The sequence below is a fragment of the Sphingomonas sp. GW821-FHT09B04 genome (genome assembly GCF_059418285.1).
Map to the genome: position 1 here is coordinate 346,030 of NZ_JBWKPO010000005.1, position 56,006 is coordinate 402,035.

Below are 56,006 nucleotides of genomic sequence, written 5' to 3' on the forward strand. Positions count from 1 at the left end.
GATCCGCGTGCCGCTCACGTTGTCGATCATCCCGACAATCGTCGTCGCGGCGGCGGGCCAGCGCTTCGCAGTGCCGCGTCAGGCGATCGAGGAAATCGTCAGCGAATCGAGCGAGGCGATCCGCGTCGATCGCATCGGCAGCGCCGAGGTGGTGACGGTGCGCGACCGGCGGCTGCCGCTGGTCGAACTCTCCGACGTGCTTTGCATCGGCGGCAATGTCCGCGCGATGCGCACGATGCTGGCGATCGTCAGCGTGGGCGAGGGCAGCTTCGCGCTGCGCGTCGATGACGTGCTCGACAATGAGGAACTCGTCATCAAGCCGGCGGCGCCTGCGATCATGGCGACCGGCCTCTATGCCGGCCAGACATTGCCCGACAGCGGCCGCCCGATGCTGCTGCTCGATTGTGGCGGAATCGCGCGCGATGCGGGCCTTCAGTTCGTGCACGACGTGCTCGCCGAGGAAGCTGAAGACGCTGCGGAGGACGAGGTTCCGGGTGTTCAGGCGCTGGTCTTTGTCGATCTCGACGGCACACGCCGCGCGGTGCCGCTGGGCGTGGTCGATCGCATCGAACAGGTCGATGGCGATTCGATCCGCCACGCCGCGGGCCGCTTGCGCCTGACGATCGATGGCCGGATCATTCCGCTCGCGGCGCGCTGCGAGGTCGCAAATGCCCCTGTCTGGTCGATCCTGCGCCTCAAAGATGGTGTGAGCGAGATTGGTTATGCTATTGCCGAAGCAGCAGATATCGTCACGCTTCCGGCTGAGATCGTCGCCGCCGGCGCGCCCGGCCCGATTGCCGGCGCGGTGCTGCTCGACGACGAACCGGTCGAACTGCTCGACCCGCACTGGCTGTTCGCCGAACATGGTGAAGACGGTGCGGATCCCGATGCTGCCCCGCTCTGCCTGCTCACCGGTGGCGAGGACGGGTGGATGCGGACCTTTATCCAGCCGATGCTCGAAACCGCGGGATATCGCGTGACGCTCGACGCCAGCTCATCCGCCGATATCGTGCTCACGCTCGACAGCCCTGCGGACACATTGGCGCGCGCTCCGGTCGTCCGTCTGCGCAGCAAGCGCGGGTGCGACGGCGACGGCAGCATCTGGCGCTATGATCGCGACGCGCTGCTCGGCGCACTCGCCAGCGTTGCACGGGGGAAGTGATGGATCGGCTGTTCCTGATTGCGCACGTTGCGGGGCAGGCGGTGGCGATCGGCGCCGACCAGGTCGAATCGGTGGTGGATATCGGCACGATCGTCGCGGTGCCGCGCGCCGGCGGCCATGTCCGCGGCCTTGCTGCGTTGCGCAGCCGTGTCGTCACGGTCATCGACACCGTTGCCGCGCTCGGCATGACCGGCGGACAGGATGCCAGCCGAGCGGTCATCACCCGCGTCGATGGTCATCACTACGCGTTGCTGGTCGATGCGCTCGACGATGTCGCGCCTTTCCCGCTTCAGCCGCTGGCCTCGGGTGTACCGTTGTCGGAAGCATGGCAGCGTGCCGGCATCGGGCTGGTCGAACGCGACGGCGAGCCGATCCTGGCGATCGATCTGACCGCGCTGGTGCCGGCATCGCCCGCGCAAGCCGCGTGAATTGGCATTAACGTGGTGCTTACATCTTTCAGGCACAACTGTCGGCGAACGCGCCAAAAACCCGGGAATGGCCCAACATGAAGACCTGCCTCGTCGTCGATGATTCCAAGGTGATCCGCAAGGTCGCGCGCCATATCCTTGAAACCATGAATTTCGAGGTGCGCGAGGCCGGCGACGGGCGCGAGGCGCTCGATGCATGCCTCGATTCGGTTCCCGATGTTGTCCTGCTCGACTGGAATATGCCGGTGATGAGCGGGATGGATTTTCTGCGCGCGCTCAAGGACAGCGGCCTCCCGTCCAAGCCGAAGGTGGTGTTCTGCACCACCGAAAACGGCATGGCGTATATCCGCGCCGCCATCGAAGCGGGCGCCGACGAATATGTGATGAAGCCGTTCGACCGCGAGACGCTCGAGAGCAAGCTCCAGATCGTCGGCGTCGCCTGAGGGCCGCGGCGATGGCCAGAAGCTCTACCGCGGCCGGCCTCTCGCTGGACCGCGATGGCGGAAGCGTCCGCGTCCTGATTGTCGATGACTCGGTTGTCGCCCGCGCCGTGCTCGGCCGGATGATCGAGGGGATGGAACGGTTCCGCATCGTCGGATCGGTCAGCAATGTCGCCGATGCGCTCGCGTTTCTCGGCACCAACCGCGCTGACGTGATCCTGCTCGATCTGGAGATGCCCGGCGTCCACGGCCTGACCGCGTTGCCCGATCTGGTGGCTGCGGGGCAGGGGGCGAAGGTACTGGTGGTTTCCTCCGCCGCCGACGATGGAGCCGCCGCCGCGGTGCAGGCGCTCGCGCTCGGCGCTGCAGATACGCTGGTGAAGCCGGGCGTCGGCAATTTTGCCGGCCGCTTCGCTGCGGTGCTCGAGGATCGGCTGAAGCGCCTGTTCAACGCGGACGACGCCCGAACCTCGGTCTCCGCTCATGCCGATCGCGCGCCCGGCGAATTCGACATCGTCGCAGTGGGGGCGTCCACCGGTGGTATCCACGCGCTCAGCCAGATGCTGCGTGCGATCCCGACATCCTTCCAGCCGCCGATCCTGGTTACCCAGCATCTCCCGGCTTCGTTCATGAGCTATTTCGCGGCGCAGCTCGCGGTGCTTGCGGGCCGTCCGTGCGAGGTCGCGGTCGATCATATGCGGGTGCGTCCGGGCCGGATGCTGGTGGCGCCGGGCGACGCGCATCTGCGGGTCATGCGCGCGGGCGAAGGCTATTACGCGGTGCGTCTCTCGCATGAACCGGTGGCGAGCGGCTGCATGCCCTCGGTCGATCCGATGCTCGATTCGATCGGCGACCTGTTCGGCGCGCGCGGGCTTGGCGTGGTCCTGTCGGGCATGGGCCGCGACGGAGCGTTGGGCGCGAAGCGGCTGATCGATGCAGGGGGCAGCGTGATCGTACAGGATAAGGCGAGCTCGGTGGTATGGGGAATGCCCGGTGCGATCGCCGAAAGCGCCGCCGCGGTGCTTCCGCCCGATGAGATCGGCCGCATGATCGCCAGCCAGCGGAGGCCCGGCTGATGGGCGCGCTCCCCCAGACCTTCGCCTCGACCGGCGCGATGCACGTGATCGGCGCGCTGCTCGAACAACGGACGGGCCAGCAGATTGCAGCCAACCGCGCCTGGCGTGTTGAAACGGTGCTGAAGCCGGTGCTGCGCGCTAACGATCTCGACACGCTCGATCAGCTCATCGGCCGTCTTGCTGGTGATCGCAGCGGGCCGCTCGCCGATTCGGTGATCGACGCACTGCTCAATAACGAGACCTCCTTCTTCCGCGACGCTGCTGTGCTCGATCTGGTGTTGGAAGCGGCCATCGCGTTGCAGGCAGAGACGCCCGGCCGTCGGCTACGTATCTGGTCCGCGGGCTGCTCGATGGGACAGGAGCCCTATTCGCTGGCGATGCTGTTCGAGGAAGCGGCGATCACCCGCGGCATGATGATGCCCGAGATCATCGCGACCGATGTCTCCGCCGCTGCGCTGATGCGCGCACGCGCCGGGCGCTTCTCGCAGTTCGAGATCCAGCGCGGCCTGCCGGTTCGGCGGATGGTGCACTGGTTCGACAGCGTCGATGGCGAGTGGGTCGTCCGGCCCGAGCTGTCCCGCCGCGTCCAGTTCCGTCAGCACAACCTCGCCAGGGACCCGGCGCCGGTGGGCAAGTTCGACTTGGTTCTTTGCCGGAACGTCCTGCTCTATTTCGCCGCCGATGTCCGGACCCGTGTGTTCCGTACTCTGCGGACCGCGACCCGCGATGGTGGGCTGCTCGTGCTGGGCGCGGGCGAGACGGTGATCGGCCAGACCGACGCCTTCCGCCCCAGCGACCAGTTCCGCGGCCTCTACCTCGCCGCGGACGCGCGCGTCGCGCCATTCCGCGCCGCTTAACGCTCAAGCGAGGGGCGTTTCGGCTTATCGGCGTGTCTCGCGGCTTGCGTTTCGGCGCGCGCCGCCGCATCCCTCGCAGCGATGATGCAGGACGGGACTGAGCTCAGGTGGATCGACGCGCCGTCGCCCAATTTCGACGCGCGCGCGCTGCCGGTCAGCATCATCGTCCTCCACTATACCGGGATGCAGAGCGCCGAAGAGGCGATCACGCGGCTGCGCGATCCCGAGGCGAAGGTGTCGAGCCACTGGCTGGTCGCCGAAGACGGGCAGATCGTTCGTCTCGTCGATGAAGCCAATCGCGCCTGGCACGCCGGCAAGTCGCGCTGGCGCGGGGTGACTGACATCAACTCGGCATCGGTCGGGATCGAGATCGTCAATCCCGGCCATGAATTCGGCTATCGCCCGTTCCCGGACGAACAGATCGAGTCGGTGATCCGCCTCACCGCCGCGATCAAGAACCGCTACAATATCACCCGCGGCAACGTCGTTGGCCATTCGGACATTGCCCCCGCGCGCAAACAGGACCCGGGCGAGCTCTTCCCCTGGGGCAAGCTCGCGCGCCTGCGTCTCGCATTGCCGCGCCCGACCAAGGGCCTCATGGACCCGGGCTGGACCGATGCCGGCTTCCTGCTCGCGCTCGAACGCTTCGGTTACGAGGTTATCGATGGCCTCGCCGCGACCGTCGCCTTCCAGCGCCGCTTCCGGCCCGAGCTGGTCGACGGCACGATCGACGCCGAATGCCGGATGATCCTGCTCGCGTTGCTCCTGCCCAAGCCTCAAGGCGACGAGTGATGCCGGATCGCGTGCCTGCCGGCGCGCCGATCCTGACCGCTGCACAGATGCGCGCGGCCGAGGATCGGGCGATCGCCGCAGGCGCTTCCGTCTCCGCGCTCATGGAACGCGCGGGAACCGGCGTCGCGGAATGGGTCCACCGGCTGGCGGCGGGCAGCGATGTCTTCATACTGTGCGGACCGGGCAATAATGGCGGCGACGGCTACGTGGCGGCACGGGTGCTGGCCGGTCGGGGTGTCCCGGTCCGGGTCGCCGCAACGGGCGAGCCGCGGACTCCGGCGGCGATGGCGGCGCGGGCGCGTTGGAACGGGCCGGTCGAGCCCTTGCCGGAACCTCGTTCCAACACGGGCGCCTATTCGGGTGTCTATGTTGACGCCGCGTTCGGGACTGGGTTGAACCGCCCGATCCCGGAGTTGATGTGGGACGTGATCGAGCAGCTGGTGGATTTTTCGAGGCTGGCGATCGCGGTCGATCTGCCAAGTGGGGTCGACAGCGATACGGGAGACGACCATGGGTTGTTCGCGGAGGCGGGCTATGATGTCACCATCGCGCTGGGAGCGCTGAAACCCGCGCATGTCCTGCAGCCGGCCGCGCGATATTGTGGTGCGGTTCGGCTGGTCGATCTTGGGCTGGACCTGTTCGACGCGCCAGTGCGCACGCTGGCGCGCGCATCGACGATGAAGCCGCGGCCCTGGACCCACAAATATGGTCGCGGGATGGTCGCGGTCGTCTCCGGCTCCATGCACGGCGCTTCGGAGCTGGCGGCGCTGGCCGCGTATCGCGCGGGAGCGGGCTATGTGTTGCTGCTCACCGGCGGGCTGCCGCATCCGCCGCATGCCGTTGTCCGCCAGCGCTGGAGTGCAGACGCACTCGATGACAGGCGCATCGGCGCGGTGGTGATCGGTCCCGGCCTCGGCCGCGATGACCGCGCGCGGGAGAAACTCAAGGTCGCGCTCGCCAGTCCGCATCCGCTGGTGATTGACGGTGACGCGCTCCATCTGCTCGACATCGACCGCTTGCGGGATCGTGAAGCTGCCACCGTGCTCACCCCGCACGCAGGCGAGTTCGCCGCGCTGTTCGGGGAAGGCGCGGGCAGCAAGATCGCCCGTACGCAGGACGCCGCGCGCCGCAGCAACGCTGTTGTCGTGTTCAAGGGCCCCGATACCGTGATCGCGCATCCCGATGGTGCTACCCGTGTCGCGCCGCCTGCCAGCGCGTGGCTTTCGGTTGCGGGAACAGGGGATGTTCTGGCAGGCGCGATCGCCACCATGATTGCCCAGAACCCTTCCGCACCGCTCGAAGCCGCTTCAGCCGGTGTCTGGCTCCACGCCGACGCCGCGCGCCTGCTCAACCGCTGTTTTCTCGCCGACGAACTGGCCGATGTGCTTCCCTCCGCCCTGGAGCGCACGCTGTGAGCGACGACGCCACCATCGTCCGCGTCGCCGCCCGCGGGGACGGGGTGACCGCTGATGGCCGTCACGCCCCGCTTGCAGCACCCGGCGACACGCTGCGCGCCGACGGCACGCTCCAGCCCGGCCCGCGCCACCAGACACCGCCATGCCGCCACTTCCCCGAATGCGGGGGCTGTCAGCTCCAGCATCTCGACGACCGCGCCTATGCCGAGTTCCTGACGGCCCGCATTGCCGGCGCGCTGATTCAGCAGGGGGTCGAGGCCGGGATCCGCGCGCCGGCGCTCTCTCCGCCGCGCACGCGCCGACGCGCCACATTGCACGCCGAACGTCGCGGGCGGCAAGTGCATCTCGGCTTCACAGAACAGTCGAGCCACCGGCTGATCGACCTTCAGCAGTGCGAGATTCTCGATCCGCGCCTGTTCGCGCTGCTCCAGCCCTTGCGGGGCCTGCTGGCCACGCACCTCCCCGCCAACCGGCGCGTCAACGTCCACCTCGCGCTCACCGATCAGGGCCCAGACGTGCTGGTCGAAGGCCTCGTCACCGACAGCCTGAATGCGATTGAGGCGGTGACCAGCTTCGCCCAGCGTCACGGCCTTGCACGCCTGTCGGTCGATGACGGCCTTGGCCCGGAACCGCGCTGGGAGCCGGACCCGGTCACGGTCAGCTTCGGCGGCGTCCCGGTCCCGTTCCCGCCCGCGAGCTTCCTGCAGGCAACCCCCGAAGGCGAGACCGCGCTGGTCGCCGCGGTGCGCGAAGCAATCGGCGGCGCCAGGGCGATCGCCGACCTGTTCGCGGGCCTCGGCACTTTCGCATTCGCGATGGACGCGGCGGTGAAGGTCTATGCCGGGGAGGGCGCGCGCGAGGCGATCCTATCGCTCAAGGCCGCAGCTGGCCAAGCCCAGCGCCCCGTTTTCGCCGAGCATCGCGATCTGTTCCGCCGCCCGCTGGTGCCGAAGGAGCTCGATCTGTTCGACGCGGTGATCCTCGATCCGCCGCGTGCGGGCGCGCGGGAACAGGTCGAGCAGCTGGCCGCGTCAAAGGTGCCGGTGATCGCCTATGTATCCTGCAATCCCAATACCTTCGCACGCGATACGAAGACTCTGATCGAAGGCGGCTATCGCCTCGACTGGGTGCTCCCGGTCGGCCAGTTCCGCTGGTCGACGCACGCCGAGCTGGCCGCGCGCTTCAGCCGCTAAGGCCAGAATTCAGGGATAGTCGGCCCGCACGAAATACAGCCCGTCGGGCGGCGCATTCAGCCCCAGCGCCGCGCGATCCTTCGCCTTGAGCGCGTCGCGCAGATCGTTCGCGCTCCACTGCCCGCGCCCCACCATCGACAGGCACCCGACCATCGACCGCACCTGATGGTGCAGGAACGACCGTGCCGAGGCGTGGATGCTGATCTCGTCCCCGTCGCGCGCCACGTCGAGCCGGTCCAGCGTCTTGAGCGCGCTCGCCGACTGGCAATGCGCCGATCGGAAGGTCGTGAAGTCATGCAGCCCGACCAGGATCTGCGCCGCGTCGTGCATCGCCGCCGCATCCAGCTCGGCGGGTACGCGCCATTTCAGCCCCTTGTCGAAGGTCAGCGGCGCGCGGCGGTTGACGATGCGGTACACATAGTGCCGAGCGGTGCACGAGAAGCGCGCATGCCAGTCGTCGGCTACCGCCTCGCACGCCAGGATCGCCACCGGCACATTGCGCAGATGCGCATTGAGCGCCTCCATCAGGCGGAACGGCGCCAGATCCTTCTCGATTTCGGTATGCGCGCGCATCCCAAGAGCATGCACACCGGCATCGGTGCGCCCGGCGGCATGAACCAGCGCATCCTCGCCGGTGATGCCGTGGAGCGCATCCTCGATCGCCTGCTGCACGCTGGGGCCATGATCCTGATACTGCCAGCCCATGAACGGCCGGCCGTCATATTCCACGGTGAGCGCGAAGCGGGTCAAAGCTGCGTTCCCACGGGGATGGAAAAGCCGTTGAGCAACTCGGCGGTTGTCATGACGCCACGTCCGGCGCGCTGGACGCTAGTCGGGCGGATTGCCCCCTCACCGCAGGCGATCGTCAGTCCGTCGTCCAGTACGGCGCCTGCCACGCCGTTCTCTTCGACCGTTTCGGTCGCCAGCACGCGCACCCGCTCGCCGGCGACCTCGAAGAACGCCCCCGGAGGATTAAACGCCAGCACCTGCCGCGCCACAGCTCCGGCATCTTGCGCGAAGTCCAGCCGTGCCTCGGCCTTGTCGATCTTTGAGGCATAGGTCACCCCATCTCGGGCCTGCGTCACCGCCGGATAGGCGTCCGGATCGGCCAGCACCTGGACCATCAGCTGCGCGCCCATCACCGCGAGTTCGTCGGTCAGCGCGCCCGCGGTTTTGCCCGCGACCGGCGTCCGCCCCTCCAGCCGCACCGGCCCGGTGTCCAGCCCGGCTTCCATCTGCATGATTCCGACCCCGGTCTCCGCGTCCCCGGCAAGGATCGCCCGCTGGATCGGCGCGGCCCCGCGCCAGCGCGGAAGCAACGAGGCATGGACGTTCAGGCATCCCAGCCGCGGCGCCTCCAGCACGCTCACCGGAAGGATCAGGCCATAGGCAGCGACCACCGCGACATCGGCCTCCAGCGCCGCGAACGCCGTCACGGCGTCAGCGTCCTTTTTGAACGACAGCGGCGTGCGCACCTCGATCCCCAGCGCTTCGGCGCGGGCGTGGACGGGTGAGGGGGTCAGCGCCTTGCCGCGGCGCCCGCCCGCGCGCGGCGGCTGGCTGTACGCCGCCACGACGTCGTGTCCCGCTTCGACCAGCGCGTCGAGCGACGGCACCGCAAACTCCGGCGTTCCCATGAAGATGATCCGCATGGGTTGGCCTTTCGGATCAAGTGCACCCTCGCGCAACAAAAACCGTTCGCCCTGAGCTTGTCGAAGGGCTCCATCTTTGTGAAAGGCCAAGAACAGGGCTTCGACAAGCTTAGTCCGAACGGGTAGGGAACATCGCATGGCCTCGCCTGAGATCGAAACCCTCACCCAAGCGCTGTCGCGCCTGCCCGGTCTTGGCCCGCGTTCGGCGCGGCGCGCGGTGCTGCATCTGCTCAAGCGACGCGAGACCGCGCTCGATCCGCTGCTCGCTGCGCTCGGAGCGGTCAGCCAGCGGCTCGCAACCTGCAGCACCTGCGGCAATGTCGACACGTCGGACCCGTGCGCGATCTGCGCCGACCCGCGCCGCGACACGCGCCAGCTCTGCGTAGTCGAGGAAGTGGCGGATTTGTGGGCGCTCGAACGCTCGCGCCTGTTCCCCGGCCGCTTCCATGTGCTCGGCGGCAAGCTCTCCGCGCTCGACGGGGTCCGGCCCGAGGATCTGGCGATCGACAGCCTGATCACCCGCGTTGCGGCGGGCGGGATAGACGAGGTGGTACTGGCGATGAACGCCACGCTCGAGGGCCAGACCACCGCCCATTACATCGCCGAGCGGCTGGAGGGGTATCCGGTGCGCCTGACCCAACTCGCCCACGGCTTGCCGGTCGGCGGCGAACTCGACTATCTCGACGAAGGCACATTGGCACAGGCGCTGCGCGCCCGCCGGCCGGTTGCCTGATCCGTCCTTGAAGCCGGACCCCGGCGGAGCTAAATTACTGCAATGGCCATTCTACCGATCCTCGAAGTTCCCGACCCCCGCCTCAAGCTGGTGTCCACTCCCGTCGACACGGTCGACGACGAACTGCGCGCGCTGATCGCCGACATGTTCGAGACGATGTACGATGCCCCCGGCATCGGCCTCGCTGCGATCCAGGTCGGTGTGTCCAAGCGGGTGCTGGTCATGGATCTGCAGGAGGAAGAGGACGAGGAGGGCAAGCCGATCCGCGAACCCCGCGTGTTCGTGAACCCCGAAATCCTCGACCCGTCCGAGGACTACAACACTTACAATGAGGGCTGCCTGTCGGTCCCCGACCAGTTCGCCGATGTCGACCGCCCCGCCACCTGTCGCGTCAAGTGGCTCGATGAGCATGGCAAGGCGCATGACGAGGTGTTCACCGGCCTGCTCGCGACGTGCATCCAGCATGAGATGGATCATCTCGAAGGCATCGTCTTCCTCGATCACCTGTCGCGCCTCAAGCGTGAGATGATCATGCGGAAGCTCGGAAAGGCGCGTAAAGCGGCGGCCTGACGCCCCCGTGCGGCGCGTGGTTGCACGCGCCGCAATTAACCCTGTCCTACTGTAGCCGTTCGGTCTATGTTCCTGCTTCCGGTGTGGGGAGCGGGCGGTTGTCACGTGCGCAAAAACATGCCGTTCGTGTCAAGTTGTCGAGAGAAACGTGTCAACCGAGTTTGCCCTTGCCCTGATCTTCGCCCTGCTGCTTGGCGGCGCCGTCGGCTGGTTCGTTGCCAATCGCCGTCTCGCCGAGATCCGGGCCGAGCGCGACAAGCGCGAAGCCGATTTCAAAGCAGCGATCATCGACCTTGCCGGCGCAGAGCAACGCCTGAGCGAGCTTCCCGAGCTGCGTGACCAGCTCGACGGCATCCGTGACGAGCGCGACATCGCCCGGCTTGAACTGACCGAACTGCGTACCAAGGCCGGTGCGTTCGAGGAACGGCTGGAGGAGTTCAAGGGCGCACGCGAGCTGATGGCCGGGCAGTTCCGCGAGCTTGCCGGACAGATGCTCAATCAGACTCAGGAAGCATTCCTCAAGCGCGCCGACGATCGCTTCAAACAGTCCGAGACGGTCGCCGGACAGAACCTCAAGGCCTTGCTCCAGCCGGTCAACGACCGGCTCCTGCGTTATGAGGAGGGCGTCGCCAAGGTCGAGGCCGAGCGCCGCGACGCATTCGGCGAGCTCAAGGGCCAGATCGAGCAGATGCGGATCGGGCAGGAGCGGGTGAGCAGCGAGGCGGCCAAGCTCGTCAACTCGCTGCGCAACGCCCCCAAGTCGCGCGGCCGCTGGGGCGAGCAGCAGCTCAAGAACGTGCTCGAAACCTGCGGCCTCTCCGAACACACCGATTTCGAGACCGAGGTCAGCGTCGCGCAGGAGGAAGGCGGCCGGCTCCGCCCCGACGCGATCGTCCGCGTCCCCGGCGGCAAGGCGCTGGTGATCGACGCCAAGGTGTCGCTCAACGCCTATCAGGACGCGTTCGGCGCGGTCGAGGAGAGCGAGCGCCTTGCGGGCCTCGCCCAGCACGCCGCGGCGATGAAGGCGCATGTCAACGCGCTCGGCAATAAGGCGTACTGGACCCAGTTCGAAGAGGCGCCCGACTACGTCATCATGTTCGTCCCCGGCGAGCATTTCCTCTCTGCCGCGCTCGAGCATGACCACAGCCTGTGGGATTTCGCGTTCGAGAAGCGCGTGCTGCTCGCGACCCCGACCAACCTGATCGCGATCGCGCGCACCGTCGCGGCGGTCTGGCGGCAGGAGAAAATGGCCAAGGAAGCCCGCCAGATCGGCGAGCTCGGCAAGGAGCTGTACGACCGGCTGGCCAAGGCGATGGGCGACCTGCGTCTTGTCGGGAGCGGCCTCAACAGCGCGGTCAAGAACTTCAACACCTTCGCCTCCAGCCTCGAAACCCGCGCTTTGGTCTCTGCGCGGAAACTCAAGGAACTGAACGTCGAGACCGGCGCGCGTGAGATCGAAAGCGTCCCCTCGGTCGAGCTGCTCGCCGGCCACGCTGAAACGCCCGATGCGGAGGTGCTTCCGGCGCAGGCTGCGGAGTAGGCTGCAAGCTTCTCTTTACGTTGATTTTTGGTGCGGGTGCAGGGCGAACGATCTATACCGGCGTAACGACTTGGCTGGCCGCGTTCCAAACAGGGGAGTCCGCGCATGAGAAGCACGTTGAAGCTGATGGTCTTGTCCACAGCGATCGTCACCCAGAGCATTACGCCGCTGATGGCACAGACCCGGCCCGCGCCGCAGGATCGCCCGGTCCCGCTGCCCCGACCGGTGCCGGATCGTCCCGTGCCGCTTCCGCAGCCTGTGCCCGACCGTCCGGTCCCTCTGCCGGGACCGATCGTCGACCGTCCGGTTCCGTTGCCGCATCCGGTTCCCGGCCGCCCACGCCCGCCGCGGCCCGGCTATCCGGGCTATCCTGGCAATCCAGGGAATCCGGACTGGGGCAGCAACCGCGGCTATGCCGGCCGCATCACCTGCGAATCGCGCAACAACCGCACCCGCTACTGCAACGTGAACACGCAGAACCGCGTCGTGCTGCTCCGCGCGAACGGTGGCGTCTGCAACCAGGGTCGTGGGTGGGGCTATGACCGCCGCTCGATCTGGGTACGCGATTGCCGCGCGACCTTCGCCTATGGTTATGGCAACAACTGGGGTGGTGGCTGGCAGCCCGAATATCCCGACCGGGACAAGGGACCGAGCACCGGTCTGATCATCGGCGGCGTCGCGGTTGCGGCGGGCCTGATCGCGCTGCTGGCGAGCAAGAACAAGAAGTCGGGCGATACGACCTCTCCCGAGGCGCCGCCAACCAGCTATCCGCCGGGGCCGCCGGCGGCGCTCTCGGCTGATCTCGCCTCGGTCCGTTCGGACGCGCGGCCCGCGCTCCAGACGTGCCTGTTCGAAGCATCGCGCCAGATCGGCGTGACCGGCGGCACGCGCCTGCGCTTTGACCGGCTGGCCAGCATGGAGCCCGGAAACGGCGGCTGGCGGTTCGGCGCGGAGCTGACTGCGACCTATCCCGATGGGACGCGCGCCACGCCGATCTATTGCCGCGCGACCTCGACCAAGGTGATCCAGCTCGACTTCACGGGCTGAAGCTCTAGGAGCGGCGCAATGGATTTCGACGATCAGTTGCGCCGTTATTTCGGGTCTGCCGACCTCGCCTCGATCCCGCCTTCGGCGGTCGAGGCGGGTGTCGAGCGGATGCGGGTCGATTTCGGGCTGGAGAAGGATCGCCCGCGCCGGTTCGCGCTCTGGACGGTGATGTATCTGCTCGGCGCTGCACCCGATCTCGACGTGGCGTTCAAGGAGGAGCCGGACCGCGAGGCCGCGCGTAACTTCATGGACCTGATGACGGGTATGCAGGAGGAGGGCAGCTAGCGCGCCGCTGTGCGATGGAGGCCGAGCCGGAATCGAACAACTCAAATTTTTCTACGCGATTACAATTATATAGCTTGGTACATCCGGCACGGATGCCCCCAATTAGGCCCCGAGAATTCTTTCCTTCAAGAGCAATCGAACCGATTCCCCAAGCATTGCGCAGTCCCCGCAACGAACGGGCGGCGCAGGTTACGCCGAGCCGAGCTTTGCCCGCTCCGCTTCCAACCGATTGACCTCGCGTTCAAGCACCTCGCGGATGAAGGCGGCACGACGCTGCCGTCCGACTAGCGCGTCGATCCGCTCGCCAAGCCCTTCCGGCAGGCGAATGTTCGTCGATTTCACGTTAAGCGGTGGCCTTCCCATAGTTGCGTCGTAGCCGAGCGAAGCGTCCGATCAATCGGAAGCGGCTTAAGCGGTGCCGCTTATTGAATATTTCCTGCCTTTCATGCTATAAGCGGTGCCGCTTATGGCTCCCGGAGCATCATGGGATGCCTCCGGATAATGAGAAAGGTAGGTTGATGATGTCGCCCGATTTGCCTCCACATGATTCGCCGCTTGAGCCCCTAACATCGCGCCGTGCTTTGCTGGCAGCGCTTGCCGGGACGCCCGCTGCGGCTTTAGCCACGCCGGTCGCGGCTCCTTGGGATCAAGCGTTGATACTCCTCCACGATGGCTATGACGATGAACCGGCTGCACTCGTTCGGACCAAGGAAAGGCGCAGCCTGAGCCGCTTCCGCTATCATAATGCCGAAAACTTTTTCGAATCGGTGGACCGGGGATTCTTCGTTCGTCGTGACGAAATGCTCTATCAGTCGGGAATCGTCGTCCAACTCGCGCTAACTTCGCATTTGCTGGACGTTGGCTTTTCCGACCGATGGAATGCCCGCAATGTCCGGCTCGATGTCGCCAAGGGGCTGGCTTACGCCAACGCGACAGGTTTCGCGCATGAATGTCTCGACATGGCGCGGCTGGCGGCCGTCCTTTCGCCATATTGGAAGTGGGGTCATACCCATCAATTCGACCAGCCCAGGCCCGACGATGGTGGATTTACAATTGGCAAGGTCTGGCCACTGCTGCGCACGCTGCTGGATCGGGTGCATGACGTAACCGGCCATCCGCGTCCGAGTGGCTGGCGCCGCGGCGCGCAAGAGACGTCGCCATGACCGAAGAGATGCTGGCCGCTTACGAGGCTGCCGTGGACCAGCTTCCACCCTTGACGCGCTTGGTTTTTCTTCTGCACCGCGTTGACGATCTGTCCTATCGGGAAATTGCAGATCGGCTGACGATCAAAGTGCGCGCCGTAGAATGCTGCATAGCCGAGGCTTTGATGATGATCGGCGCATTCGTCGATGGCGATACTCCACGACGCTGGCGGCGCGAACCGCTGGCAGAGGCCGAAATCGACCTTCGCCAACGTCACCGGGTCTATTGCGAGCGCAGGTTGCGCTTCTTGCGCATCCGCATCACTTGGGAGGACGATGGCGACGACGATCAAGCCGTCGTTCAAATCATGGTGCGAGCCATGCCGCCGTCTCTCCGCGAAACCTTCGTGCTTCACCGCGATCATCTGACCCGCGAGCAGATAGCGAGCCAAATGCAGATACCTCGATGGGCCGCGCGATGGCGGATGCTATGCCTCACCGGATATTTCACGCTAAGCCCAAAGACATTCGAAGAATGGCTGTGTTCGACGGCATCGCGCCACTTTCGAACCAGCTAAGCGCTGGAGTGCGCGGATTAACTACTATGCCCTAGGCGCCGCAACCATCGACAGCTATCCCGATTTCGATTTTGGTCACGGGAGCGGAATAGCGCATGTCCACTGATTTTAAGTTTCGCAAAAAAGCTGTCAGTTCTCTCACGAATCAAATCGGAGTGTATGTCCTCTGCGATCTTAACCAAGTGCCGATCTATGTTGGGCAATCAAAGGACGGCATCCGAAAGCGCGTCGGTCGGCACTTAACCTCTGCCCGATCGGACATTATCGCCAACCGTCAAATTGACGTCTGGGAAATTGCTTGGGTCATCGCCTTCCCGGTCGAAACAAAAGATGAAATCGGCCCGTTGGAAGGACTGCTGTTCCATCATTTCAATCCGATCTCGCCGCTTATGAACGGCTCGATTCCCGCTGCACCCGCTATAGATATGCCCATCCCCGAGCCAGCCCAGATTGTTCAGGTGATGACTGATGAGGAAATCGCCGACAAAATCGACCCCGTGCAGCGGTTGCCTCGGCAGGCCAGCCATTACACCCAAATCGTCGAACATTTCCTCGCCGTCAAAAATTCGCCGCAAGTGGCACGCGCTATGGACGCCCACTTCAATCGGCTTGCTAAGTACCACGCTACATTGCTCGGTCTGACATCGCCGGAAAATGAAGTTGAAGAGGGCGAGGCAGATTGACCTCCGGCATGAGAACAAATAAAGAACGCTATGGACAGCCACAGAAAATGGCGCCATAGTGGCGCCATGACCCAGCCCAAACCAACCAATGTCCTTCCGCTGGACCGCACGAACTTGAGGCTTCCGGCCGGCACTTTCGCCGCAATTGATACAGCTTGTGCCACGCGACCGGGAAACGTATCCCGTAACACATGGATTGCCGAAGCAATCGCGGAGAAGCTAGCGCGCGAAGGCCTTTCCGAAAGTCCTGCTATCTCTACAAAGCAGGTGGCAAATGGCTAAATTCTACGAGTTCTTCGCAGGTGGGGGCATGGCTCGCGCGGGTCTCGGCTCCGGTTGGACATGCCTTTTCGCCAATGATTTCGATCATAAAAAGGGTTTGACCTACCAAGCCAACTGGGGGACCGGCGGCGAGCTTAGAGTAGGTGACGTGCGGCAAGTCTCTCCCGCCGATCTGCCCGGGGTCGCTGATCTAGTCTGGGGATCCTTCCCCTGCCAAGACCTGTCACTTGCTGGCGGCGGCGCCGGTCTGCGTGGGGAGCGGTCGGGGACGTTCTACCCGTTCTGGGATGTGATTAAGGGACTGATCGCAGAAAAGCGCGGCCCCAAACTGATTGCACTCGAAAATGTTTGCGGCACGCTTACCTCGCATGGAGGCAAGGATTTCGAAGCGATTTGCAAAACCTTCGCTGACGCGGGCTATCGGTGCGGAGCACTGGTCATCAACGCCGCGCTATTCCTTCCGCAATCTCGTCCCCGGCTTTTTGTAATCGGCGTCCGGGCCGATACGGAAGTTGACCCTATTCTACTTGCTCCCGGTCCAATCGAGCCTTTTCACACGCGGGGGCTACAGAGCGCGATTGACCGGCTACCCGCCAAGTTGCGAGAAAAGATGCTTTGGTGGAACATGCCTACGCCTGATAGGCGCAACTCGACGTTCGCGAGCATGATCGAGGAAAATCCATCCAGTGTGAGGTGGCATACCCCTGATGAAACCGAACAACTCCTGAGTATGATGTCGCCGATCAATCTTGCCAAGGTCAACGCGGCTAAGCGCGCCGATCATCGTGTTGTTGGCGGTGTCTACAAACGGACGCGGCTCAATGAAAAAGGCGTAAAGGTGCAGCGCGCCGAGGTGCGCTTTGATGACATATCTGGCTGCCTACGGACGCCCGCAGGCGGATCGAGCAGACAAATTATTCTGGTGATCGATGGAGCCAAGGTCCGATCCCGCCTAATCTCTGCACGCGAGACGGCGCGCCTTATGGGGCTGGATGACGACTATAAACTCCCCCGTAATTACAATGAGGCATATCACCTCACCGGCGATGGCGTAGCGGTCCCGGTGGTTCGGCACCTCGCTTACCACATCTTAGAACCCTTGTTGGGCATGGTGGAGGCTGCCGAACGGGCCGCTGCATGAGCGTTATCCCCTGCGAGCAGAATAGTAATCTTCGCGCACAAATCGAGCGGTTCGCCGAAGTTCTGAAGACCGAGGCGCACCGCCTTGGGGATCACGGCCTAGACGAAAAGGATTTCTATAACTCCGGTCTATTTCGCGGCGCTGTCGAACGAGTGAGAGGACAGTTTTCCGCGACCATGCGCGCAAAACGCGAGTTCGTTCAGCACGTCCTCAATCACATGGAGGATGAGGGATTCATTACCGGGTGGGATTTGACGGAGGATGCCAGTCGCAATGATTATGCGGTTCGCCTACCCAGTGGTCGCAGGGCGATCATTGATCTGAAAGGCTGCCTCGACGGCAACAACACCAACATATTTGAGCGACCGGCTGATGCTGACGAATTTGTGATTTGGAGCATATGCACCAATCTTGGCGCCGATCCCCGCCGCAATGCTTGGTCGGGCATCCACACCCGTCTTAGTACCGAAATGATCTCCCGAAATCAGCGCGTGGACGGCCTTATCGTTTGGGATATGGTGTGCGGCACCATTGGCCGACCGTGTCCTAAAATAGCGAATGATCCCAATGAGGAGCGGCTAACCGATATTGGCCCTTTCCGTGTTCCCCCTGCCTGCATCTATTTGTTTCCTAACATTGTGCCATCGGTCGCTGCCCCGTCGGTTTCAGCTCAAGCGATCGAAAACGTAGAGTTGCTGGCTGCCTTCCATCAATGCTTCAAGGGTGATGATTTGGAACTAAATCATGTCGACTTCGAGTTGGAGCAAACTGGCTCCGATCTGATGCGGCGAACCACGATCCGACGTGCCGGCATTGTTCAAAAAGTATCGGACATGACCGCTATTAGGCGGGTATGAGCCTGCCGCCCACAGCGACGGACGATCTGCGATCCCGCACAATGAGGGCGGTTCGATCAAAGGATACCACCCCCGAAATTATCGTGCGCAAGCTCCTCCATGCGGCGGGCTATCGCTTTCGGCTCCATCTCAAAATTCTGCCGGGTTCCCCTGACTTGGTGTTTCCGGGGCGTCGCAAGGTCGTGTTCGTGCATGGCTGTTTCTGGCATGGTCACGACTGCAAACGTGGTGCCCGTCAGCCCAAAGAGAACGCGGAGTATTGGCGGACTAAAATTGCCCGGAATAAGGCGCGTGACCAGCAGACTCTATCGGACTTAAATGCGGCCGGGTGGAGCACCGCAATCGTTTGGGAATGTCATACCAAAGTCAGGATGCGAGCTGATCTACTGACGTCTCTGATAGAGTTTTTGGAAGGCGAGGAACAATGAGTATGACGCTGAGCAAAGTTTAGGCATTCCATCAACCGGAGAGGTGCCACAGGTCGAGCATCAGCCCATTTCTGCCATGGAAGCCTTATTGGCTATAGATGCAGACATGCGGGCTTGAATGATCGCGGATTGCACTTGACCAGCCCGTTCACTGATGGCTGAAACCAGTTTTCCGCGATCATTGGTGAAGATTGTCACTGACTCCTTCGCGCGGGAAATCCCCACATAGAAGGATTTCTGATCGACGAGGTTGGCAGCACGGCTGTCGGCATGGATAATGACATGATCGGCGGTGCCGCCTTGGGCGGCGAAGGCGGTTTCGACATGGGCATGGGCGATATGCCGGTCACGGGCAGCATCGAGATTCAGCGTTTCGGTCCTGCCACCCGGCGTCTGGATGGTGGCGATGCGAGTCTGCGGGTCCACTGCGATCACCTCGCTGCGCCCACCGTTGACGCGGCCCGCTTCACGGTCGTTGCGGGTGAACCGGATGCTGTCGCCGGTTTTAAGGTCCAGCGCCTGCGGCGCGAACGCTTGGCTTTTGCCCGCGCCCCACTGGCGTAATCGCCAATCCACCTCGCGCCCGTTTTCGGACTTGAGCGCGATGGCGGCCTTCGCCGGGTCTATGCTCTCAACGCGGTAAGCCTCGCCTCGCGCCACGCCCTTATCGGCATAGTCGCGGGTGAACCGCACCACATCGCCCTTGTCATAGCTCATCGGGTCACGGGCCTCGGCGCGGGTCAGCCCCTTGTTGGCGAGGCTCTGCACGGCGACGGAGGGGCCGGTCAGCTCGCCGGATCGGGTGAGCGCCGCGCGAATATCGGCGGTCAGCGCAACGCGTCCCTCACGCGACGGTTCGATAACAAGGGTGCAGGCGCGGCTCGCCTTGTCCATCCCGGCATACCGCTCAGCGATGGCAGCGAAGCGCTCGGCTCGATCAGCATTCTCGATGATCTGTCCGCCGCCACGATCCAGCGCCGCCAGCGCCTTCTTCGCATCGCCTTCGATCGACGCTAACACCGCCTCCTTGGTAGCGTCGTTGGACTGCCGCACGATCTCGCCCAGCTTGGCGGTTTCCATGCCCGCACCCTGCAACTGCGCGAACGCCGCGCCCGCCTCGACCGATCCAAGCTGCTTCACATCGCCGACAAGTACGATCCGGGCATCGTGTTTGTCGGCCAGGTCGAACAGGCGGGCAGTGTCGCGGGCCGACAAAAGCGATGCCTCGTCCACGATCCACGCGGCGGGCTGGCCGGGTTGGGACCGCTCGGGCGACAACAGATGCCGCGCGACGGTGTCGCTGCGCGCGTTCAGCGCCTCGCCCAGCACCATCGCGGCCGACGCAGTGGGGGCAAGCGCGACGACGGGGACGCCGCGCTCCTCTGCCTCGCGGGCGAAGGTCGCCAAGACGGTCGTGGTCTTGGCCGTCCCCGCATAACCCTGCAACGCGGTGACGCGGTTGCGGCTGGTCAGAAGCTGTTCGGTGGCGCTGCGCTGATCGGCATTCCAGCCAAAGCCCGCGCGCTCCGTCTGCGCCGATGCGATGGCAACGGCCTTCGCAGCGGATAGCGGCGATGCGATTGGGGAGAGCGCACCGCGTCCCTCAGCTTCGATACGCAGCATCTTGGCTTCGGTTTCGACATTCTGGCGGGTGGTGAACCCGGCGAACTCCGCGCCGCGCCGATCCAGAAAGGCCCGGTCGATCAACGCGCCCTCTTTGGTAGCGGAGTCGATCGCCGTGCCGATCTGGGTATAGCCGACCTTGCCCAGTCCGATCCGTCCGGCTTCTTCCTGCAAGGCAGCAGCAGAAAAGACCGATTGCCGCTCGCCCAGCTTGTCGGCGGCATGGGCGACGGCACGATCCGCTATTGTTGCCTGCGCGGCCATGTCGGCGCGGTGCACGGGGCTGGCGGCCTGAGCTTCCGCCTGCCTGACCATCGCCAGCCGCGCCTCCGACCCGAACCCAGCCCTGCTTGACGTATCGCGCCAGTCCGCAACCAAAGATGCCTGATCTACGGCAAGTTTCGCCTCGCGCGTATCGAGCGCGGCGATCTGCTTTTCGGCGGCGCTGGCCGTATCGCGCGAGGTGCCGCGTTCGCCAAGCGCCGCCGCGATCTCGGCGCTGCGGGTGCTGAACGCCCCGATGACATCACCGGACACGCCCTTGATCTCGAACAGCGAGTCCTTGCCGGGTTCGATCTCGTAGCCGAGTTCGCGGACCTTCAGCGCCAGTTCCTGCCGGTAGATCGAGCCGATCTGCTTTTGAAGCTGGTAGATGGCGCGAGGTTCTAGGCTGCGCCATGCGCCGTCCTCACCTCGCGTCGCGTTCATAACGACATTATGGGTATGGAGTTGCGGGTCTTGCGCGCGGCTGGTGCCATGCTGGAAGCTGGCGATGACGAGATTGCCGGTCGCCTCGCGGTTCACCGTGCCGCCGTCGCGGATACGAGTGGCCGCCATATGTTTCTCAACATGGGCCATCGCTGTTTTCACGGCCTCGCCATGCGCCGCGATCAAGCGCCGGTCGCCCGCAACCTCGGCCATGATCGACACCGACTTGGGCGCGCTCAAGGTCACATCCCAGCCGGGGCGATGCTCCAACTGGCCGTCGCGGAACGTGCCAAGCTGTTGCTCGCCGATCCTGCCGTCCAGCAGGTCGCGGAACTGTTCCCTATCGACCTCGCCGGACAGACCCAACGCCTCCGCGCCTTGCCCCTGCCATTCGGATGGAGAAAGTCCGCCCTCGGCATAATAGTCATCGGCCTCATAATAACTGCTGGCCTGCGCCGAACTGGTCAGCGCGGATATGGACGCGACCATCAGACCGGTCCTTGACCCATAGGTGATGACGAGGGCGGCGGCAGCGAAGATGGAGGAGATGACGGCGCGGCCTGCGATGCCTGTTGCCAGAGCGTGGCCTTCGGATCGCCGGGAAGGAAACCCGGTTCGCGGGCAGGCCCGCGCCGGGTGATGTGATCGGAGGTAAGCCTGATCCGCGCGACCGGCAAGCCATCCGGGAGCAGCAAATACCCCTCATACTTTGGGAGTCGCAATTCACTTTCCAGCACGGCGGGCCGCATCTTCCGCATCCGGCCCAAGGTGGTGCGCGTCGCGTCGCCGCCATCGGCGAGCGCGTCAGTCATGGTCTGGATCTCGATTTCGCACTCGCCGATCGTCTGGCTCGCCCATTGCCGCGTTTCACTGTCGATGGTTTGCAGGAACAGCTTGGTGTTGCAGCAACCCAGCATAGATTCGGCGATCTGTGGTCCATAGCGATGCCGCATCTGGCCGAGCGCCTGAAAGGTCAGCACGACCGCCGCGCCGAACTTTCGCCCCTCAGGCAAGAGCCGTGCGAGATTATCGACGCGCGGAAGGTCGGCCAGTTCGTCGAGGACGAACCAGATGCGCCGGTCGGCGGAAGGGGGAAGGCCCAGAACGGCGCTGGCCGCGCATTCGAGCCAGCAGGCGAGCAGCGGCTTCGACGCCTCGAAATAATCCTCCTTGCGCGGCACGAATATCCACGGGCGGGCACCGCGGCGTTTATCCAACCCGTTGATGAAGTCCCGGAACGCGAAGGGCTCGCCGCCGCGGCCCTCGGCACGAAGGAACTGAATCAGGTTCGACGCCTTGGCGAGCATGAACAGGACGCTGCCGGTCGCCCGGTCGGCGTCATCGGCGAAGGTGCGCGCCGATGACGTGTTTTCCAGCCATGTCTTGAGGTCATCCTTGGTCTTGATCTGAAGCGCATCGAGCAGCGCGGACAAAGTGCCGTTCCCCTCTTTCCAGAGGGTGGTGATCATATTGGCGACAAGGATTCGGCTGGTGTCCAGCCATACGTCGCTGTCCTGATGACCCGTCTCGGTGATGAACTGGTGCGCGATGCGGGCGGCGTCGGCTGGATGGGCGATCTCCGCGAAAGGCGACCAATAGGCACAGCGGGCGTCGAAGGGGTTGAGTATGATGTCGCCGCGCTCGGGCCGGTAGTAATGGGCGACGAACTCCCCGCTGGTGTCATAGACCAAGGCCGCCTCCCCCCGCGCCTCGATCCCGTCGAGCAATTGGCGCAGCGCGGTGGTCTTGCCGCTGCCGGTCGTGCCGATCATCGCCATGTGCCGCGTCTCGAGACGCGAAGGGATCGGCACCGCACCAATGGCGAGCGCGCGAGCATCGGCTTCGGCGGCGGTCTGCGCCGCAAGCTGCTTCTCGGTCGTGACCAAGGTTCCAGCGATGACACGATCGCGCAAGGCGCGCTCACGACGCCGCGCCATGGCGCCGCGAAAGAGGAGCAGGCCGGACAGCCAGCCAACGAAGCCCAGCAGGGCGCCCTTGCCGGACAGAGACAGGGCACGCGCTACCGACCCACGATAGTAGCGATCTGCAACCACGGCGCGGGCCGGGACGCGATACTGCGCGCCCTCGTATGTGACATTGATTGCAGGGTCGGGGCCGAGAGCGATCCAAACCGCTCCCCGCGCATAGGCGTAAACGCCGATCGCCCATCGCTCGTCCTTGTCGAGCATAGCGTATGGCGAGCCGATCGCACCCAGGGCGACCGATGCCATCATGATTCCGGCCTGTCGCTTGAAGCGCTGCCACTGGCTAAGTCGATGATGCCGGCGCAAGGCGTCGGCGTGGATGCGGCGGTCGTGATGCTGGGTCATGGCCGCTTCTCCTGCGAGAGTCGCCGCTGACGGTCGTAGGATTCATTGATGTCGGCAGCGATGGCCTCATCGGTCATCCGCACGCCCTTCGAGGCGCTGCGCGCATAACAATAGGCCGCACAGGCGGTGAACAAGGTGCGGTCCAGCATACGCTCGACATCGACAACGCGGGCGCCAACTGACACCAGTTCGCCGACGATCTCGCGCGGTGGGTTGTCCGGAGCTGGCGGATTCGCCAAGGCCGCGACACCGGCTTTCACGCTGCGCTGGAGCATCGCGTAGACGCTGATACGGTGGCGCTCGGCGAGCGCCCGAAGCGCCTTGTCGAGCGATACAGGCAGGCGAACGGTATATTGGACCGGCTTCATTGGGCCACCTCCGCGAGAGTACGCGGCGCACTCTCGAAGAAGCGCGCAAATGCGAGGTTCCCGCGATCGGCCAATTCCGCGCACTCGCGGCGCACTCTCGAAAAATGGCGGAAAAGCTGGATGCACCCGTGCGTGAGGTGTGTATCTGAATTACTGGCTCGATGCGTAGCATCGCAGCCCTGCGACGATGCCATCCGGCGCTCTTGCTCACGCATGATCCCGCCCTTTCCGGCAAGCATGGCACAAGACCCCAGCGGCTTCGTCGGAACAGCAATCGCCGGGTCGGTCGCTCGCGTTCGACATGGCGTCGGTCGCCGGTTTGGAGGAATGCTTCGCCACCCATCGGGCGATGACTGCGCGGGCTTCCCGGTCGGCCTTGGGACGGTCGATCTCCCGACGCTGGCGCGGCTGATCATAAAGGCCATGCTCGACGATCCAGTCACGTATCGTCCGCTCGACCGCTTCTTGCACCCGCCTGTCGAGCCGGTTGGCTTCGACGGGATCGAGATGAGCGGTCACGCCGGGGGACTCGATCAGCCCGCCCAGCGGAAGGTAGCTGACGCCCGCCTTCTGCAACGGGCCGTCGATCCGGAAACTCGAAACCTCGCCCCGATGGGCATGGAGCGGCGGGCGCTCGTCGATAGCCCATTGCACGATGGAACAGCGATAGGTCTCACCGTCCTCATCGTCGGCGAGCAGCCGTTTGATGAGCGGTACGGTGAAACGGGCGATGCGATAATCGGCGTTGAAGTGAAGCGTGACCTTGCGGCCCGTCCAGCGGAAATCGGCGAACCGATCCAAGGCGCGGTGGAAAATGGACATGCGGCGTCCTTTCTTGGAATTACGATGACGAGCGTTCGGAGGTGTCAGGGGACGCAGGCGCGAAGCGGCCCGCCAACTCAAAAGGCTGGGGCCGTAGAGCGGCTGCGGGTCAGGGGGTCGGTCGGCATTGCGCCAAGCGCCGGATGGACTCCGTGGTCAGCAGCGTTCGCCTGCCGATCTTGATGGCGTCGAGGCCACCGGACTTTATCAGGGCGTATACCGATGATCGCCCGACGCCGAGCGCCTTGGCGGTGTCATTGATGGATATGGCAAGAAGTTCCATGTGCGTCTCCAAGTTGGCCGATTCACGGCGAGAGACGTGTCAAGTTGCACATGATTGCCAGTGGGTCGTCCAGCAATGGGAGCGCCGCAGAAGTCTGGCGATGACGCGGGTTACAGGAATGCACGAGTGCTGCCCGAAAATCCTTTCGCAGAGGTCGAAAAACGAAAGCGGCGATCAGCGGCTCTTGGCGGACGCAATAATTTCCAGATGCGTGCAGATTTTTTCCGCGTAACGGGTCAATTGATCTCGGCGCGGCACGTCGCCTGACTCATCGGCGTTTGCCTCGAACCATTCGAACAGCCAATCCTTGATGGAGTGGACCGCCGCCGCTCGATCCTTCGTCTCCAATGCGCCTAGCCGGGGATCACCGATCAGCGCGATAATTGCATCGTCATATCTATATTTGGCGTTCCGGCCCGGACCGCCTTTGCGCTTGGGCCTGCTCATCGCGAGCATTTTTTCAACATCTTCGCGATGGAGAAAAAGGTCGGCGGGGAGCGACGTGGCGGTCGGGAAACGCATCACCATGCCGCGATCTTTGCTATGCTCGGAGAACAGGAAATAGCGCAACCTGCCGAAAAACTGCCTGCGGTTGAGACGAATCCGCTTCTTGCGAAAGCGAGAGAGGTAGAAGGCTTGCGGACCTCCCACCTTCTGCAAATGACCCAACACATCGTCAAAAATCCGGTCTGACGCATGGGGCAATTTCAGCGGAGCGTCCGGGATTTTCAGCCCGTATTGATACGCCTGCCGCCAGAGGTGCGGCGCTACCGTGGCGGCCAGCGCGGCCAATGTGAGAAAGAAGAAAAGGTCCGTCGTTTTCGAACGTGCCGAGATCAATAGCCCGACCATGAAAACGAGAAAGAGAAATCCGAAACCAAAGCTGATGACAAAAGCGATATTGTAATATCGCACGGAGCGTGGCTTCGCCTGATCGATAATCGCTGCGTTTGCCTTCAAGCCTTCGTCCAAATCCTCCGACCTGAATTGAGCGAGGACTTTCCAGAGTGGAACGTCATCGGCATCATCCCCGTCCGCGAAGATTTTCCATCCTTCACCGGGGGCGCCTGTCATTTGTTTCCTCCGTTCCGCAGCTTGTCCAGATAGTCGCTCCACCATCGCGCCATTTCAACCCGTTCAGCCCAATAAGCCGACTGATTGTATATGCGCCGGACGCTGCCCGCGACCATGTGCGCCAGCGCTCGCTCGATCGCATCAGGGTTCCATTTGCCAGATTCGTTCAGGAGCGAGGATGCAGACGTGCGAAAGCCGTGCGCCGTCATCTGGTCCTTGGGATAACCCATTCGGCGGAGCGCCGCATTGATCGTATTTTCACTGATCGGCCTAGCCCGTGTCCTGATCGACGGGAACACATAGCGGCCAGAACCGGACAGGGATCGCATATTGGTAAGGATTGCCAGCGACTGCCGGGACAACGGGACCGAATGGGGCTGGCGCATCTTCATCTTTCCTTCCGGAATGATCCAGACCGCCTTACCAAAATCTACCTCTGTCCATTCCATCTGGCGGATTTCGCCGGGTCGCTGGAAAACATGAGGCGTTAACTTAAGCGCATAGATCACGGCAGGATCGCCCTGATAATCTTCAATCGCACGGAGCAACCCGCCGAAGGTGACTGGATCAGTGATTGCCGGGAAATGCTTAACCCTCGGCGTTGTCAGCGCGCCAATCAGCAATTGGGCCGGATCGCGTTCCGCCCGCGCTGTCGCAACCGCATAGCGAAACACGCGACTGGCGAACGCGCGCAAGAGATTTGCCGTCTCCAATCGGCCCCGCCGCTCATGCTTTCGCAATTCGTGCAACAATTCTTGCGGCGTGATCTCTGCCACCGGACGCTTGCCGAATTCTGATCCAAGTAGTTTCACAAACCAGCGCATCTTTGCGAGCGTCGGCTCCGCTAACCCTTCTCGCGTTTTCTTCTCTATCAGCTCCTGCGCCACGCTCGAAAAGCTGTTGCTGGCGCGAATTCCCGCCTCGATACGCGCTTGCCGCTTAGCAAAATTGGGATCGATCGAATGGGCCAGTTGTCGGCGCGCAGCATCGCGGGCGCTACGCGCCTCGGCCAAGGTGATTTCAGGGTAGGAACCTAGTGCCAGTTTCCGTTCCATGCCGTTGATGCGATACTTGACGCGCCAAAGTTTACTGCCCCTCGGGTTGATCAGCAGATACAGCCCCTGTGAGTCGGCCACCTTGTAAGGCTTCTCCTTGGGTTTCGCCTTTCGAATCGCAGTATCGGTCAGCACGATGGGGGCCTCGCTTTCATGGAGGCTCAGTGAAGCCCCCCGATTAGGCCCCCAACATCTGCATCTACTGGCAAACAGAGGCCATCACTGGCAGTCAGCGAATGCCCATAAACTATCGGAAATCAGGGATTTTTTCAACCGTCCGCACACCCCGGCTGACAGTTTTATGGAGGCCCGAGCCGGAATCGAACCGGCGTGCAAGGATTTGCAGTCCTCTGCGTAACCACTCCGCCATCGGGCCCCGAAAGCGAGCGGGCGCTGTGCGCGGGGGCGTGGCGCATGTCAACTGTCGGCGGTGAAAATTGCGTTCGCGCTTGCCTGGTCCATTTGCTTGGCCCACCTGCTTGGCTACGCCGCCGCCACAAGATACAAGCGCGCCAATTGAACTAGTGTATTGCATGACTATAACAGTTGTGCGAACAGGGCTGGAGTTATGATGATCGCAACCGCCGAACTTCCCGGTTCCGAAACCGCGCGCGCCGCGATGGTGGTGAGCCAGCTGCGCACCAGCGGCGTCAGTGACGCGCGCGTCGTGGCGGCGATGGCGCAGGTCGAGCGGGAGAAGTTCCTGCCCGAATCGCAGCGTCCGCTCGCATATCGCGATCGTTCGCTTCCGCTGGGCAACGGCAGGACCCAGAATCCACCGCTCGCCACCGGCCTGCTGCTGACCCAGGCGCGGCTGCGCCCTGAGGACAAGGTGCTGATCGTCGGCGCTGCAGGCGGCTATGCCGCAGCGGTTGCGGCGAAGCTCGCGGCAAAGGTCGTAGCGGTCGAAGCCGATCCGGCGCTCGCCGCGGCGGCGCGTACCGCGCTTGAGGGGCAGGCTGAACTGGTCGAAGGCCCGCTGGCCGATGGCCATGCCGCGGGTGCGCCCTATGACGTGCTGATCGTCGATGGTGCGGTCGAAGAACTCCCCGCGGCGCTCGCCATGCAGGTGGTTCCGGGCGGGCGAATCGTCAGCGGCCTCGTCGATCGCGGCGTGACGCGCCTCGCTTCGGGCGTGCGTAGCGAAGACGGCTTCGGCCTCACCCCGTTCGTGGACATCGAAACCGCCGTGCTTCCGGGATTCGAGAAGCCGCGCGGGTTCCAATTCTGAGAAAGATAGACGGATGCGATTGAGCCTTTTCCTCGCCGGGGTCAGTGTTGCCGGCCTTGCGCTGCCCGCTGTCGCGCAGACGGCGCCGCCGGCGGCGCAGGCCGTCGAAGCCGGTCCGGTCGAGACGCTGCGCGAGGCGATGGTGAAGGCGTACAACACCAACCCCGACTTGTCGGCCGAACGCGCCAGCTTGCGCGCGACCGATGAGGATGTGCCGATCGCGCGCTCACGCGGGTTGCCGGGGGTTAGCTCCACCGGCCGCTACAACGAGAATCTGCACGACAGCGATACCACCGGGCTCTCCTCGCCGCGTCAGGGCAGCGCGGGTGTCAGCTTCAACATGCCGGTATTTTCGGGCGGGTCTGTGCGCAACTCGGTGCGCGCGGCTGAAACCCGCGTCGACGCGGGTCGTGCGGGCCTACGCAGCGTCGAGGCGCAGCTCTTTACCGACGTGGTCGCCGTCTATCTCGATTCGATCCGCGACGAGGCGATCGTGCGCCTCAACCAGCAGAATGTCCGTGTGCTCGAGGTCAATCTCCAGGCGACGCGCGATCGGTTCGAGGTGGGCGACCTGACCCGCACCGACGTCGCTCAGTCCGAAGCGCGTCTCGCGCTCGCGCAGAGCCAGCTTCGCGGTGCCGAATCGAGCCTGATCAGCAGCCGTGAGCGCTATATCCGCGTGGTGGGTACGCCGCCGGGCGCCCTTGCCACTCCGCCGGCGCTACCGAACCTGCCCGCGGGGCCGGATCAGGCGGTTGGTGTGGCGCTGGAGGACAACCCTTCGCTCGATGCTGCGAAGAAGCGGCGCGATGCTTCGGCCTATGATGTCAATGTCGCGCGTGCCGGGCGTCTGCCGCAGGTGAGCGTCGGCGTGAACGGTGATTACTATAACCGGTTTGGAGGGGTTCCCGGGCCGGGTCAGCGGGCCGGTATCGCCAATGACGGTTTCGCGACCAGCGCGGGCGTCAACCTGACGCTGCCGCTCTTCCAGGGCGGCCGTCCCGCGGCGCAGGTGCGTCAGGCGCAGGCGCGTCAGTCGACTGCGATCGAGCAGGTGACTGCTGCCGAGCGCGGCGTTATCGCGCAGACCCGCTCAGCCTATGCGGTGTGGCAGTCGGCGCAGCGCGTGATCGAGAGCAGCACGCTTGCGGTCAGCGCCAACCGGCTGAGCCTTGAAGGCGTCCGTGCCGAGAACAGCGTCGGCACCCGCACGATCCTCGACATCCTCAACGCCGAGCAGGAACTGCTGAACAGCCAGGTTCAGCTCGTCACCGCCGAGCGCGATGCCTATGTCGCCGGTTTCGCCGTGCTGGCGGCGATGGGGCGTGCCGAAGCCGAGGATCTGGGCCTCGACGGTGGGCCGCTCTACGATCCGGTGGCGAACTACAACCGCTCGCGCCGGAGCCTTTCGGACTGGCGCGACGGCCCGACGCCGGAGCCGCAGGCGACCCGCACCACCAACACCCCCGCCCAGACCCCCGCGGTGTCCGGCCCGATCGATCCGGGTAGCCCTAATTAAATCTTAAAGGGTTATGGTTGACAGATACCCGTCAAATCCGACACTTGACGGGTTTGGTTATCCCTAACGCGGGAACAACGAATGGGGGACGTCAGTAACGAGCCGTCGATGGAGGACATCCTGTCCTCGATCAAACGGATCATCGCCGAGGAAGGCGAGAGCGCGGTTACGGCCCGTGTTCGTCGTCCTGCGCGTGCTGCGCCACCTCCGCCGGTCGTGGACGAGGACGAGATTCTCGAGCTGAGCGAGCCTGCTCCGGTCGAATCGCGCCAGCCGGTGGCTGCGCCTGCTCCGGAGCCGGTGCCGGTTGTTGCTCCCGTCACCGACGCAGCGCCCGCCGAACCGATTCTCTCCGCCACCACGGCGCAGGCGACTCGCGGGCCGCTCGAAGCGCTCTCGCGCATGCTCGTAAAGCCCGATGTCGCGGGCAGCGACACGCTTGAGGGGCTGGTGCGCGAGATGCTTCGCCCGATGCTGCGCGAATGGCTCGACGCCAACCTTCCGCGCATGGTCGAGGAAATGGTCCAGCGCGAGATTGCCCGGATCACCGCCGACCGCGACTGATCGTCCGGACTGGTTGCCCGAATACTTGCCTTGCCCGACACGCCCGTTAAGGGCGGGGCATGAGCGAACTCCCCAAGACATTCGACCCGGCTGAAATCGAAGCGCGCTGGTACGCGCATTGGGAAGAGGGCGGCCTGTTCCGCCCCGACCGTCCCGGCGCCGAGCCGTGGACGATCGTCAACCCGCCGCCCAACGTAACGGGCTCGCTCCATATCGGCCATGCGCTCGACAACACGCTGCAGGACATCCTCGTCCGCCACGCGCGCCTGAAGGGCAAGGACGCGCGCTGGGTGGTCGGCACCGACCATGCCGGCATCGCGACCCAGATGGTGGTCGAGCGCCAGCTCAACGAACGGCAGGACAAGCGCACCAATTACTCGCGCGAGGACTTCGTCGACCTCGTGTGGAAGTGGAAGGAAGAGAGCGGCGGCACGATCACCCGCCAGCTCCGCCGGCTTGGCTGTTCGATGGACTGGTCGAACGAGCGCTTCACCATGGACGAAGGCTTTTCGAAGGCCGTGCTCAAGGTGTTCGTCGACCTGCACAAGCAGGGGCTGATCTACCGCGACAAGCGGCTGGTGAACTGGGACCCCAAGCTCAAGACCGCGATCTCCGACCTCGAGGTCGAATCGCGCGCGGTGCAGGGCCATATGTGGCACTTCAAATACCCGCTCGCGGGTGGCGAGACCTACACCTATGTCGAGCGCGACGAGGATGGGAACGTCGTGCTGGAGGAAGAGCGCGACTATATCTCGATCGCGACCACCCGGCCCGAGACGATGCTGGGCGACGGCGCGGTCGCGGTGCACCCCGATGACGAGCGCTACCGCCCGATCGTCGGCAAGCTCTGCGAAATCCCGGTCGGCCCCAAGGCGCTGCGCCGCCTGATCCCGATCATCACCGACGATTATCCCGATCCCCATTTCGGATCGGGCGCGGTCAAGATCACCGGCGCGCACGACGAGAACGACTATGGCGTCGCCCAGCGCAACAGCATCCCGATGTATCGCCTGATGGACGACGTCGCGGCGATGCGTGCCGATGGCGCACCCTATGCCGAGGCCGCAGCACGCGCGCAGCAGATCGCCGGCGGCGCCGCGTGGACGGCGGCCGAGGTCGATGCGCTCAACCTGGTGCCCGACGCCTATCGCGGGCTCGACCGTTACGAGGCGCGCAAGCGCGTCGTCGCCGATATCGATGCCGACGGCCTGATGATCCAGGTCGAGGACAAGCAGATCATGCAGCCGTTCGGCGACCGCGGCGGCGTGGTGATCGAGCCGATGCTGACCGACCAATGGTATGTCGACGCCGCGACGCTGGCCAAGCCCGCGATCGAGGCGGTCCGCTCGGGCGCGACCAAGGTCGTGCCGAAGAGCTGGGAAAAGACCTATTTCAACTGGATGGAGAACATCCAGCCGTGGTGCGTCAGCCGCCAGCTGTGGTGGGGCCACCGCATCCCGGCATGGTATGCCGAGGATGGCCGCATCTTCGTCGCCGAGAGCGAGGAAGATGCGCAGGCACAGGCCGGGCAGGGCGTTGCGCTCACGCGCGACGAAGACGTGCTCGACACCTGGTTCTCCTCCGCGCTGTGGCCGTTCGCGACGATGGGCTGGCCCGACGCCGATGTGAAGGCGATGGGTCGCTATCCCAATGACGTGCTGATCTCCGGCTTCGACATCCTGTTCTTCTGGGACGCGCGGATGATGATGCAGGGCTTGCACTTCATGAAGGAAGTGCCGTTCAAGACCCTGTATCTCCACGGACTTGTCCGCGCCGCGGACGGACAGAAAATGTCCAAGTCCAAGGGCAATGTCGTCGACCCGCTGATCCTGATCGACAAATACGGCGCCGATGCGCTGCGCTTCTTCATGGCCGCCATGGAAAGCCAGGGCCGCGACGTGAAGATGGATGAGAAGCGGGTCGAGGGGTATCGCAACTTCGCGACCAAGCTGTGGAACGCCGCGCGCTTCGCCCAGTCCAACGGGATCAGCGCGAGCACGCAGATCGAGCCACCTGAAACGACGCTTGCGGTCAACAAGTGGATCGTCGCCGAGACGGTGGCGACAGTGCAGGCGATGGACCTGGCCTTTGCCGACCATCGCTTCGACGAGGCCGCCAACGCGATCTACCAGTTCACCTGGAGCCGCTTCTGCGACTGGTATCTCGAGCTGATCAAGCCGGTGCTGCAGACCGAGGGTGCGGAAGGCGCCGAGGAAACCCGCCTTGTCGCGGGCTGGGTGCTCGACCAGATCCTCGTCCTGCTCCACCCGTTCATGCCCTTCATCACCGAAGAGCTGTGGTCGAAGCTGGGCGATCGCGCCGACTATCCGCTGATCACCGCGAAGTGGCCGATGGCCGACGCCCGCGCGCTCGATTCGCATGCGGCGAAGGAGATCGACTGGCTGATCCGGCTGGTGAGCGAGCTGCGCGGCGCGCGTAACGAACTCAATGTGCCCCCGGGCGCGCGGCTTCCGCTGCATGTGCGCGATGCCCATGCCGACACCGCCGAGCGACTCGCCCGGCAGGAGCTGGCGCTCGCCCGTCTGGCCCGCGTCGATCGCGCCGGTGGCGATGTGCCCGCTGGCGGGGCGCTGCAGATCGTGGTGGATGAGGCGACCTTCGTCCTCCCGCTTGAAGGCGTGATCGACCTCGACGCCGAACGCGCCCGCCTGACCAAGGCGATCGCCGCGGCGGAGAAGGAGCGCGACAGCCTGAACGCGCGCCTGTCCAACCCGGCCTTTGCCGAAAAGGCCAAGCCCGAGGCGGTCGAGAAGGCCCGCGCCGATCACGCCGAGAAATCGGCCGAGGCGGCGCGGCTGGGCGCGGCGCTGGGACGGCTGGGCTGACCGACGGAGCCTCTCCCTGGCTCGCGGGGAGAGGCTGGCCGACAAACTTGACTTGAAACGCTGGTTTTTCGGCCGAAACGACCACGACGCGACCGGAACGCGCCTGCGACGCGACACCTTCGCGCCGTTGACGCGCCACCTACACGACAGTCGCGCGACAGCGACGCGCCACCGGCGCGACCGCCGCGCGCCGCTGAAGCGCCGGATACGCGCCACCGGCGCGGCGGTGCGAAGTGGAGGGAGGCGTCCCGTTCGATCATGGGACGGACCAGATATCGCGAAACCGGGGCTGTAGGAAAATGGTTTCGCGGGCGGTGTGGTTGATTCGCGCAATCTTTACCCGGTAACGGGCATGGTCGGTCCCGTGGATCGTTTCTCCTCATTGTAGCGTTAGTGTTTCTTATGCGTATTCGTACTCTGCTTCCCCTCGGCGTCGCGCTTGTGATGGCCGCGCCCGCCTCCGCTCAAGTCGCGGGCATCGACGCGATGAAGGAATGGAACCTCATCGTGCTCGGCAACCTGCAATCCGCCGGGCAGGTGGAAGGCCGCACCTTTGTCGGCGGTAACCTCAGCGGGAACTCGTCGGACTATCAGGTGCGCACGCCGCCGCCCTCGGCACGCGGCACGCCGGGGCTGACCGTCGTCGGCGACGTCAATGGTGGGCACAAGAACCTCAACAACGCGTCGGGCGCGGCGATCGGCGGCAACGTCAACAGCGGCTTCAACCTCAACGGATCGTCGCAGACGGTCCGCGTCGGCGGCACGATTTCCAACACCAACGTCAACCAGAACACGGTCAATTCGGGCCTTAACACCACCGACCCCGCCTTCCGCGTTGGCCTTGAGCAGCAGAAGAGCCTGCTGGGTTCCAGCCTGACCAACCTGTCTTCGGACATGAAGGGGATGGCAGGGAACAGCAGCTTCACCGTCAGCGGCAGCCGCGGCACGTTCGATGCCAAGCCCGATGCCAAGGGCGTCGCGGTGTTCAACATCACCAGCGCGGACCTGAGCAAGGTCAGCGAGATCAAGTTCAACCTCAACGGCGCCGATACCGCGATCGTCAACGTCAGCGGATCGGCGATTGCGCTCAACCAGAATTTTCTGGGCGGGACCAAGGGGCTGGGCGAGAACGTCGTCTGGAACTTCGCTGATGCCACTAGCGTGGCGATCGCCACGGCGTGGGGGGGATCGGTGCTGGCGCCCAAGGCGACCGGTCAGGTCTCCAACAGCATCGATGGTTCGGGCGTGTTCGGCAGCCTGCAGCAGAATGGCAGGCTCTCGGGCGGCTATGACGGCAGCTATGTGCCGCCGACGACCAATCCGGGCGGTGGCAGCAGCGGGGGCGGCAATCCCACGCCGGTACCCGAGGAAACGGTCGGCCTGTTCGCGCTGGGCGCGGCCGGGCTGGGGCTGCTCCACTGGCGCCGCCGGCGCAAGGCGAAAGCAGCGCGGGAAACCGCCGCCTGACGCTTGCGTCGCAGGGCGGGCTGTCCCACAAGCCCGCCATGTCCCATTACCCCGCGCTTCGCCTCCGCCGCACCCGCGCCTCCGCATGGAGCCGCCGGATGTACGCCGAAACCGTGCTGACCCCGGCGGACCTGATCTGGCCGCTGTTCGTCACCGAAGGCGAGAGTGTCGAGGAGCCGATCGCATCGCTGCCCGGGGTGTCGCGCTGGTCGGTCGATCAGGTGGTGATCCGGGCGAAGGAAGCCGCGGCGCTCGGCATCCCGTGCCTGGCGCTGTTCCCCAACACGCCGCGCGATTTGCGCACCGATGACGGGCGTGAGGCGCTCAACCCCGACAATCTCATGTGCCGGTCGATCCGCGCGATCCGCGATGCGGTGCCGGATATCGGGCTGCTCACCGACGTCGCGCTCGACCCCTATACTGCGCATGGGCATGACGGGCTGGTCGACGACAAGGGCTATGTCCTCAACGACCAGACCGCCGAGCTGCTGGTCGGCCAGTCGCTCAATCAGGCGCGCGCCGGGGCGGACATCATCGCGCCCAGCGACATGATGGACGGCCGCGTCGGCCTGATCCGCGAGGCGCTGGAGGGCGAGGGGCATGTCAATGTCCAGATCATGGCCTATGCCGCGAAATACGCTTCCGCCTTTTACGGCCCGTTCCGCGATGCGGTCGGCAGCCGGGGCCTGCTCAAGGGCGACAAGAAGACCTATCAGATGGACCCGGCCAATGCCGAGGAAGCGCTGCGCGAGGTCGGGCTCGACCTCGACGAGGGCGCGGACAGCGTGATGGTGAAGCCGGGCCTGCCGTATCTCGACATCGTCCGCCGTGTGAAGGAGCGGTTCGAAGTGCCGGTATTCGCTTATCAGGTGAGTGGCGAATATGCGATGATCGAGGCAGCAGCGGCTGCCGGGGCAGGGGATCGCGACGGGCTGGTGCTGGAGACGCTGATGGCATTCAAGCGCGCCGGATGCAGCGGCGTGTTGACCTATCACGCGGCGCACGCGGCGCGGCTGCTCGGCGGCTGAGTTGATCGAGACCGAGCGCCTGATCCTGCGCAAGCCGCGCCCGACGGACCATCCCGCGCTGTTCGCGATGTGGGCCGATCCGGTGATGATGGCCAATCTTGGCCCGGTGAAGGATGCGGCGGCGAGCGAGGCCACGCTCGCGCGGCATGACGGCCAACGTTACGAGGGGCTGGGGTTCTTGAGCGTCGAGCGCAAGTCGGACTGGGCGGTGATCGGCTTTTGCGGCCTCAAGCGCGGCGATCCGCAGCATCCGATTGCGGGCGAGATCGAGGCGGGATGGATGATCGCGCGGCCCCATTGGCGGCAAGGCTATGCGCTTGAGGCGATGCAGGCGGTGATGGACTGGGGCTGGGCCAGCTTCGACGCGCCGCGCATCGTCGCGATCACCGCCGAACGGAATCTGGCCAGTCAGGCGATGATGACCCGGCTGGGCATGACGCGGCTCGCGGACGGCGATTTCGATCATCACGCCTTTGCGCCCGGCGATCCCTTGCGCAAGATCGTTACGTACAGCATCAATCGGCCTTGAGTATCGCGTAGAGAAGGGGAGGCGATGAGCGCCGAAGCAATTGCCGATCCGGCGCCAGTCGAACCCGTCATCCCCCGGCGCGCCATCGGCCCGCTATTCGTCACCTCGATCCTGCTCGGCAGTTTCCTGCTGTTTCTCGTCCAGCCGATGATCGCGCGGATGGCGCTGCCGCGGCTCGGCGGTGCGCCGGCGGTGTGGAACAGCGCGATGCTGGTCTATCAGGCGCTGCTGCTCGGCGGCTATGCCTATGCCCATTGGCTGGGCCGGGTGCCGGTGCGGCAACAGGCGATGATCCATCTCGGCGTGCTCGCGGTCGCGGCGCTGTGGTTGCCGATCGGGCTGATGGCGATGCAGATGCCCGCCGACGCCGAGCCGGCCGTGTGGGTGCCGTGGCTGCTCGGTGCCTCGATCGGCCCGTTGTTCTTCGCGATTTCGGCGCAGGCGCCGTTGCTCCAGCGCTGGTTCGCCGTCGCCTCGGGCGGGCGTGATCCCTATGCGCTCTACGCAGCATCGAACGTGGGCAGTTTCGGCGGCCTGCTCGCCTATCCGCTGCTGGTCGAGCCGGGGCTTGCGCTCAAGGGGCAGAGCTGGCTGTGGACCGCCGGCTATGCGCTGGTGTTCGTGGCGGTCGCCGCCTGTGCGCTGCTGCTTCCGCGAAAGGCCGCCGATCAGCCCCATGTCGATGCGACCAGCCCGGCGCCCTCGCGCAAGCGAGTCGCACACTGGGTCGCGCTGGCCCTTGTCCCGTCGGGTCTGATGCTCGCCACGTCGAGTTTTCTCACCACCGATATCGTCGCGGTGCCGATGCTGTGGGTTCTCCCCCTCGGTCTCTACCTGCTGAGCTTCACCATCGCCTTTGCCGCCCGCCGCTGGCCGGCGGAGCTGCTCACCCGCTTCGCGCCGGTGACGATCCTGATGTTCGGCGGGCTGATGATCGCCGGGCAAAACGGCAATCCCGAACTCAACGCGCTGATGGCCCTGGGCCTGCTCTTCATGGTCGCGGTCGCACTTCACACGCACATGTACGACCTGCGGCCTGAGCCGGACCGGCTGACGGGATTCTATCTTGCGATGTCGGTGGGTGGAGCGTTGGGCGGGGTATTCGCGGCGCTGATCGCCCCGCTCGTGTTCGACTGGAGCTACGAATATCCGATCCTGATTCTCGCCGCCGGATTGCTGGTGCCGCAGGCGTTCCTGCTTCCGCTGTTCGCGAAGCTTTGGAAAGCCGATACGCGGGGCATCCGGATTCGCGTGCTGCTGGTGACGTTGCTGGTTGCGGTGATCGTCTGGTTCGGTCTGTTCGGTCCGGCCGCCGTACTGAGTGAAAAGGCGCTGGGCCTGCTCTATCTGAGCGTTGCGTTGATCGGCCTGTTCACGATCGGGATGCGGCTGCCGTACATGATCGTCCTCGCGGGGGCGCTGTTCCTGTTCGGCGGCTATCGTTCGCTGGCGATGAGCTGGGAGGGGGATGTCCGCACCCGCAGCTATTTCGGCGTCTACACGATCACCGACCTTCCGACCCAGAAACGGCTCGCGCACGGCACCACGCTGCATGGCGTGCAGCTGGAGGGACATGATGTCCTGAGGCGGATGCCGACGACCTATTATGTGCCCGGATCGGGGGTTGGCCGGGGCATGATGGCGCTCGAATCGCTCTATGGCCCCGCGGCGCGGGTCGGCGTCGTCGGCCTCGGCACCGGCACGCTCGCTTGCTATGCGCGTCCCGGGCAGGACTGGCGCTTCTATGAGATCGATCCGGCGGTGGTCGAACTGGCGCGTGGCGCGTTCCGCTTCCTCGAGCTGTGCCTTCCCAAGGCGAGCATCGTCATCGGCGACGCGCGCGTGCGCCTGAACGAAGCCGCACCGTCCAGCCTCGACCTGCTCGCGCTGGATGCCTTCTCGTCCGACGCTGTCCCAATGCACCTGATGACGCGCGAGGCGTTCGCAACCTATGACCGCGTGCTCGCGAAGAACGGGTTGCTGCTCGTCCATATCTCTAACCGGTTCATGTCGCTTGAGCCGGTGGTTGCGGCGGCGGCCAAGGCCGGGGGATGGACCGCGGCCGGCCTGACTTACCGACCTTCGCCGGACGAGGAGATGCAGGAAGCGGCGACGTCGGACTGGATCGCATTGTCGCGCTCGCCCGAGACGATCGCGAAGCTGCGCGCGCGGGGCGGAGAATGGCGCGATTTGCAGGAAACGCCGGGTTTCACGCCATGGACCGACGATTATGCGACGATCTTGCCGGTATTGCGCAGCCTCAACAAGGATCTGCCCTGAGGCCGCTTATTTGAGCTTGAGTGGCAGCCCCGCGGCGACGAACATCACCCCGTCTACCGCCGCGGCGACCTGTTGATTGATGCGCCCCGCCTCGTCGCGGAAGCGGCGGGCGAGGGCGTTGTCGGGGACGATCCCCAGCCCGACCTCGTTGGCGACGAGGATCAGCGGCCCCGCGGCGTCCGTGATCGCCGCGACCAGTTCGGTGGTTGCGGTGGGGATATCGCGCTCGGCCAGCAGCAGGTTCGAGGTCCACAAGGTCAGGCAGTCGATCAGCAGCACGCGATCCTCGCGGCTCTCGTCGCGTATCGCGGCGGCCAGTTCGATCGGCGCCTCAACGGTGATCCAGCGCGGCCCGCGATCGTCCCGGTGCCGCGCGATCCGCTCGGCCATCTCCTCGTCGAATGCCTGCCCGGTGGCGACGAAGACCAGTTCGCCGTCCAGCGCCTCGGCTCGGGTCTGCGCATAGCGACTCTTGCCCGAGCGTGCGCCGCCAAGGACGAAGAGGGTGTTCATGCTGAAGTCCTTTTCATCGCGAGCGCGATCAGGGCGTCGATATCGAGATGGGTTTCCAGTGCCGCGGCGATTTCGTCGAGCGCGGCGTCCACCGACGCCGCATAGTCGACGCCGCCGCCCGCCACCCCCAGCCGCGCCAGCAACGCCGTACGCTGAGCCGGATCGGCGAGCAGGCCATGGACATAGCTTCCCATCACCCGCCCGTCGGCGCTGATCGCGCCGTCGCTGCGGCCATCGTCCAGGGTTGCGAAGGGGCGTTCCGTGCCGGGCCCGCGGGTTTCGCCCATATGCATCTCATAGCCGTCGAAGCGCGCGTCGAGCGCGTAGCCCGATACCGGGCGCAGTTCCTTGGCCGCGGTCAGCACCGTCTCGACGTCGAGCAGTCCCAGCCCGGCGGCCTCGCCCGGCGCGCCCTCCAGTCCCAGCGGATCGGCGATCCGCGTGCCCAGCATCTGATAGCCGCCGCACAGCCCCAGGATCATGCCGCCGCGGCGACGATGGGCGAGGATGTCGATGTCCCAGCCCTGTGCGCGCACCGCCGCCAGATCGGCGAGCGTCGCCTTCGACCCCGGCAGCACGATCAGCGCTGCTTCGGCGGGGATCGGTTGGCCCGGCGGGACCATCACCACCTCTACGCCCGCCTCCAGCTTCAGCGGATCGAGATCGTCGAAATTGGAGATGCGTGGCAAGATGGGGCAGGCGATGACGAGCCGCTTGCCATTGCGGGTCTCCGGGCGCTCCAGCCGCACCGCATCCTCGCTCGGCAGGCGCGCGGCGGCGGGCAGCCAGTGGACCAGGCCATAGCCGGGCCAGCCGCTGCGTTCCTCGATCGCGCGATAGCCGTCGGCGAACAGCGCCGGATCGCCGCGGAATTTGTTGATGATGAAGCCGCGGATCATCGCGGCGTCTGCGGGATCGATCACGGCGCGGGTGCCGACCACCGACGCGATCACCCCGCCGCGGTCGATATCGCCGATCAGCACCACCGGCACATCGGCCGCGCGTGCGAAGCCCATATTGGCGATATCACCCGCGCGCAGGTTGATCTCCGCCGGGGATCCCGCGCCCTCGATCACGACGATGTCGCATGCCGCTTCGAGCCGCTCGAAGCTCTCCATCACCTCGGTGAGCAACGCACCCCGCGCCGCGCGAAAATTGCCGCTGCCGAGCGTGCCGCGAACCCGCCCGTGGACGATCAGCTGCGAGGTGTGGTCGGCCTGCGGCTTGAGCAGCACCGGGTTCATGTCGGTATGCGGTTCGGCCCGGCACGCAATCGCCTGAAGCGCCTGCGCCCGCCCGATTTCGCCGCCATCGGCCGTCACAGCGGCGTTGTTCGACATGTTCTGTGGCTTGAACGGAAGCACGCGCAGCCTGCGATTGGCGAGCGCGCGGCACAGCCCGGCGACCAGCACCGACTTGCCGACGTCCGACCCGGTTCCCTGCAGCATCAGCGCACCCATGCGGTCACTCCTGCAATCAGCCACAGTGCCGCACAAGCGCGCAGATAGAAGTTGAGCGCGCGGGAAATGTCATTTGCTCCAGCATCGGTGCGGCCGTCGCCGATCCATGATTTGGTGTGCATCTCCCCGTCATAGCTGACCGGCCCGGCAAGGCGCAGGTTGAGCGCGCCGGCCATCGCCGCTTCGGTCCAGCCGGCATTGGGGGAGGCGTGGTTGCGTGCGTCGCGCGCCATCACCCGCCAGCCCCGTCCGGCGACGAGGCAGATCAGCGCGCCGCCGATCCGCGCGGGGATCAGGTTGAGCAGATCGTCGCTCCGCGCCGCCGCCCAGCCGAACGCACGCCAGCGTTGCTCGCGATGGCCGATCAGGCTGTCGGCGGTATTGATCGCCTTGTAGATCCAGATGCCGGGCAGCCCGAGCAGCAGCAGCCAGAAGAGCGGCGCGGCGATGCCATCGCAGAAGCTCTCCGCCAGACTTTCGATCGCGGCGCGCGAGATGCCTGCTTCGTCGAGCGCTGCGACGTCGCGGCCGACGATCATTGCCACGGCGGATCGTGCGGCCTCGAGGTCGCCGCCCGCCAGCGCATCGCGGACGGCGCGGACATGATCGAACAGGCTGCGCTGCGCGAGGCCGGGGGCGGCGAGCAGGGCCACCCCGATCCAGCTCCAGTCGCCGAGCGCACGATCCATCAGCCAGGTCAGTGCCCAGCCGATGCCGCCGGCGACGCCGATCAGGATCAGGACGGTGACGATACCCGCGACCCGCTTCGCCGCCTCGCCACGCGCGGGCTGGTTCCACATCGCCTCGCATCGCGCGATGATTGCCGCGAACGCACCGACGGGGTGGCCGATGCGCCGATAGAGCGCGGCTGGCCAGCCGATCGCGGCGTCGATCGCCAGCGCCGCGATCGCGACGGGCTCAGCCATGGGCGAGCGCGGCGTTTAGCCGTTCGAGCGCGGCGGGAGTCGCGGGCAGTCCGATCCGCAGCCAGCGTGGGTTGTCGTCGAACGGGCGGGTAAGGATGGATTTCCGCGCCAGCCGGGTGAACAGGCTATGCGAGTCGTCGGTCTCGATCAGGCGGAACAGCGGGCACGCGCCGGCCGGGGTATGGCCATGCCCCATCAGGACACGGTCGAGGGCGGCAGCCTGCATCGGCAGCTGCTCGCGTGTTTCCGCGATCCATGCGGTATCGCGATAGGCGGCGCTGCCGATCGCGATGGCTGCCGCCGAAACCGGCCATGCGCCGAGCTGCGCGCGAAGCCGGGCGATCAGCGGGGGCGGGGCGATCGCGAACCCCAGCCGTGCGCCGGCAAGCCCGAAGAATTTGCCGAAGGACCGCAATATGACCAGCCGCCGGTCGGATCCGACCTCGCTGGCGAGACTATGGCGCGGATCGGTGTCGGCAAAGGCTTCGTCGATCACCAGCCAGCCCCTGGCCATCTGCGCGTGCAGCACCGGGGAGGGCGTGACCCGGCCGTCAGGGTTGTTGGGGTTGGCGAGGATCAGCGTGCCTTCGTCTGCCTCCAGCGCTGCGGGCGCAACGGCGATGGCATCGGGGGCCATTTCGGCATGGGTGCGATAACTCGGCCAGCGATAGCGCACCGGCGCGGGCAGGTGCTCGCCTACCAGCCTCAGCCCGATCTCGGTGCCGGGAAGCGCCAGCACGCATGCCGGGTCCGCACCGAAATAGGCCGCCGCTACGGCTTCGAGATCGGCGAGCGCGTCGGCGTCGGGCAGCCGGGTCCAGTCGATCGCGATCCGGTCAGCGCCGGGCCACGCGGTGGGGTTGATGCCGGTCGACAGGTCGATCCATGGCGCGCCGCTATCGCCGAACGCCTTCCGCGCCCGCTCCAGCTGCCCGCCATGCCAGGTCCATTCGCTCACGCCAGCCCGGTCCAGAGGATCACCGCGAGCAGCAGTCCCGTCTCGACCAGCTCGATCCCCGCGCCGAGGCAATCGCCCGAAACCCCGCCCAGCTTCTGCCGGAGCCAGAGCCCCCACCACAGGATCAGCAGCGGCGCGACGAGCAGGGCGGGGACGAACCAGCATGCCGCTGCCCAGCCGATCACCCACACCGTCAGCACGGGCAGGCTGGCGACGCCGATGAAGCGCTCGGCAAGGCCTGCATGGAGCGAGGGCAGCCAGCGCGTCCATGCCAGCGGCGCGATCCGGGCGATGGCGGGGATCAGCAGCAGCGCAGGCCATTGCGCGGGGGGGAGCAGGTGGAGAAGCACGAGCTTGGCAATAAGCTGGACGATCAGCGTGACTACGCCGAAGCTGCCGACATGCGGATCGGCCATCACCGCCAGCAGCCGCTCGGGATCGCGATGCGCTGCGCCGCGCGCATCGGCGAGGTCGGACAGGCCATCGAGATGCAGCGCGCCGGTGACCCACACCCAGGCGACCAGACCCGCGAGCGCGGCCAGCCAGGGATCGAACCGCCCGCCCAGCCAGAAGGCGCCCGCGACCACGCCGCCCACTGCCAGCCCGGCGACGGGGAACCAGCGCATGCTCTTGGCGAAGCTCGCCGAATCTACCGGGACGCCCGGCATCGGCAGCCGTGTCAGGAATTGCAGCGCAATGATCAGTCCCTTCATGGCCACAGCCCCATGATCTGCCCGTTACGCCCGTCCCAGAGTCGCAGCGCGAGCACGCTGGCATAAGGAAGGTCGAACGCCCAGAGCTGGGGCTGGGAAAATCCGCACAGGACATGCAGCGCGGCCCGCATCGCGCCGCCATGGGTGACGACCAGCGCAGGCTCGGCGGGCAGGGTGTCGATCGCCGCGGCGACGCGCGCGACGAGTGCGGACCAGCGCTCGCCATCGGGCGGCGGGTTGGCGTCGGGATCGTTCCAGAAGCGGCCGAGCGCTTCCGCGTCGATTGCGCCGCTTTCCAGCCCGTCCCACGTGCCGAAATCGAGTTCGCGCCAGCGCGGATCGATCGTCAGCGATCGGCCAAGGTCCGCCGCCACCGCCTCGCCGCATTGCGATGCGCGCTGGAGGTCGGAGGCGATGATATGGGCGACTTCCAAGCCTTCGGCCTGTGCCCGGCACGCGGCAACGCCCTCGGGTGTCACCTTGCAATCGGTCTTGCCCAGCATTCGGCCGGTCAGCACCGGCTCGCCGTGCCGCATCAGATAGAGGGTGCGGGCGCTCACAGCTTCCCCGAAACGCTCGCCTCGGCAAAGGTTGCCATGCCGTTATGCGCCGCGAGTGCCGCGCGCACGATCGAGACCGCCACCGCCGCGCCGCTGCCTTCGCCCAGCCGCATGTCGAGCTGCAGCAGCGGCGTCAGGTTGAACTGGCGGAGCAGGCGGCGATGCCCGGGCTCGGCCGAGCAATGGCCGGCAAGGCAATGGTCGATGATCGCGGGCTGCTGGGCCGCGAGCGGGGCCAGCGCGGCGCAGGCGATGAAGCCGTCGAGCATGACGGGCACGCGCGCCTGTCGTGCCGCGAGCACAGCGCCGGCGATGGCAGCGATCTCACGCCCGCCCAGCCGGCGCAGCGTCTCAAAGGCATCGTGCGGTGCATCGGCGTGGGCAGCGAGCGCGCGTTCGACCACCGCGACCTTGTTGGCCACGCCTGCTGCATCCAGACCGGTGCCCGGCCCGACCCAATCCTGCACCGCGCCACCGAGGCTGCGGGCGCAAAGGGCGGCGGCGGCGGTGCTGTTGCCGATCCCCATCTCGCCGACGACGAGCAGGTCGAGGTCGGGCGCTACCGTCGCCGCGCCGCGGTCGAGCGCTTCGAGGCACTCGTCCACGGACATCGCGGGGTCTTGGGTGAAGTCGGCGGTGGGGCGGTCGAGGTCGAGCGCGACCACTTGCAGCTCAAGCCCGGCATGGCGCGCGAGCTGGTTGATCGCCGCGCCGCCCGCCTCGAAATTGGCGACCATCTGCACGGTCACATCCGACGGAAAGGCGCTGACGCCGTGGCGGGTGACGCCGTGATTGCCCGCGAAGATCACTGCGCGGCTCTTGTCCAGCGCCGGGCGCTCCTTGCCCCGCCAGCCCGCCATGAACAGCGCGATCTCCTCAAGCCGGCCGAGCGATCCGGCGGGCTTGGTGAGCTGTCCCTGCCGTGCCGATGCGGCTTCGCGCGCCGCCGCGTCCGGCTCGGGCAGGGCGGCGAGAGCAGCGGCAAAGGCTTCAGCGGATTCGAAACGCATCAAACACTCACTTCCTGCGCGATCCGCCCGGTCGGCACGACCAGCGGCGCGGCTTCATTTCCTTCGATCCGGGCGCGCACGCCATAGACGGAGCGGAGATTGGCTTCGCTCAGCACCTCGAGTGGCGCGCCCTGCGCAACCAGCTGTCCGCGATCCATCAACAGCAGCCGGTCGCAATAGCGTGCGGCCATGGTCAGGTCGTGCAGGACCGCGATGACCAGCGACCCCGCCGCGGCTTCGCTGCGCAGCAATTCCATCACGTCGATCTGGTGCCCCGGGTCGAGCGAGGCGAGCGGTTCGTCGGCGATCAGGCCGCGTGCCTCGACTGCTAGAGCACGGGCGAGCAGGACGCGGGCGCGTTCGCCGCCCGAAAGCTCGGTCGCGATGCGGTCGCGCAGATGGCCGATATCGGCGCGCGCGATCGCGCGATCGATGATCGCCTGATCCGCGGCCGAGATTCGCGACATCGGGGCGAGGTGAGGCAGGCGACCAAGGCCGACCAGCCGCTCGACCGACAATGGCCAGTGCAGCGTCTGGCCCTGCGGCAGATAGGCGAGTTCGCGGGCGATCTGCGCGCGCGTCAGGCCAGTGATCTCGGCAGCGTCGAGCGTGATGTTTCCGCGATAGGGCACCAGCCCGAGCAACGCGCGCACTAAGGTCGACTTGCCCGCACCGTTGGGGCCGATGATCCCGATCAGCGTGCCGGGCACGAGCGACAGGCTCATGCCATCCACAACGGTGCGGGTGCCGAGCGATACGCTCAGCGCCTGTGTCGTCAGCGTCACCATAGCCGGCGCTCCCGCATCAGATGGACAAGGAAGACCGGGATTCCGAGGAAGGCGGTGACCACGCCGAGCTTCAACTCGCTATGCGCGGGGATCATGCGCACGCCGAGATCGGAGACGGTGAGCAGAAGTGCCCCGCCGATTGCGGAGGGCCACAGGATCGCCGACGGGCTGCGGTCGGTGAACGGGCGGATGATGTGCGGCACGATCAGTCCGATGAAGCCGATCGACCCGGAGACGGCGACCGCGCCGCCGACGCCGATTGCGACTCCCACCAGCAGCCGCCAGCGTACCGCGCGCAGATTGATCCCCAGTGCCCGCGCGCCGTCCTCGCCCAAAGTCAGCGCGTCGAGCGCGCGCGCGTCCCACAGCAGCAGCGCGCCGCCGACGACGACGCAGGGCAGGGCGATCCACACATGCTGCGACGAGCGATTCTCGAGGCTACCGAGCAGCCAGCTCATGATCTCCATCGCCGCGAACGGGTTGGGCGACAGGTTGAGCGCGAGGCTGATGCCGGCGCCCGCGAGCGTCGCGATGGCGATGCCGGCGAGGATCAGCGTCAGCGCACTCTCCGACTGGCCGGACAGGCCGAACAGCAGGATCAGCGCGACCATCGCCATGGCGATGGCGAGCAGCGGGAGCAGCGCCGGATGAAGCTCGGCGATGCCGAAATAGAGCGCGATCACCGCGCCCAATGCGGCGGCGTTCGACGCGCCCAGCACCGACGGCTCAGCCAGCGGGTTGCGCAGGAACCCCTGCAGCGCGGCCCCGGCCAAGCCGAGCATCGCGCCGACCAGCAACCCGAGCAACATGCGCGGCATGCGCAGGTCGAGCACGATCGTACTGGCGATCTGGTCGCCGTTGCCGAGCAATGCCGCGATCACCCGGTCGGGTGCGATCGAGACGGTGCCAAAGGCGAGCGAGGCCAGAGCGGCGAGCGCGGTGAGCACCAGCAGCAGGCCGTTGAGGCGGAAGGACGCGCCGCGCGTCATCGTGTCACGAACCGCTTGCCCGGTTCGCTAACCGGGTTAGGAGCAACATCATGCGGCGTCTTCTCCATCTTGCAGCCATTTCCCTGTTCACGCTCGGAGCGTCCGCGGCACCCGCCGTGCCGCAGCCGGCCAGCGCGCCCGTTCGACCACAGCGGATCGTTTCGCTCAACCTCTGCACCGATCAGCTGCTGCTCGCGCTGGCGGACCGCTCGCAGATCGCCGCGCTCACCAAGAATGCGCGCGATACCGAAATGTCGGCCGCGGCGGCGCAGGCGCAGGGCATCACCCTGCTCAAGGAATCGTCCGAGCAGCTGTTTGCGCTGCGCCCCGACCTGATCGTCGGCATGCCCGCGAGCCGCCATCCGATGCTGCGTCCGCTGGGACCGGAAAAGTACCGCACGCTCGATCTGGGCTATGCTGAAAGCTACCCCACGATCATCGAGCAAATCCGCACCGTCGCCGCAGCCGTCGGCCATCCCGCGCGTGGCGAGGCGCTGATCCGCCGCATGGAGGCAGACCTCGCCAAGCTCGGCAAGCTCAAGGGCGGCAAGGTCGCGGCCTATTACCAGCGCCGCGGTTTCATGACCGGCACCGAGACGCTGATCGACGATTTGATGAAGCGTGCCGGCCTGATCAACCTTGCTGCGAAGCTCGGCAAGCCGCCGCTGTCGCAGATCAGCCTCGAAGAAATGGTTGCGGCCCGACCGGACTATCTGATCGTCGAAAGCGCCACCGACCGCGTGGTCGATCAGGGGACGGAGATGCTCCACCACCCGGCGCTGCGCAGCATCCCGCGCATCTCGATCCCGCAGGCGTGGACGGTGTGCGGCAGCCCCGCCTATGTGCTGGCCGCGCGCGGCATCGTTCAACAGGCCAGCCGTAAGCACTAGAATTCGATGCCCTTTTGCGCGCGGACATTCTGCGTGCGGAAGGGGTGTTTGACCTCGGTCATCTCGGTGACGAGATCGGCCGCGTCGATCAGTGCCTGGGGCGCGTTGCGGCCGGTGATGATGACATGCTTCATCTCGGCGCGGGCGGTGACTGCCTCCAGCACCTCTTCGACCGGCAGATAGTCGTAGCGCAGAACGATGTTGAGCTCGTCGGCGATGACCAGCGCATAGGCGGGGTCGGCGATCATCCGCTTGACCTCTTCCCACCCGGCGCGCGCCGCAGCGATGTCGCGCGTGCGGTCCTGCGTGTCCCAGGTGAAGCCTTCGCCCATCCGTTTGAATTCGATCTCGTCGGGGAAGCGGTCGAAGAAGCGCTTTTCGCCGGTGTCGATCGTGCCCTTCACGAACTGGACGATGCCAACCTTCATGCCATGCCCGATCGCGCGTGCGGCGACGCCGAAGGCGGAAGACGACTTGCCCTTGCCGTTGCCGGTGTGGACGATCAGCAGACCCTTCTCGACCGTCTTGGTCGCGATCTTCTTCGCCTGAGCGGCCTGGATCTTCTTCATCCGCTCATTGTGTTCGGCGTCGGTCCGGGGCTTCATCGCGTGTCTCCGAAAATGAGTAGGGGAGGCGGCCCGAGCCGCCTCCCCGAACAGGTCAGAACTTCAGGCGGATGCCGCCATAAGCGCTGCGGCCGAGGGCGTTCTTGCCGTAGGCCATCTGATACTGCTTATCGAACAGGTTGGTGACCCGGCCATAGATCTCGACATTGTCGGTGATCCCGTAGGACGCGAGCAGATCGACGACCTCATAGCCCTTGAGCCTGCGGGTGCTGGGCTGGCTGTTGTCGCGATGGCGCAGGCGCGCGGTGAATGAGAAGCGATCGATCGGCGTGAGCGTGACCGACGTGCTGCCCGTGAATTCGGGGCGGCGCAGGCTTTGCCATTTGCTGGCCACATACTGTTCGGCGTCGAGATAGGTCAGGCTCTGGCGGAACGCCAACCACTCGGTGGGGCGCAGGTTGAACGCGACTTCGACGCCAGACTTCCGCGTCCTGCCCAGGTTCATATAGCAACCCTTTTCCTTTGCGGCCGCGGCTGCGGCGCAATCGAACAGGATCTCGTTGCGGGTCTTGGCGAAGAAGTAGGAGACCTGAGCGCTGAACGCCGAGCCGAAGTCGAAATCGACGCCGACATCGCCGCCTTCGCTGGTCTCGACCTGGAGCTTGGGATTGCCATAGGTCGGGTCGAACAGTTGGTAGAGCCCCGGTGCCTTGGCGCCCGAGCCATAGCTTGCGCGCAGCTTGACGTTGCCGCTGCCGATCAGGTCTTCGAGGACATAGGCGCCGGTGACGCGATAGGTGTCGAAGCTGCCGAAGCGGCTATTGTCGTCGATGCGTGCCGCACCGGTGACGGTGAGGCCCTGTGCCGGGCGCAGCGCCAGCTCGGCAAAGGCCGACTTGGTCGTGATCTTCTTGTCGAACACGCCCGAGAAGGCAGTCACCTGATCGGTATATTCTTCTTCATAGTTCGCGCCGGCCGCGACACCGAAGAGGCCGCCCTTGTCGTAGCTGACATTGGCCGCGAGCACGTCCTTGGTGCCTTCGAAGAAGTCGCCTTCGGCGCGGTTATAGGTGCCGAAATAGCGACGCTGGGCGACGTAGCGGCTTGCCGTGGCGCTCGCACGCCAGGCATTGTCGTCGCTGCGGTAGCTCGCCTGAGCCGCATAGGCCCATTCCTTCTTGCGCACCGTGTCGGTGCTGTCGGCGTTGGTGCCGTCGAGGTCCGAATGCGAATTCTGCCAGAAGCCGATCAGCTGCAGATCGATATTCGAGGTTGCGGCGAGGCCAGCGCGACCGCTGAAGCCGTAGCGCCAATATTCGTCTTCCTCGACCGATGTGCCGGTCGCCGGATCGGCGAGCGAGGGGCCGTTATGCTTGTAGCCGCTGGCGGTCAGGCGGAAGTCGAGCGCGCCCTTCTTGCCGATCACCGACGCCGCGCCGTTGAGCGTTTCGTACGACCCATATTCGCCCTGCGCGTTGAACAGCAGGCCGTCGTCCTTTGCGCGCTTGGTGATGATGTTGACCACGCCGCCGATCGCGTCGGAGCCGTAGAGCGAGCTCTGGTTGCCGCGCAGCACCTCGATCCGCGCGATATCGGCGGTGGTCAGGTGATCCGACTGATATTGGGTGCTGGTCGAGCTGGGGTCGCCGAGCTCGATGCCGTCGATCAGGTACAGGACCTGATCATTGTCCGACCCGCGGATGCTGACGCTGGTGAGGTCGCCGGGGCGGTCGGAGCTGATCTGCACGCCGGCCAGATCCTGGAAGATGTCCTTCACGAAGGTGACCTGCTCGCGCTGGATATCCTCGGCGGTGATCACGGTGACGGCGCTGCCGATCTCGCGCGGCGTGAGCGGCACGCGGCTGGCGCTGACGACGACATCGTCGGCGGGTGCCTGATCCTGCGCGAATGCCGGCATGGCGGCGGCGCTGGCAAGCAGGACGGTCAAATAACGGTACTTCACATTTAGTCCCCCCGCGTCGAGCAACTGGAAGGCGGGACCTGCCGGATCGCATCCGGCCGGCACGCGCGTGCGGACGGACGCTGGAGGGCACCCGCACAAGCGTGACCGTGCGGCCCCGGCCGCATGGTTCGTCGCTCAGACGGAGAGAAACCGTGCCCTGGCCAATCCCTGGACCACGGCAAGAGCGACCCACGCTGGCAGGTATCCTGGCTCACGGGTCGTCGCTCGATGCACGGCCTTCCCGGATCGTTTCGATCCAGTGGCTGCTTCCTCGAATGGGAAGCCAGCGCATCTCGCTCGCCGCTTACAGTTGCAGGGACAGCCGCGGATTTGGATGGAAGCCCATCCGCACCGCATTCCCATTCAAGCCCCTTGCGGGGCACCAGCGCGATCAATCGGACGACCGGATTTCTCCCGGCGTCCGAGCGCGCCCCTACGCGCAAATGCTGCACTTGCCAACGGGGATCGCGAGGCCGGGCCTTGCAGCGGCTAGAAATTCCAGTCGAAGCCGATGCGGATGCTGCGCGGACGCAGCGGGGTGATCTGGTCGCGGTCGCGGATCAGGAAGGGCGAACCCAGCGCGAAGCGGTTGCCGCGCGAATCGAGCAAGTTAGTCAGCGTCAGGCTGATCCCGCGCCGGTCGTTGCCGATCCGCGCTTCCAGCCCGGTATCGACATAGTCGCCCTGCAACCGTTCAAGGATCGGTCCGACGCCCAGCGTGGATTGCCCGACATAGCGGACATGGCCATCCAGCTTGAACGAGTCGCCCGAGGTGAGTTCGGTGGTGTAGGCAAATCCCACGCGACCGGTCGCGTCGGCGACATTGGGCAGCCGGTCGGCCGGGATCGAGGGTACCCCCTCGATCGGCAGCACGACGAAGTCGCGGCGCGTGACGCTGCTGTCGTTGAGATAGACCGACGCGTCGATCTCGAGCCCGCGCATCGGGCGCCAGCGGCCCGCGACTCCCAGTGAGAACACTTCGCCATCGCCGATATTCGCGGTGGTGGGAAAACCGAAGCCATCGATCAGGTCTGCCTGAATGTGCTTCCAGTCGGTCCATGATCCGCTCACGGCGATATCGAACCTGTCCCCGATATAACGGCTGCCGGCTTCCAGCGTGGTCACCCGGTCGCCCTCGAAGCGCTGCACATAGTCCTGCCGAATGGCGATGCCACCCGGGCGGAAACCCTGCTGGAAGCGCGCGAACAGGGTGAGCTGATCATTTGGCCGCCACGCGAGCGCCGCCGATGGGAGGAACCGGGTTTCGCTGCGGCTGACGCGCGCACCGGGGTCATTGCGATAGGCGAGCGTCTCCAGCACGTCCTCTGAACGGCCCGAAAGACTGGCGTGTGTGAGCCGCGATCCAAGGGTCAGCGTCACGCGCGGCATCGGCTCGATCGTCGCCTCGCCGTACAGCGTCGCTTCGTCGACCTTGTTGGTAACCCCGGTCAGCGGCTGAAAGACTGCCATCGACCAGACATAGTCGCGGCTGGGGAAGGTCACGCTGCCCGAGCCCCCAACCTGGGCGCCACCCACGGGGGCCAGCGTGGGGGCGATGTCCATTCGGCGCTCGACGCGCGCGTTGTTGCGGAGGAGGCTCGCGGCGAGCAGCCAGCCGGTGCCGTCCGGCCCGCGCTTTGCGAGCCGCGTTTCGAAGGTGAGCATCGAGACTCGGTTGGCCTGCGAATAGCCGGTGCCGGGCGCATCCGCCTTGGGCTGCACGTCCGGCATGCCGACGTCGGCCAGCGCCTGCCCTTCGAACATCTCGAAGACATATTGCCGGGCATAGCCGAGCGAGGAGGTCAGCTCGAGATCGTCCCAGCGCTTGCGGACGACGAAGTCCGCCAGCCAATAGTCGCTGCGGAACGGCTGCGCGATGCTGCCGTTCCGGGCCAGCTCCCCCGCGCCGCGCTCGGCATATTGGCTGTCGTCGCCGCGAATCTTCTGGCCGACACCGGTCAGGTCGAGCAGCCAGCCGTCCCCGGCATCGAACCGCAGCGCGCCGCGTCCGCCGATCGTCCGCACGCGGTTCACATCGCGCAGGCCGCGGCCAATATCGTCGATATAGCCGCCCTCGACCGAGCCGAAGGCAAGTCCCCGGAACGCAAGCTTGTCGTCGATCAGCGGCACGTTGACGATTGCGCCGCCATCGATCGAAGGCTGCCCATGCTGCACGCCGGTGATGCCGCCCCAGATCGCAGCCTCGCTCGCGCGCAAATTGGGCGCGCGCGGTACGATGCGGACCACCCCGCCCAGCGATCCAGCGCCATAGAGGGTGCCCTGTGGACCCTCCAGCACCTCGATGCTCTGGACGTCGTAGAGGCGCAGATTGGGATCCGGCGCGCTGTAGGTGATGCGGCTGTTGCCCCAATATTGCCCGACGGTCGCCTGAGTGGGGCCGACGAAGCTCGAATCGGCGATGCCGCGCACGAACAGCTTGTTGCGGCCGGGGCCGAGATGGGTCGAGACGACGCTTGCGATGCGCGTCTCGATCGCGGCGGTGCCTTGCAGCCCGTCCGCCGCAGACAGGCTGTCGCCGTTGATGATCTGGACTCCGCCGGGATAGGCGCCCAGCGGAATGTCGCGTTTAGTGGCGGTGACGACCACTTCGATCGGTGCTTCGGGTGCGGGTGGCGCCGGCTCGGCGCGTGGAGGTGCCGGGCGCGGAGCGGGTCTTGCGACCACGGTCGCGCGTTCGATCAGATATGTGGCCGCCGCTACCTGCCGCGCGCGCGCGCCGGTGCCCCGCAGGGCGCGCTCGAGCGCTGCAGCCGCGGTCAGTTTGCCGCGCACCGCGTTGACGCGCACGCCGGCCAGCGCAGGGTCGCGGAAACCGATGCTTGCGCCCGATTGTTTGCTGAGCAGGCGCACCGCGGCGTCGAGGCGCATTTCGGGCAGGCGAACGTCGGCCGTCCGCTCCTGCGCGAGTGCAGGAGACGCCATCAGGATTGGGATCAGGGCCAGGGGGCTAGGGCGGAGAACCATTGGCAGGTGACATTACCCATCCTTTTCCATGTGCGGTGAACCGCACGCCCAGCAGCGGCGCTGCGCGTGCCAGCACGTCCTCCGCACTTCCGTTGAGCATCAGCGAACCCGTATAGGGCGCGAATCCGCCGCCCTTGACCTCTACCGTCCGCCCGAGATTGCGCGTCAGATCCTGCGCGATCCGGTCGAGCGGCGCACGGTCGTAATAGAGCGCGCCCGAACGCCAGCCGCCGACATTCTGCGGGCTGGCCTTGCGCAGGACCGGAAGCGCGCCGGTGCGGGAGCGCGACAATCCGTCGCCCGGATCGAGCCGCACCTGACCGGCACCGGGCTGATAGATCACCGCGCCTTCGGCCACCTCGACGTCCAGCGCGCCATTACCCTCGGCGATGACGTTGAACACGGTGCCCGCGTCGAGCAGTTTCGTATTGCCGGTGACGACGAGGAACGGATTGGCCTCGTCATGCCTGACCTCGAACAGCGCCTCGCCCTGCGCCAGCTCGACATGGCGCGGCTTGTCGCGGTCGATGGTGATGCGGGTGTTGCCGTTGAGGATGATCCGTGACCCGTCAGCCAGGTCGATGGTGCGGTGCTCGCCCGGTGCGGTCGCGATCTGCTCGGGTGAATGACCGCGATCGATCAGGCCCCAGCCAGTGACCGCCGCTACAGCAGCCGCTACCGCAGCGCCGGCGAACCAGCGGCGGCGGGGCGGACGATAGCCCGAGTCCGGCTCGGGCTGCCAGGCGGGAATTGGTTTCGTGGCAAGCAGTTCGGCGGCTTCATCGGCCTGCGCGAGCGCCGTCTCATAGGCGTCGAGGTGCGCGGGCGATTCTTCCAGCCACTGCGTGAAGGCATCCCAGTCGGAAAAGCCCGGATCGCTCGCGCGGATCGCCCACAGGCGCGCGGTCTCGGCGATCTCGGGCGTCGGCAGGGCGTTCGATTCCATCGTCATATCGCCCTCATGACGGACTCGTGCCGCTCAATCCGCATCGAATGCCGCCTTCAGTTGTGCGAGCGCGCGATACGCCTTCTGCAGATCCTTCTCCACCGAGCTCAGGCTGACCCCCAGTTCGCGCGCGATCACCGCCTGACCGACCCCGTCGAGCCGGTAGCGGCGGAAGACATGATCCGCGCGCGGCCCCAGCTCCGCCAGTGCAGTCTCGACCCGGCGCAACTGCTCGCGTGCGATCAGCGACCGTTCGCCTTTGGGCGCTTCGGACTCGGGCACGCTGACCTCGTGCCATTCCTGCTGACGCCGCGCACGGCTCACGCTCGAGCGGCGGCGGTCGCGCATCAGATTCTCGGCGGCGCGGAACAGGTAGGACACCGAATCGGCGATCGGCTCGCTCGGTGCCGCGGCGACGCGCTGCCACAGGTCCTGCAGCACGTCCTCCGCCTCGTCCCCCGCACCGCGCGCGGACAGGAAGCGCAACAACCGCCCGCGCTCGTTCAGGATCACGCGCTGGAGTCCGCTGACCGCGTCGTCCGAAGTCATGGCTGCCCGGTACCTTTGTTGCGAACGGAATGCGAATCCGCTCCCGGTGACAGGAGCAGAGTGCAGGTCGAGCATCGGGTCTTCAAGGGACGCGAGCGTGTCGTCAAGGCTCAGATCCGCGCTCCTGCGGCTGGCGCGCCATCCGGGCGCGGGAAAACGCGGACTGGTGCGTTTCCGCCGGTGCGATGGCGGGCGAGCGCGTTGGCATCACTGCCCCGCCCAGATGCGGCAGCGGATCGAGTGCCCGGCCATCGGCGCGCAGTTCGAAATGAAGGTGGCTTCCCGTCGAGCGTCCGGTCGATCCCATCAGCGCGACCGTATCGCCGCGCGCCACCGGCGTGCCGGCGGAGACCAATATGCGCTCCAGATGCCCGTAACGCGTCGTGAGGCCATCGGCATGCGCGATTTCGACCAGATTGCCATAGCCGCCTGCGCGCCCGGCGAAGCGGACCACGCCGCCATCCGCGGCCTGCACCGGGGTTCCGGCCCGGCCGGGAATGTCGATGCCATAGTGCATCCGCGCAGCGCGATGGAATGGATCGGCGCGGCGTCCGAAGCGGGAGGAAATGTGCGGCAATACCGCCGGCGCGTCTATTTTGGGGGCCGACGCGCCGGCGGCTGGACCGGGGGCGAACCACGGCCGCGTCGCTATCCATGCGCGAAAGATTGGGCCGTTCGCGCGGGGCAGCTCAGCGATGTCCGGCCCGATGACTTCCGCGCTCGCTAGCAAAGAGAGCGCCAAAGGCATCGCGGGGGTGAGAAAACCGGGCATCGCCCGAAAGACGAAGCGGCGCCGGGAATCCCGTACCGTCCGCGGTGAATATTTTCTCTGTCCCCGAAACTTGCGGAATGTGGCGCCGCGCTCCGTCTCGGCAAGCATCAGTAAGTGCTTTGCAGTTGAGGAGACTCGCCCATGAATTCCGCCGAACGTCGCATGCTGGACATGCTGAAAAAGGGCCGGGACCACTATGGCGTCGTCGCCGTCAAGGCTGAGTTCGAGGCAGAGGGAACGCGCCCTGACGAGCTGCTTCGTCTGCTCGAACTCACCCGCCGCGCCGACCTCAAGGTCGCGCTCAAGATCGGCGGGTGCGAGGCGGTGTCGGATCTGCTCGCCTCCCGGCTCTATGGTGTCGACCATGTCATCGCCCCGATGATCGAGACCCGCTACGCGCTGTCCAAATATATCGACGCCAAGAACAAGACCTATGGCGAGGATGCCGGCGGTACCCAGTTCCTGTTCAACCTTGAGACCGAGGCGACGCTCGGCAATCTCGAATCGATGCTCCCGCTCGCTGCGGCCGGCGTCGATGGGATCGTCTTCGGCCGCGTCGACTTTACCTTGTCGCGCGGACTCCCGCGCAAAGCGGTCAACACGCGTGAGATTACCGATGCGGTGCTGATCGCGGCACAGGCCTGCGCCGACAACGACCTTGAGCTGGTCGTCGGCGGATCGGTCGCGCCCGAGGCGGTGCCGGCGCTGCGCGAGATCCGCCGCATCCGGCTCGATCGCTTTGAGACGCGCAAGATCGTGTTCGACGGCGCCGCCGCCGATGCCTCTGACATCGATGCGGGCATCGCCAATGCGGTCGCGTTCGAGCTGGCCTGGCTCGAGAACAAGCGCGATTATTACCGCAGTGCGGCCGAGGAGGATTCGGCGCGCATCCGCATGATGCAGGAGCGCGCAGGCACCCCGGCGTCCGCAAAGCTGGCCAGCGTGGCGGCCTGAAACTCATGCCGCTGCAGAATTCGTTAAACGACACCGTTTCCACGCTGATGCGCAGCGTTGCCGCGCAAGAAGTGATGCCGCGCTTTCGTGCGCTTGCGGCGCATGAGATCGTCGAGAAAAGCCCGGGCGAGGTGGTGACGACAGCCGACCGCGAATCCGAACTGCGGTTGAGCGAAGGTCTTGCCGCGCTCAACCTTGGCGCGCGGATCGTAGGCGAGGAAGCGTCGTCGCGCGATCCCGCGCTGCTCGACGGGGTGGGCGAGGGACTGGTGTGGCTGATCGACCCGGTCGACGGCACCGCCAATTTCGCGGCGGGCCACGGCCCGTTCGGGATGATGGTGGCGCTGGTCGAGGATGGTCAGCCGATCGCCGGCTGGATGCTCGATCCGCAGAGCGGGCGGATGTGCCATGCCGAGCGCGGCAAGGGCGCAACCTG

At 65.7% G+C, this 56,006-nt stretch carries 55 protein-coding genes, 1 tRNA gene and 1 riboswitch (2 of these 57 only partly in view); of the genes, 30 read left to right on the plus strand and 26 right to left on the minus strand.

The annotated features are described in order from the left end of the window. From AC07NK_RS17360 to AC07NK_RS17395, 8 genes are all read left to right on the plus strand, one after another. A protein-coding gene (locus AC07NK_RS17360; RefSeq protein WP_495171863.1) for a chemotaxis protein CheA crosses the window boundary here: on the plus strand, positions 1-1,162 show its 3' portion. The gene continues 1,139 nt to the left of window position 1, outside the view; 1,162 of the gene's 2,301 nt are visible here — the last part of the coding sequence; the start codon falls outside the window, past its left edge; the stop codon is at positions 1,160-1,162. Then, positions 1,162-1,590, plus strand: coding sequence for a chemotaxis protein CheW (locus AC07NK_RS17365; RefSeq protein ID WP_495171864.1), 429 nt, complete (start codon positions 1,162-1,164; stop codon positions 1,588-1,590). The genes AC07NK_RS17360 and AC07NK_RS17365 overlap by 1 nt, the downstream gene beginning before the upstream one ends. A gap of 77 nt (positions 1,591-1,667) precedes the next feature. After that, positions 1,668-2,033, plus strand: coding sequence for a response regulator (locus AC07NK_RS17370; protein ID WP_495171865.1), 366 nt, complete (start codon positions 1,668-1,670; stop codon positions 2,031-2,033). An 11-nt stretch (positions 2,034-2,044) separates the two neighbouring features. After that, the gene (locus AC07NK_RS17375) at positions 2,045-3,106 is read left to right on the plus strand and encodes a chemotaxis protein CheB (RefSeq protein ID WP_495171866.1); all 1,062 of its coding nucleotides are present in this window, start codon (positions 2,045-2,047) and stop codon (positions 3,104-3,106) included. Beyond that, positions 3,106-3,963 (plus strand): CheR family methyltransferase, encoded by an 858-nt coding sequence (locus AC07NK_RS17380; protein ID WP_495171867.1) that lies wholly within the window; start codon positions 3,106-3,108, stop codon positions 3,961-3,963. The genes AC07NK_RS17375 and AC07NK_RS17380 overlap by 1 nt, the downstream gene beginning before the upstream one ends. A gap of 84 nt (positions 3,964-4,047) precedes the next feature. Further along, positions 4,048-4,755, plus strand: coding sequence for an N-acetylmuramoyl-L-alanine amidase (locus tag AC07NK_RS17385; protein ID WP_495171868.1), 708 nt, complete (start codon positions 4,048-4,050; stop codon positions 4,753-4,755). After that, positions 4,755-6,170: an NAD(P)H-hydrate dehydratase gene (locus AC07NK_RS17390; RefSeq protein ID WP_495171869.1), complete on the plus strand. Its 1,416-nt coding sequence runs from the start codon at positions 4,755-4,757 to the stop codon at positions 6,168-6,170. The genes AC07NK_RS17385 and AC07NK_RS17390 overlap by 1 nt, the downstream gene beginning before the upstream one ends. Next, positions 6,167-7,363: a class I SAM-dependent RNA methyltransferase gene (locus AC07NK_RS17395; protein WP_495171870.1), complete on the plus strand. Its 1,197-nt coding sequence runs from the start codon at positions 6,167-6,169 to the stop codon at positions 7,361-7,363. The genes AC07NK_RS17390 and AC07NK_RS17395 overlap by 4 nt, the downstream gene beginning before the upstream one ends. Before the next feature lie 9 nt (positions 7,364-7,372). On the opposite strand, the gene truA is transcribed toward AC07NK_RS17395, so the two are convergent. Beyond that, complete coding sequence (gene truA, locus AC07NK_RS17400; RefSeq protein ID WP_495171871.1) at positions 7,373-8,113, minus strand: tRNA pseudouridine(38-40) synthase TruA; 741 nt, start codon at positions 8,111-8,113, stop codon at positions 7,373-7,375. Beyond that, positions 8,110-9,015 (minus strand): methionyl-tRNA formyltransferase, encoded by a 906-nt coding sequence (fmt, locus tag AC07NK_RS17405; protein WP_495171872.1) that lies wholly within the window; start codon positions 9,013-9,015, stop codon positions 8,110-8,112. The genes truA and fmt overlap by 4 nt, the downstream gene beginning before the upstream one ends. Before the next feature lie 136 nt (positions 9,016-9,151). On the opposite strand from fmt, the gene recR reads away from it, so the two are divergent. The 5 genes from recR (at position 9,152) to AC07NK_RS17430 (ending at position 13,190) form a co-directional block, all read left to right on the plus strand. Beyond that, the gene (gene recR, locus AC07NK_RS17410) at positions 9,152-9,748 is read left to right on the plus strand and encodes a recombination mediator RecR (protein WP_495171873.1); all 597 of its coding nucleotides are present in this window, start codon (positions 9,152-9,154) and stop codon (positions 9,746-9,748) included. Between the two features lie 42 nt (positions 9,749-9,790). Beyond that, a complete protein-coding gene (gene def / locus AC07NK_RS17415; RefSeq protein ID WP_495171874.1) occupies positions 9,791-10,318 on the plus strand; it encodes a peptide deformylase in 528 nt (175 codons plus the stop codon). A gap of 148 nt (positions 10,319-10,466) precedes the next feature. Continuing rightward, positions 10,467-11,858, plus strand: coding sequence for a DNA recombination protein RmuC (locus AC07NK_RS17420; protein ID WP_495171875.1), 1,392 nt, complete (start codon positions 10,467-10,469; stop codon positions 11,856-11,858). Between the two features lie 105 nt (positions 11,859-11,963). Further along, the gene (locus tag AC07NK_RS17425; protein ID WP_495171876.1) at positions 11,964-12,905 is read left to right on the plus strand and encodes a DUF3011 domain-containing protein; all 942 of its coding nucleotides are present in this window, start codon (positions 11,964-11,966) and stop codon (positions 12,903-12,905) included. 18 nt (positions 12,906-12,923) lie between these two features. Continuing rightward, positions 12,924-13,190: a hypothetical protein gene (locus AC07NK_RS17430; RefSeq protein WP_495171877.1), complete on the plus strand. Its 267-nt coding sequence runs from the start codon at positions 12,924-12,926 to the stop codon at positions 13,188-13,190. Between the two features lie 189 nt (positions 13,191-13,379). Here AC07NK_RS17430 and AC07NK_RS17435 read toward each other — a convergent pair whose 3' ends face one another. Then, a complete protein-coding gene (locus AC07NK_RS17435; RefSeq protein ID WP_495171878.1) occupies positions 13,380-13,532 on the minus strand; it encodes a hypothetical protein in 153 nt (50 codons plus the stop codon). A 176-nt stretch (positions 13,533-13,708) separates the two neighbouring features. Here AC07NK_RS17435 and AC07NK_RS17440 point away from each other — a divergent pair, with 176 nt between their 5' ends. The 6 genes from AC07NK_RS17440 to AC07NK_RS17465 all read left to right on the plus strand — a co-directional run bounded on the left by AC07NK_RS17440 (position 13,709) and on the right by AC07NK_RS17465 (position 18,301). Further along, positions 13,709-14,353, plus strand: coding sequence for a hypothetical protein (locus AC07NK_RS17440; RefSeq protein ID WP_495171879.1), 645 nt, complete (start codon positions 13,709-13,711; stop codon positions 14,351-14,353). Beyond that, entirely contained in the window at positions 14,350-14,910 is a 561-nt protein-coding gene (locus AC07NK_RS17445; protein WP_495171880.1) for a sigma factor-like helix-turn-helix DNA-binding protein, read from the plus strand. The genes AC07NK_RS17440 and AC07NK_RS17445 overlap by 4 nt, the downstream gene beginning before the upstream one ends. Before the next feature lie 95 nt (positions 14,911-15,005). Beyond that, positions 15,006-15,593, plus strand: coding sequence for a GIY-YIG nuclease family protein (locus AC07NK_RS17450; RefSeq protein ID WP_495171881.1), 588 nt, complete (start codon positions 15,006-15,008; stop codon positions 15,591-15,593). A gap of 274 nt (positions 15,594-15,867) precedes the next feature. Then, on the plus strand, positions 15,868-17,016 hold the full coding sequence (locus AC07NK_RS17455) for a DNA cytosine methyltransferase (protein ID WP_495171882.1): 1,149 nt from the start codon (positions 15,868-15,870) through the stop codon (positions 17,014-17,016). Then, positions 17,013-17,873 (plus strand): hypothetical protein, encoded by an 861-nt coding sequence (locus AC07NK_RS17460; RefSeq protein ID WP_495171883.1) that lies wholly within the window; start codon positions 17,013-17,015, stop codon positions 17,871-17,873. The genes AC07NK_RS17455 and AC07NK_RS17460 overlap by 4 nt, the downstream gene beginning before the upstream one ends. Next, positions 17,870-18,301: a very short patch repair endonuclease gene (locus AC07NK_RS17465; protein WP_495171884.1), complete on the plus strand. Its 432-nt coding sequence runs from the start codon at positions 17,870-17,872 to the stop codon at positions 18,299-18,301. Before AC07NK_RS17460 ends, AC07NK_RS17465 begins: the two co-directional genes overlap by 4 nt. A 60-nt stretch (positions 18,302-18,361) precedes the next feature. On the opposite strand, the gene mobF is transcribed toward AC07NK_RS17465, so the two are convergent. From mobF to AC07NK_RS17505, 8 genes are all read right to left on the minus strand, one after another. Further along, positions 18,362-21,121 carry a MobF family relaxase gene (gene mobF / locus AC07NK_RS17470; RefSeq protein ID WP_495171885.1) on the minus strand — a complete coding sequence of 920 codons (2,760 nt, stop codon included), beginning with the start codon at positions 21,119-21,121 and terminating at the stop codon, positions 18,362-18,364. Further along, a complete protein-coding gene (locus AC07NK_RS17475; RefSeq protein ID WP_495171886.1) occupies positions 21,121-22,962 on the minus strand; it encodes a type IV secretion system DNA-binding domain-containing protein in 1,842 nt (613 codons plus the stop codon). The genes mobF and AC07NK_RS17475 overlap by 1 nt, the downstream gene beginning before the upstream one ends. Then, positions 22,959-23,330, minus strand: a complete 372-nt coding sequence (locus tag AC07NK_RS17480) for a hypothetical protein (RefSeq protein ID WP_495171887.1) — start codon at positions 23,328-23,330, stop codon at positions 22,959-22,961. Before AC07NK_RS17480 ends, AC07NK_RS17475 begins: the two co-directional genes overlap by 4 nt. A 207-nt stretch (positions 23,331-23,537) precedes the next feature. Continuing rightward, a complete protein-coding gene (locus AC07NK_RS17485) occupies positions 23,538-24,152 on the minus strand; it encodes a hypothetical protein (protein WP_495171888.1) in 615 nt (204 codons plus the stop codon). 109 nt (positions 24,153-24,261) lie between these two features. Continuing rightward, entirely contained in the window at positions 24,262-24,435 is a 174-nt protein-coding gene (locus AC07NK_RS17490; protein ID WP_495171889.1) for a helix-turn-helix domain-containing protein, read from the minus strand. 174 nt (positions 24,436-24,609) lie between these two features. Continuing rightward, complete coding sequence (locus AC07NK_RS17495) at positions 24,610-25,509, minus strand: hypothetical protein (protein ID WP_495171890.1); 900 nt, start codon at positions 25,507-25,509, stop codon at positions 24,610-24,612. Then, positions 25,506-26,702, minus strand: coding sequence for a tyrosine-type recombinase/integrase (locus AC07NK_RS17500; protein ID WP_495171992.1), 1,197 nt, complete (start codon positions 26,700-26,702; stop codon positions 25,506-25,508). The genes AC07NK_RS17495 and AC07NK_RS17500 overlap by 4 nt, the downstream gene beginning before the upstream one ends. A gap of 164 nt (positions 26,703-26,866) precedes the next feature. Continuing rightward, positions 26,867-26,940: transfer RNA gene (locus tag AC07NK_RS17505), tRNA-Cys, on the minus strand. A gap of 192 nt (positions 26,941-27,132) precedes the next feature. On the opposite strand from AC07NK_RS17505, the gene AC07NK_RS17510 reads away from it, so the two are divergent. The 8 genes from AC07NK_RS17510 to AC07NK_RS17545 all read left to right on the plus strand — a co-directional run bounded on the left by AC07NK_RS17510 (position 27,133) and on the right by AC07NK_RS17545 (position 38,028). After that, positions 27,133-27,795 (plus strand): protein-L-isoaspartate O-methyltransferase family protein, encoded by a 663-nt coding sequence (locus tag AC07NK_RS17510; protein WP_495171891.1) that lies wholly within the window; start codon positions 27,133-27,135, stop codon positions 27,793-27,795. A 13-nt stretch (positions 27,796-27,808) separates the two neighbouring features. Next, positions 27,809-29,314, plus strand: a complete 1,506-nt coding sequence (locus AC07NK_RS17515) for a TolC family outer membrane protein (protein WP_495171892.1) — start codon at positions 27,809-27,811, stop codon at positions 29,312-29,314. Between the two features lie 81 nt (positions 29,315-29,395). After that, a complete protein-coding gene (locus AC07NK_RS17520) occupies positions 29,396-29,878 on the plus strand; it encodes a DUF2497 domain-containing protein (RefSeq protein WP_495171893.1) in 483 nt (160 codons plus the stop codon). Positions 29,879-29,937: 59 nt separating this feature from the next. Further along, the gene (locus AC07NK_RS17525; RefSeq protein WP_495171894.1) at positions 29,938-32,724 is read left to right on the plus strand and encodes a valine--tRNA ligase; all 2,787 of its coding nucleotides are present in this window, start codon (positions 29,938-29,940) and stop codon (positions 32,722-32,724) included. Positions 32,725-33,126: 402 nt separating this feature from the next. Beyond that, a complete protein-coding gene (locus AC07NK_RS17530) occupies positions 33,127-34,191 on the plus strand; it encodes a choice-of-anchor A family protein (protein ID WP_495171895.1) in 1,065 nt (354 codons plus the stop codon). A gap of 38 nt (positions 34,192-34,229) precedes the next feature. Next, on the plus strand, positions 34,230-35,219 hold the full coding sequence (gene hemB / locus AC07NK_RS17535) for a porphobilinogen synthase (RefSeq protein ID WP_495171896.1): 990 nt from the start codon (positions 34,230-34,232) through the stop codon (positions 35,217-35,219). A gap of 1 nt (position 35,220) precedes the next feature. Beyond that, positions 35,221-35,748 carry a GNAT family N-acetyltransferase gene (locus AC07NK_RS17540; RefSeq protein WP_495171897.1) on the plus strand — a complete coding sequence of 176 codons (528 nt, stop codon included), beginning with the start codon at positions 35,221-35,223 and terminating at the stop codon, positions 35,746-35,748. A gap of 24 nt (positions 35,749-35,772) precedes the next feature. Beyond that, positions 35,773-38,028, plus strand: a complete 2,256-nt coding sequence (locus AC07NK_RS17545; protein WP_495171898.1) for a fused MFS/spermidine synthase — start codon at positions 35,773-35,775, stop codon at positions 38,026-38,028. A gap of 6 nt (positions 38,029-38,034) precedes the next feature. Here AC07NK_RS17545 and cobU read toward each other — a convergent pair whose 3' ends face one another. From cobU to AC07NK_RS17590, 9 genes are read right to left on the minus strand one after another with little or no spacing between them, the layout of a single operon-like run. After that, positions 38,035-38,541 (minus strand): bifunctional adenosylcobinamide kinase/adenosylcobinamide-phosphate guanylyltransferase, encoded by a 507-nt coding sequence (cobU, locus tag AC07NK_RS17550; protein WP_495171899.1) that lies wholly within the window; start codon positions 38,539-38,541, stop codon positions 38,035-38,037. Next, positions 38,538-40,001, minus strand: a complete 1,464-nt coding sequence (locus AC07NK_RS17555; RefSeq protein ID WP_495171900.1) for a cobyric acid synthase — start codon at positions 39,999-40,001, stop codon at positions 38,538-38,540. Before AC07NK_RS17555 ends, cobU begins: the two co-directional genes overlap by 4 nt. After that, positions 39,989-40,927: an adenosylcobinamide-phosphate synthase CbiB gene (gene cbiB / locus AC07NK_RS17560; RefSeq protein ID WP_495171901.1), complete on the minus strand. Its 939-nt coding sequence runs from the start codon at positions 40,925-40,927 to the stop codon at positions 39,989-39,991. Before cbiB ends, AC07NK_RS17555 begins: the two co-directional genes overlap by 13 nt. Next, positions 40,920-41,885: a threonine-phosphate decarboxylase gene (locus AC07NK_RS17565; protein WP_495171902.1), complete on the minus strand. Its 966-nt coding sequence runs from the start codon at positions 41,883-41,885 to the stop codon at positions 40,920-40,922. Before AC07NK_RS17565 ends, cbiB begins: the two co-directional genes overlap by 8 nt. Beyond that, the gene (cobS, locus tag AC07NK_RS17570) at positions 41,882-42,598 is read right to left on the minus strand and encodes an adenosylcobinamide-GDP ribazoletransferase (protein ID WP_495171903.1); all 717 of its coding nucleotides are present in this window, start codon (positions 42,596-42,598) and stop codon (positions 41,882-41,884) included. Before cobS ends, AC07NK_RS17565 begins: the two co-directional genes overlap by 4 nt. Then, positions 42,595-43,158, minus strand: coding sequence for a histidine phosphatase family protein (locus AC07NK_RS17575; RefSeq protein WP_495171904.1), 564 nt, complete (start codon positions 43,156-43,158; stop codon positions 42,595-42,597). Before AC07NK_RS17575 ends, cobS begins: the two co-directional genes overlap by 4 nt. Beyond that, on the minus strand, positions 43,155-44,168 hold the full coding sequence (cobT, locus tag AC07NK_RS17580; RefSeq protein WP_495171905.1) for a nicotinate-nucleotide--dimethylbenzimidazole phosphoribosyltransferase: 1,014 nt from the start codon (positions 44,166-44,168) through the stop codon (positions 43,155-43,157). The genes AC07NK_RS17575 and cobT overlap by 4 nt, the downstream gene beginning before the upstream one ends. Further along, positions 44,168-44,956 (minus strand): ABC transporter ATP-binding protein, encoded by a 789-nt coding sequence (locus tag AC07NK_RS17585; RefSeq protein ID WP_495171906.1) that lies wholly within the window; start codon positions 44,954-44,956, stop codon positions 44,168-44,170. The genes cobT and AC07NK_RS17585 overlap by 1 nt, the downstream gene beginning before the upstream one ends. Further along, positions 44,950-45,945: a FecCD family ABC transporter permease gene (locus tag AC07NK_RS17590; RefSeq protein ID WP_495171907.1), complete on the minus strand. Its 996-nt coding sequence runs from the start codon at positions 45,943-45,945 to the stop codon at positions 44,950-44,952. Before AC07NK_RS17590 ends, AC07NK_RS17585 begins: the two co-directional genes overlap by 7 nt. A gap of 50 nt (positions 45,946-45,995) precedes the next feature. On the opposite strand from AC07NK_RS17590, the gene AC07NK_RS17595 reads away from it, so the two are divergent. Continuing rightward, positions 45,996-46,835 (plus strand): ABC transporter substrate-binding protein, encoded by an 840-nt coding sequence (locus AC07NK_RS17595; protein WP_495171908.1) that lies wholly within the window; start codon positions 45,996-45,998, stop codon positions 46,833-46,835. Here the strand turns inward: AC07NK_RS17595 and cobO are convergent. From cobO to AC07NK_RS17625, 6 genes are all read right to left on the minus strand, one after another. Then, entirely contained in the window at positions 46,832-47,440 is a 609-nt protein-coding gene (gene cobO, locus AC07NK_RS17600) for a cob(I)yrinic acid a,c-diamide adenosyltransferase (protein WP_495171909.1), read from the minus strand. The genes AC07NK_RS17595 and cobO overlap by 4 nt on opposite strands. 55 nt (positions 47,441-47,495) lie before the next feature. After that, entirely contained in the window at positions 47,496-49,364 is a 1,869-nt protein-coding gene (locus AC07NK_RS17605) for a TonB-dependent receptor plug domain-containing protein (protein WP_495171910.1), read from the minus strand. 179 nt (positions 49,365-49,543) lie between these two features. Continuing rightward, a riboswitch (cobalamin riboswitch) is annotated at positions 49,544-49,765 on the minus strand. Positions 49,766-49,853: 88 nt separating this feature from the next. Further along, entirely contained in the window at positions 49,854-52,307 is a 2,454-nt protein-coding gene (locus AC07NK_RS17610; RefSeq protein ID WP_495171911.1) for a TonB-dependent receptor, read from the minus strand. A gap of 25 nt (positions 52,308-52,332) precedes the next feature. Continuing rightward, positions 52,333-53,295 (minus strand): FecR family protein, encoded by a 963-nt coding sequence (locus tag AC07NK_RS17615; protein ID WP_495171912.1) that lies wholly within the window; start codon positions 53,293-53,295, stop codon positions 52,333-52,335. Positions 53,296-53,328: 33 nt separating this feature from the next. Further along, positions 53,329-53,844 carry a sigma-70 family RNA polymerase sigma factor gene (locus AC07NK_RS17620; protein WP_495171913.1) on the minus strand — a complete coding sequence of 172 codons (516 nt, stop codon included), beginning with the start codon at positions 53,842-53,844 and terminating at the stop codon, positions 53,329-53,331. Between the two features lie 103 nt (positions 53,845-53,947). Beyond that, positions 53,948-54,361 carry a M23 family metallopeptidase gene (locus tag AC07NK_RS17625; RefSeq protein WP_495171914.1) on the minus strand — a complete coding sequence of 138 codons (414 nt, stop codon included), beginning with the start codon at positions 54,359-54,361 and terminating at the stop codon, positions 53,948-53,950. A gap of 396 nt (positions 54,362-54,757) precedes the next feature. On the opposite strand from AC07NK_RS17625, the gene AC07NK_RS17630 reads away from it, so the two are divergent. Next, on the plus strand, positions 54,758-55,570 hold the full coding sequence (locus AC07NK_RS17630; RefSeq protein WP_495171915.1) for an aldolase/citrate lyase family protein: 813 nt from the start codon (positions 54,758-54,760) through the stop codon (positions 55,568-55,570). A 47-nt stretch (positions 55,571-55,617) separates the two neighbouring features. Beyond that, positions 55,618-56,006: the 5' end (the start) of an inositol monophosphatase family protein gene (locus AC07NK_RS17635; RefSeq protein WP_495171916.1), read on the plus strand. Its footprint extends 412 nt past the window's final position; the window shows 389 of its 801 coding nt (coding positions 1-389); the start codon lies at positions 55,618-55,620; its stop codon lies beyond the right edge, outside the window.

Coding starts and splice junctions, on each gene's coding strand:
- AC07NK_RS17595 (WP_495171908.1), top strand. CDS start 45,996: ATGCGGCGTCTTCTCCATCTTGCAGCCATTTCCCTGTTCACGCTCGGA.
- mobF (WP_495171885.1), bottom strand. CDS start 21,121: ATGGTCGCGTCCATATCCGCGCTGACCAGTTCGGCGCAGGCCAGCAGT.
- AC07NK_RS17365 (WP_495171864.1), top strand. CDS start 1,162: ATGGATCGGCTGTTCCTGATTGCGCACGTTGCGGGGCAGGCGGTGGCG.
- AC07NK_RS17390 (WP_495171869.1), top strand. CDS start 4,755: ATGCCGGATCGCGTGCCTGCCGGCGCGCCGATCCTGACCGCTGCACAG.
- AC07NK_RS17510 (WP_495171891.1), top strand. CDS start 27,133: ATGATGATCGCAACCGCCGAACTTCCCGGTTCCGAAACCGCGCGCGCC.
- AC07NK_RS17610 (WP_495171911.1), bottom strand. CDS start 52,307: ATGGCGTCTCCTGCACTCGCGCAGGAGCGGACGGCCGACGTTCGCCTG.
- AC07NK_RS17425 (WP_495171876.1), top strand. CDS start 11,964: ATGAGAAGCACGTTGAAGCTGATGGTCTTGTCCACAGCGATCGTCACC.
- AC07NK_RS17380 (WP_495171867.1), top strand. CDS start 3,106: ATGGGCGCGCTCCCCCAGACCTTCGCCTCGACCGGCGCGATGCACGTG.
- fmt (WP_495171872.1), bottom strand. CDS start 9,015: ATGCGGATCATCTTCATGGGAACGCCGGAGTTTGCGGTGCCGTCGCTC.
- cobU (WP_495171899.1), bottom strand. CDS start 38,541: ATGAACACCCTCTTCGTCCTTGGCGGCGCACGCTCGGGCAAGAGTCGC.
- AC07NK_RS17590 (WP_495171907.1), bottom strand. CDS start 45,945: ATGACGCGCGGCGCGTCCTTCCGCCTCAACGGCCTGCTGCTGGTGCTC.
- AC07NK_RS17490 (WP_495171889.1), bottom strand. CDS start 24,435: ATGGAACTTCTTGCCATATCCATCAATGACACCGCCAAGGCGCTCGGC.
- AC07NK_RS17465 (WP_495171884.1), top strand. CDS start 17,870: ATGAGCCTGCCGCCCACAGCGACGGACGATCTGCGATCCCGCACAATG.
- cbiB (WP_495171901.1), bottom strand. CDS start 40,927: ATGGCTGAGCCCGTCGCGATCGCGGCGCTGGCGATCGACGCCGCGATC.
- AC07NK_RS17450 (WP_495171881.1), top strand. CDS start 15,006: ATGTCCACTGATTTTAAGTTTCGCAAAAAAGCTGTCAGTTCTCTCACG.
- AC07NK_RS17430 (WP_495171877.1), top strand. CDS start 12,924: ATGGATTTCGACGATCAGTTGCGCCGTTATTTCGGGTCTGCCGACCTC.
- AC07NK_RS17375 (WP_495171866.1), top strand. CDS start 2,045: ATGGCCAGAAGCTCTACCGCGGCCGGCCTCTCGCTGGACCGCGATGGC.
- AC07NK_RS17625 (WP_495171914.1), bottom strand. CDS start 54,361: ATGCACTATGGCATCGACATTCCCGGCCGGGCCGGAACCCCGGTGCAG.
- AC07NK_RS17545 (WP_495171898.1), top strand. CDS start 35,773: ATGAGCGCCGAAGCAATTGCCGATCCGGCGCCAGTCGAACCCGTCATC.
- AC07NK_RS17460 (WP_495171883.1), top strand. CDS start 17,013: ATGAGCGTTATCCCCTGCGAGCAGAATAGTAATCTTCGCGCACAAATC.
- AC07NK_RS17370 (WP_495171865.1), top strand. CDS start 1,668: ATGAAGACCTGCCTCGTCGTCGATGATTCCAAGGTGATCCGCAAGGTC.
- AC07NK_RS17385 (WP_495171868.1), top strand. CDS start 4,048: ATGCAGGACGGGACTGAGCTCAGGTGGATCGACGCGCCGTCGCCCAAT.
- AC07NK_RS17455 (WP_495171882.1), top strand. CDS start 15,868: ATGGCTAAATTCTACGAGTTCTTCGCAGGTGGGGGCATGGCTCGCGCG.
- AC07NK_RS17495 (WP_495171890.1), bottom strand. CDS start 25,509: ATGACAGGCGCCCCCGGTGAAGGATGGAAAATCTTCGCGGACGGGGAT.
- cobT (WP_495171905.1), bottom strand. CDS start 44,168: ATGCGTTTCGAATCCGCTGAAGCCTTTGCCGCTGCTCTCGCCGCCCTG.
- AC07NK_RS17615 (WP_495171912.1), bottom strand. CDS start 53,295: ATGGAATCGAACGCCCTGCCGACGCCCGAGATCGCCGAGACCGCGCGC.
- AC07NK_RS17480 (WP_495171887.1), bottom strand. CDS start 23,330: ATGAAGCCGGTCCAATATACCGTTCGCCTGCCTGTATCGCTCGACAAG.
- AC07NK_RS17530 (WP_495171895.1), top strand. CDS start 33,127: ATGCGTATTCGTACTCTGCTTCCCCTCGGCGTCGCGCTTGTGATGGCC.
- AC07NK_RS17555 (WP_495171900.1), bottom strand. CDS start 40,001: ATGGGTGCGCTGATGCTGCAGGGAACCGGGTCGGACGTCGGCAAGTCG.
- def (WP_495171874.1), top strand. CDS start 9,791: ATGGCCATTCTACCGATCCTCGAAGTTCCCGACCCCCGCCTCAAGCTG.
- AC07NK_RS17630 (WP_495171915.1), top strand. CDS start 54,758: ATGAATTCCGCCGAACGTCGCATGCTGGACATGCTGAAAAAGGGCCGG.
- cobS (WP_495171903.1), bottom strand. CDS start 42,598: ATGAAGGGACTGATCATTGCGCTGCAATTCCTGACACGGCTGCCGATG.
- AC07NK_RS17585 (WP_495171906.1), bottom strand. CDS start 44,956: ATGGTGACGCTGACGACACAGGCGCTGAGCGTATCGCTCGGCACCCGC.
- recR (WP_495171873.1), top strand. CDS start 9,152: ATGGCCTCGCCTGAGATCGAAACCCTCACCCAAGCGCTGTCGCGCCTG.
- cobO (WP_495171909.1), bottom strand. CDS start 47,440: ATGAAGCCCCGGACCGACGCCGAACACAATGAGCGGATGAAGAAGATC.
- AC07NK_RS17515 (WP_495171892.1), top strand. CDS start 27,809: ATGCGATTGAGCCTTTTCCTCGCCGGGGTCAGTGTTGCCGGCCTTGCG.
- AC07NK_RS17485 (WP_495171888.1), bottom strand. CDS start 24,152: ATGTCCATTTTCCACCGCGCCTTGGATCGGTTCGCCGATTTCCGCTGG.
- AC07NK_RS17620 (WP_495171913.1), bottom strand. CDS start 53,844: ATGACTTCGGACGACGCGGTCAGCGGACTCCAGCGCGTGATCCTGAAC.
- AC07NK_RS17475 (WP_495171886.1), bottom strand. CDS start 22,962: ATGACCCAGCATCACGACCGCCGCATCCACGCCGACGCCTTGCGCCGG.
- AC07NK_RS17525 (WP_495171894.1), top strand. CDS start 29,938: ATGAGCGAACTCCCCAAGACATTCGACCCGGCTGAAATCGAAGCGCGC.
- hemB (WP_495171896.1), top strand. CDS start 34,230: ATGTCCCATTACCCCGCGCTTCGCCTCCGCCGCACCCGCGCCTCCGCA.
- AC07NK_RS17445 (WP_495171880.1), top strand. CDS start 14,350: ATGACCGAAGAGATGCTGGCCGCTTACGAGGCTGCCGTGGACCAGCTT.
- AC07NK_RS17440 (WP_495171879.1), top strand. CDS start 13,709: ATGATGTCGCCCGATTTGCCTCCACATGATTCGCCGCTTGAGCCCCTA.
- AC07NK_RS17520 (WP_495171893.1), top strand. CDS start 29,396: ATGGGGGACGTCAGTAACGAGCCGTCGATGGAGGACATCCTGTCCTCG.